The sequence below is a fragment of the Noviherbaspirillum aerium genome (genome assembly GCF_008929045.1).
Lineage (GTDB): Bacteria > Pseudomonadota > Gammaproteobacteria > Burkholderiales > Burkholderiaceae_D > Noviherbaspirillum > Noviherbaspirillum aerium.
Map to the genome: position 1 here is coordinate 57,672 of NZ_VFAH01000020.1, position 49,591 is coordinate 107,262.

43 protein-coding genes and 5 pseudogenes (1 of these 48 running past the window's edge) are annotated in these 49,591 nt (G+C 60.9%); 9 read left to right on the plus strand and 39 right to left on the minus strand.

What is annotated here, in order from left to right:
* A protein-coding gene (locus tag FH061_RS22575; protein WP_151638093.1) for an LPD7 domain-containing protein crosses the window boundary here: on the minus strand, nucleotides 1-2,064 show its 5' portion. The gene continues 498 nt to the left of window position 1, outside the view; the window shows 2,064 of its 2,562 coding nt (coding positions 1-2,064); its start codon is at nucleotides 2,062-2,064; its stop codon lies off the left edge, out of view.
* Nucleotides 2,061-2,477 (minus strand): hypothetical protein, encoded by a 417-nt coding sequence (locus FH061_RS22580; RefSeq protein ID WP_151638094.1) that lies wholly within the window; start codon nucleotides 2,475-2,477, stop codon nucleotides 2,061-2,063. The genes FH061_RS22575 and FH061_RS22580 overlap by 4 nt, the downstream gene beginning before the upstream one ends.
* A gap of 463 nt (nucleotides 2,478-2,940) precedes the next feature.
* Between FH061_RS22580 and FH061_RS22585 the strand changes: the two genes are divergently transcribed.
* The 3 genes and pseudogenes from FH061_RS22585 to FH061_RS22600 all read left to right on the plus strand — a co-directional run bounded on the left by FH061_RS22585 (nucleotide 2,941) and on the right by FH061_RS22600 (nucleotide 5,066).
* The gene (locus FH061_RS22585) at nucleotides 2,941-3,192 is read left to right on the plus strand and encodes a hypothetical protein (RefSeq protein ID WP_151638095.1); all 252 of its coding nucleotides are present in this window, start codon (nucleotides 2,941-2,943) and stop codon (nucleotides 3,190-3,192) included.
* Between the two features lie 134 nt (nucleotides 3,193-3,326).
* Complete coding sequence (locus FH061_RS22590) at nucleotides 3,327-3,533, plus strand: hypothetical protein (RefSeq protein WP_151638096.1); 207 nt, start codon at nucleotides 3,327-3,329, stop codon at nucleotides 3,531-3,533.
* Nucleotides 3,534-4,153: 620 nt separating this feature from the next.
* Nucleotides 4,154-5,066: pseudogene (locus tag FH061_RS22600) on the plus strand (ISAzo13 family transposase).
* A gap of 45 nt (nucleotides 5,067-5,111) precedes the next feature.
* On the opposite strand, the gene FH061_RS22605 reads toward FH061_RS22600, so the two are convergent.
* From FH061_RS22605 to FH061_RS22625, 5 genes are all read right to left on the minus strand, one after another.
* A complete protein-coding gene (locus FH061_RS22605; protein ID WP_151638099.1) occupies nucleotides 5,112-6,149 on the minus strand; it encodes an IS630 family transposase in 1,038 nt (345 codons plus the stop codon).
* Between the two features lie 107 nt (nucleotides 6,150-6,256).
* A complete protein-coding gene (locus FH061_RS22610) occupies nucleotides 6,257-6,652 on the minus strand; it encodes a helix-turn-helix domain-containing protein (RefSeq protein ID WP_151638100.1) in 396 nt (131 codons plus the stop codon).
* A gap of 65 nt (nucleotides 6,653-6,717) precedes the next feature.
* Nucleotides 6,718-7,887, minus strand: coding sequence for an acyl-CoA dehydrogenase family protein (locus FH061_RS22615; protein ID WP_404822497.1), 1,170 nt, complete (start codon nucleotides 7,885-7,887; stop codon nucleotides 6,718-6,720).
* Between the two features lie 88 nt (nucleotides 7,888-7,975).
* Nucleotides 7,976-9,184, minus strand: a complete 1,209-nt coding sequence (locus FH061_RS22620) for an acyl-CoA dehydrogenase family protein (protein WP_225984819.1) — start codon at nucleotides 9,182-9,184, stop codon at nucleotides 7,976-7,978.
* 26 nt (nucleotides 9,185-9,210) lie between these two features.
* Nucleotides 9,211-10,251, minus strand: a complete 1,041-nt coding sequence (locus FH061_RS22625) for a phosphotransferase (protein WP_151638137.1) — start codon at nucleotides 10,249-10,251, stop codon at nucleotides 9,211-9,213.
* Between the two features lie 230 nt (nucleotides 10,252-10,481).
* On the opposite strand from FH061_RS22625, the gene FH061_RS22630 reads away from it, so the two are divergent.
* The gene (locus FH061_RS22630; protein WP_151638102.1) at nucleotides 10,482-11,090 is read left to right on the plus strand and encodes a methyltransferase domain-containing protein; all 609 of its coding nucleotides are present in this window, start codon (nucleotides 10,482-10,484) and stop codon (nucleotides 11,088-11,090) included.
* Here FH061_RS22630 and FH061_RS31185 read toward each other — a convergent pair.
* The 14 genes and pseudogenes from FH061_RS31185 to FH061_RS22690 all read right to left on the minus strand — a co-directional run bounded on the left by FH061_RS31185 (nucleotide 11,087) and on the right by FH061_RS22690 (nucleotide 23,726).
* Nucleotides 11,087-11,302, minus strand: coding sequence for a Clp protease/crotonase-like domain-containing protein (locus tag FH061_RS31185; RefSeq protein WP_225984820.1), 216 nt, complete (start codon nucleotides 11,300-11,302; stop codon nucleotides 11,087-11,089). The genes FH061_RS22630 and FH061_RS31185 overlap by 4 nt on opposite strands.
* Before the next feature lie 87 nt (nucleotides 11,303-11,389).
* Nucleotides 11,390-11,659, minus strand: coding sequence for an enoyl-CoA hydratase-related protein (locus FH061_RS31515; protein ID WP_264158749.1), 270 nt, complete (start codon nucleotides 11,657-11,659; stop codon nucleotides 11,390-11,392).
* Nucleotides 11,660-11,742: 83 nt separating this feature from the next.
* Nucleotides 11,743-11,898, minus strand: a pseudogene (locus tag FH061_RS31660) (enoyl-CoA hydratase); the annotation flags it as partial.
* A gap of 13 nt (nucleotides 11,899-11,911) precedes the next feature.
* Nucleotides 11,912-12,118, minus strand: coding sequence for a hypothetical protein (locus tag FH061_RS22640; protein ID WP_151638103.1), 207 nt, complete (start codon nucleotides 12,116-12,118; stop codon nucleotides 11,912-11,914).
* A complete protein-coding gene (locus tag FH061_RS22645; RefSeq protein ID WP_192805206.1) occupies nucleotides 12,115-12,729 on the minus strand; it encodes a DUF2889 domain-containing protein in 615 nt (204 codons plus the stop codon). The genes FH061_RS22640 and FH061_RS22645 overlap by 4 nt, the downstream gene beginning before the upstream one ends.
* An 11-nt stretch (nucleotides 12,730-12,740) precedes the next feature.
* Nucleotides 12,741-13,562 carry an SDR family oxidoreductase gene (locus tag FH061_RS22650; protein WP_151638105.1) on the minus strand — a complete coding sequence of 274 codons (822 nt, stop codon included), beginning with the start codon at nucleotides 13,560-13,562 and terminating at the stop codon, nucleotides 12,741-12,743.
* Between the two features lies 1 nt (nucleotide 13,563).
* Nucleotides 13,564-15,375 carry an acyclic terpene utilization AtuA family protein gene (locus tag FH061_RS22655; RefSeq protein ID WP_151638106.1) on the minus strand — a complete coding sequence of 604 codons (1,812 nt, stop codon included), beginning with the start codon at nucleotides 15,373-15,375 and terminating at the stop codon, nucleotides 13,564-13,566.
* An 18-nt stretch (nucleotides 15,376-15,393) separates the two neighbouring features.
* Entirely contained in the window at nucleotides 15,394-16,167 is a 774-nt protein-coding gene (locus FH061_RS22660) for an enoyl-CoA hydratase/isomerase family protein (RefSeq protein WP_151638107.1), read from the minus strand.
* A 51-nt stretch (nucleotides 16,168-16,218) separates the two neighbouring features.
* Nucleotides 16,219-18,201: an acetyl-CoA carboxylase biotin carboxylase subunit gene (locus tag FH061_RS22665; RefSeq protein ID WP_151638108.1), complete on the minus strand. Its 1,983-nt coding sequence runs from the start codon at nucleotides 18,199-18,201 to the stop codon at nucleotides 16,219-16,221.
* A gap of 34 nt (nucleotides 18,202-18,235) precedes the next feature.
* Nucleotides 18,236-19,390 carry an acyl-CoA dehydrogenase family protein gene (locus FH061_RS22670; RefSeq protein WP_151638109.1) on the minus strand — a complete coding sequence of 385 codons (1,155 nt, stop codon included), beginning with the start codon at nucleotides 19,388-19,390 and terminating at the stop codon, nucleotides 18,236-18,238.
* Between the two features lie 32 nt (nucleotides 19,391-19,422).
* Nucleotides 19,423-21,045 (minus strand): acyl-CoA carboxylase subunit beta, encoded by a 1,623-nt coding sequence (locus FH061_RS22675; RefSeq protein ID WP_151638110.1) that lies wholly within the window; start codon nucleotides 21,043-21,045, stop codon nucleotides 19,423-19,425.
* Nucleotides 21,046-21,214: 169 nt separating this feature from the next.
* A complete protein-coding gene (locus tag FH061_RS22680; RefSeq protein WP_192805207.1) occupies nucleotides 21,215-22,183 on the minus strand; it encodes a phosphatidylglycerol lysyltransferase domain-containing protein in 969 nt (322 codons plus the stop codon).
* On the minus strand, nucleotides 22,123-22,920 hold the full coding sequence (locus FH061_RS22685) for a TIGR03084 family metal-binding protein (RefSeq protein ID WP_151638112.1): 798 nt from the start codon (nucleotides 22,918-22,920) through the stop codon (nucleotides 22,123-22,125). The genes FH061_RS22680 and FH061_RS22685 overlap by 61 nt, the downstream gene beginning before the upstream one ends.
* A gap of 23 nt (nucleotides 22,921-22,943) precedes the next feature.
* Nucleotides 22,944-23,726 (minus strand): enoyl-CoA hydratase-related protein, encoded by a 783-nt coding sequence (locus tag FH061_RS22690; protein WP_151638113.1) that lies wholly within the window; start codon nucleotides 23,724-23,726, stop codon nucleotides 22,944-22,946.
* A 287-nt stretch (nucleotides 23,727-24,013) separates the two neighbouring features.
* Here FH061_RS22690 and FH061_RS31860 point away from each other — a divergent pair.
* A pseudogene (locus tag FH061_RS31860) lies at nucleotides 24,014-25,041 on the plus strand (IS701 family transposase).
* Between the two features lie 66 nt (nucleotides 25,042-25,107).
* On the opposite strand, the gene FH061_RS22700 reads toward FH061_RS31860, so the two are convergent.
* The gene (locus FH061_RS22700; protein WP_192805208.1) at nucleotides 25,108-26,265 is read right to left on the minus strand and encodes a C4-dicarboxylate TRAP transporter substrate-binding protein; all 1,158 of its coding nucleotides are present in this window, start codon (nucleotides 26,263-26,265) and stop codon (nucleotides 25,108-25,110) included.
* A gap of 475 nt (nucleotides 26,266-26,740) precedes the next feature.
* On the opposite strand from FH061_RS22700, the gene FH061_RS22705 reads away from it, so the two are divergent.
* Nucleotides 26,741-28,345 carry an AMP-binding protein gene (locus FH061_RS22705; protein WP_151638114.1) on the plus strand — a complete coding sequence of 535 codons (1,605 nt, stop codon included), beginning with the start codon at nucleotides 26,741-26,743 and terminating at the stop codon, nucleotides 28,343-28,345.
* Nucleotides 28,346-28,816: 471 nt separating this feature from the next.
* Here FH061_RS22705 and FH061_RS22710 read toward each other — a convergent pair.
* A protein-coding gene (locus tag FH061_RS22710) for an IS5 family transposase (RefSeq protein ID WP_151638115.1) occupies nucleotides 28,817-29,604 on the minus strand; the annotation gives its coding sequence in 2 pieces (ribosomal slippage) (nucleotides 28,817-29,259 and nucleotides 29,259-29,604; 789 coding nt in all).
* 53 nt (nucleotides 29,605-29,657) lie between these two features.
* Between FH061_RS22710 and FH061_RS31995 the strand changes: the two are divergent.
* Nucleotides 29,658-30,149: pseudogene (locus FH061_RS31995) on the plus strand (IS701 family transposase); the annotation flags it as partial.
* 84 nt (nucleotides 30,150-30,233) lie between these two features.
* Here the strand turns inward: FH061_RS31995 and bioB are convergent.
* Nucleotides 30,234-31,265 carry a biotin synthase BioB gene (bioB, locus tag FH061_RS22715; RefSeq protein ID WP_151638116.1) on the minus strand — a complete coding sequence of 344 codons (1,032 nt, stop codon included), beginning with the start codon at nucleotides 31,263-31,265 and terminating at the stop codon, nucleotides 30,234-30,236.
* Nucleotides 31,266-31,494: 229 nt separating this feature from the next.
* On the opposite strand from bioB, the gene FH061_RS22720 reads away from it, so the two are divergent.
* Nucleotides 31,495-32,736, plus strand: a complete 1,242-nt coding sequence (locus FH061_RS22720; RefSeq protein ID WP_225984823.1) for a branched-chain amino acid ABC transporter substrate-binding protein — start codon at nucleotides 31,495-31,497, stop codon at nucleotides 32,734-32,736.
* A gap of 385 nt (nucleotides 32,737-33,121) precedes the next feature.
* Nucleotides 33,122-33,304: pseudogene (locus FH061_RS32000) on the plus strand (IS701 family transposase); the annotation flags it as partial.
* Between the two features lie 40 nt (nucleotides 33,305-33,344).
* On the opposite strand, the gene FH061_RS22730 reads toward FH061_RS32000, so the two are convergent.
* The 15 genes from FH061_RS22730 to FH061_RS22800 all read right to left on the minus strand — a co-directional run bounded on the left by FH061_RS22730 (nucleotide 33,345) and on the right by FH061_RS22800 (nucleotide 49,346).
* A complete protein-coding gene (locus FH061_RS22730; protein WP_151638118.1) occupies nucleotides 33,345-34,337 on the minus strand; it encodes an NADPH:quinone oxidoreductase family protein in 993 nt (330 codons plus the stop codon).
* Nucleotides 34,334-35,557: an acyl-CoA dehydrogenase family protein gene (locus tag FH061_RS22735; protein WP_151638119.1), complete on the minus strand. Its 1,224-nt coding sequence runs from the start codon at nucleotides 35,555-35,557 to the stop codon at nucleotides 34,334-34,336. Before FH061_RS22735 ends, FH061_RS22730 begins: the two co-directional genes overlap by 4 nt.
* Before the next feature lie 14 nt (nucleotides 35,558-35,571).
* The gene (locus tag FH061_RS22740) at nucleotides 35,572-36,351 is read right to left on the minus strand and encodes an SDR family oxidoreductase (RefSeq protein ID WP_151638120.1); all 780 of its coding nucleotides are present in this window, start codon (nucleotides 36,349-36,351) and stop codon (nucleotides 35,572-35,574) included.
* A gap of 49 nt (nucleotides 36,352-36,400) precedes the next feature.
* Nucleotides 36,401-38,080, minus strand: coding sequence for an AMP-binding protein (locus tag FH061_RS22745; protein ID WP_151638121.1), 1,680 nt, complete (start codon nucleotides 38,078-38,080; stop codon nucleotides 36,401-36,403).
* On the minus strand, nucleotides 38,080-38,469 hold the full coding sequence (locus FH061_RS22750; protein ID WP_151638122.1) for a DUF6285 domain-containing protein: 390 nt from the start codon (nucleotides 38,467-38,469) through the stop codon (nucleotides 38,080-38,082). Before FH061_RS22750 ends, FH061_RS22745 begins: the two co-directional genes overlap by 1 nt.
* Entirely contained in the window at nucleotides 38,469-39,536 is a 1,068-nt protein-coding gene (locus FH061_RS22755; RefSeq protein WP_225984824.1) for a phosphotransferase family protein, read from the minus strand. Before FH061_RS22755 ends, FH061_RS22750 begins: the two co-directional genes overlap by 1 nt.
* Complete coding sequence (locus FH061_RS22760; RefSeq protein WP_151638123.1) at nucleotides 39,461-40,318, minus strand: FAS1-like dehydratase domain-containing protein; 858 nt, start codon at nucleotides 40,316-40,318, stop codon at nucleotides 39,461-39,463. The genes FH061_RS22755 and FH061_RS22760 overlap by 76 nt, the downstream gene beginning before the upstream one ends.
* Nucleotides 40,315-41,133, minus strand: a complete 819-nt coding sequence (locus FH061_RS22765) for an SDR family NAD(P)-dependent oxidoreductase (RefSeq protein WP_151638124.1) — start codon at nucleotides 41,131-41,133, stop codon at nucleotides 40,315-40,317. Before FH061_RS22765 ends, FH061_RS22760 begins: the two co-directional genes overlap by 4 nt.
* A gap of 2 nt (nucleotides 41,134-41,135) precedes the next feature.
* Complete coding sequence (locus FH061_RS22770) at nucleotides 41,136-41,903, minus strand: glucose 1-dehydrogenase (RefSeq protein WP_151638125.1); 768 nt, start codon at nucleotides 41,901-41,903, stop codon at nucleotides 41,136-41,138.
* Nucleotides 41,881-43,212: a hypothetical protein gene (locus FH061_RS22775; protein WP_151638126.1), complete on the minus strand. Its 1,332-nt coding sequence runs from the start codon at nucleotides 43,210-43,212 to the stop codon at nucleotides 41,881-41,883. The genes FH061_RS22770 and FH061_RS22775 overlap by 23 nt, the downstream gene beginning before the upstream one ends.
* A gap of 74 nt (nucleotides 43,213-43,286) precedes the next feature.
* On the minus strand, nucleotides 43,287-44,444 hold the full coding sequence (locus FH061_RS22780; RefSeq protein WP_151638127.1) for a C4-dicarboxylate TRAP transporter substrate-binding protein: 1,158 nt from the start codon (nucleotides 44,442-44,444) through the stop codon (nucleotides 43,287-43,289).
* 92 nt (nucleotides 44,445-44,536) lie between these two features.
* Nucleotides 44,537-45,706, minus strand: coding sequence for a C4-dicarboxylate TRAP transporter substrate-binding protein (locus FH061_RS22785; RefSeq protein WP_151638128.1), 1,170 nt, complete (start codon nucleotides 45,704-45,706; stop codon nucleotides 44,537-44,539).
* 33 nt (nucleotides 45,707-45,739) lie between these two features.
* Nucleotides 45,740-47,050, minus strand: a complete 1,311-nt coding sequence (locus FH061_RS22790; protein ID WP_151638129.1) for a TRAP transporter large permease — start codon at nucleotides 47,048-47,050, stop codon at nucleotides 45,740-45,742.
* A gap of 16 nt (nucleotides 47,051-47,066) precedes the next feature.
* Nucleotides 47,067-47,609 (minus strand): TRAP transporter small permease, encoded by a 543-nt coding sequence (locus tag FH061_RS22795; RefSeq protein ID WP_225984825.1) that lies wholly within the window; start codon nucleotides 47,607-47,609, stop codon nucleotides 47,067-47,069.
* A 174-nt stretch (nucleotides 47,610-47,783) separates the two neighbouring features.
* Nucleotides 47,784-49,346, minus strand: coding sequence for an acyl-CoA synthetase (locus FH061_RS22800; protein WP_151638130.1), 1,563 nt, complete (start codon nucleotides 49,344-49,346; stop codon nucleotides 47,784-47,786).
* Between the last annotated feature and the right edge of the window lie 245 nt (nucleotides 49,347-49,591).

The following is a 49,591-nucleotide window of genomic DNA, read 5'->3' on the forward strand; positions in this document are numbered from 1 at the left end:
CGGATCGCCTGACTCGGCGCGCTCAACGAGCCAGAGTCGATACATATTGCGGCCCGGGTCGTTGCGATCGAGCTCGGCCAGGCGCTCGCGTGCGGCGCGCATCGACGCCTGCAGCTCCTTCTCCTGCTTTGCCAGTCCCAGCTTGAGAATGGACCGTTCCGCCCGGAACTCGGCAAATGACAGTCGGCGCCGGCGCAACGCAACCATGTCAGCCTGGTGCTGTGCACGCAATGCGCGTAATGCTTCTTTCGCCTGCCGGATCGCATTGCGCTCGATTGGACGGGTCTTCACCCGCTTGGCCGATTGGGCTTTCTGATACTGCGTCCATATTGCCGGATTAGGCGGCGACGTGATTGGTGCTTTGCTGACAAGGTTTTGCAGCGAGTACCAGGTCTGCAAGTAGTCGCGCGTCTCGGGCCAGCTCCAATGCAAATGCTTCGTGCACAGGTCAGGAATGGTGTAATTCACGGTTGAATCGCGGTGCCGGATTCGCGCCCCGCTTTCTTCCTCCGTGACGACGTAATCCTCCGACCGCAAGCCGGTCTTTTTCGCCAGTTGCGCCACCAGGAAATGCGGGTCGAGCTTTCTCTTGATTTCACGAATCAGCGCGCGCTGCTTGTCTTTCGACATTTGCGCTGCGTCGATGTGGTCCCGCAGGATTTGTTCGGCATAATTGTCACCCGCGCGCCCGGTGCCCGGGTTGATTACTCTGGTTCCCCTGGCAGCTGGTGGGCGTCGCACTGCGTTATCGGCACTTGTTCCCGATCGTCCCACACTACCTGAAACATCACTTTGCAAAACGCCTTCACCCCCTCGCCCGGAGGGTCCGTCGCTATCCACACGGCGTTGGTGCAGGCTTGGCATAGCGTGAATTGCTGCGGTCGTCGTGCGAGCGGCAATCTTTGCAGCGTTCTGTTTAGCAGCGGCTGCTCTGGCGCTTGGGCTGGCCCAAGCGGATGCGGGATCCGCGTCGATTCGGTTTTTTGCGCCTGGCCGTTGTCCGGCGTCGTCTTTGTCTCGTCCATAACTAAGCTCCTTGTCGTATTTCCAATAGAACTTGCGCTCAAGGTCTGCGAGCAGGTCCAGCCGGGTTTCCGGGTCCGCCGCCTTGTATTCCGCATACTCACGCTTGCGACCCGAATTCAGCAGCTTGATCTCTCGCTGGCGCCGAATAATCCAGTCTTCGCGCAAAGCCTCAAGCTCGTCGTCCGTGCGCTTGCCGACGCCGACCTGCCGCATTTCTTCCTCACTGATGAAGCGCGGCGTTGCGCCCATGCAGTCGCGAAATACGCCACTGCTCAAGTTGACGAACTTCGTAAAACCTGGCGGCTTGATTGCGACGTACTCACGCTCAGACCCCTTTCCCATATTGCGGATGCGAACCTCGCCGTATTCTTGCGCCAGCGCGACCAAACCTTTTTTGTCAAAAATCCCGCGCTCCACGACCAGCTGCTCGAGCTTGGCTTTTACGTCTGTGAAGCTCCCCTTCTTAAACTCCGTCACCCGGTCGCGGTCGATAATGTCGGCCTTGGTCGTGGAGTCTGCCCGCGGGCGGTCTTTCGGGGACACGAACCCGTATTTCCGGTTGATGTTCTCCTGTATCGCATCCAACCAAATAACGTTTTGTTCAGTGCGGCCCACCGGGTTGAGCGCTTTACCGGTCAGCAAATTTATGTTCGGGATGACCAGGTGAATGTGGTCTAGTCGATCAACCAGTTCGCCCGATGTTTCATGGGTATAGCTTTTGATCTTGGCGCAGTGCGCTTCGGCATAAAAGGCATATTCGTCGGGACGGAATGCTGGCATCAGGTCGGCCACATAGTCGTCAATGACTTGCGCCATCAAATGTTTCGGAATATCGCGTTCCGCGAAACTGAGAGTCAGATGCAGATAACGCTCGGCACTATGGTCGATCGATTTGATTAGTTTGCGGCACGCCTCGATATCGCCAGCGAGCGGCACGCGCTCGTCTAGCTCGTCACGGGTGTATGGTCGCCCTGCCTTTTTCCCTTCCTCAAGGTACTCGATCACCCCGTCATCGCCGCCGCCTTGGCGAACGATCATGGCGGCAGCCGCGCCTCAAGCACGCGAATCAGAATCGCCAGTTGCTCGGCAACCGCGGCATACGTTTTGTCCGTTATCTGTTTGTTTAAGTGATCGTAGTGCACACGCCTCGCGAGCTGGTTGCAATTATTCGATACCGACGCAAACAGGCGATGCAGCTCATGGTTCATGACCTTCATCTTCGGCGGGATTGCCGGCCGCGGGTTGATGACAATGGTTTTGTTTTCAATGGCCGCTTCGACGGCATCGCGGACGAAGCGCGACACGGTTATTTCGGCTTCAGCGCTCTTGTCGGCAACCTCCGCCAATAACCATTTCGGCATCCGGCACGCGACCGTTACCGTGCTTTGGTTGAGCGCTGCCATTTCTTCGTCGGTCGGCCCATCCGCAGGCCCCTCAAGCAGTGGATCCATCGCTGCCTCCGCGTCGGAAAGTGGTGTGGTTTTGGCGTGCGTCAGCACGCTCAGGGAGCTTCAAAGAGGGACACCCTCTTTGGCACACGATAGGGTAAACAGTTGATTGTGATCAACTGTTTACCCTATCAGTCGTGCCCTGTTTTTCCTCGTTTCTCGGCTGCTGGGAAAATATTAGCGCTTCGGGCATCGCACGGGCCGCGAAATGCCTTGCAAACACCTTGCGGTCAAGGGAGTGGCGGTGCGCTGGCGCCATTGACTTGGCGTTTGCCAGATGACGCATCCTCGCGGCTGGAAACCGCGACGGCCAACTCGCGGACGGTTCGGCGCCGCTAAACGCGTTTAAATCGACTGGCGCGCTTATGACGCCAGCTGGCGTCATCTCAACACCGCACGGCGCGTTGCTTGTGTTTTCGGAAAAACCGGATAAAACAAATGTATCGCTGTTAACAAAGGAACGCACATGCGGAAAGCCATGAGCGCGGGCGGAATGCGCGCGAAACTTCGGTATATGCTCGGGGAGTGCACCGGTCATCCGGTCAGCCGTTTGAATATCGCGATGCTGCACGACATGCAAGGAATTTTGAGCCACTTCAGGATCCCGGCGCTGGCGCTTAAGTTGGACCGTCCGTCCAACAGCAACTACAACCGGGTGATCGCTGCATGCGGCACCACCTTCGGCGTTCCGGATACTGCGCACGTCGCCGAGGAGTGAAAAGGGCGCTGTACCCTGCCGAGAACCACATGCCTTACCTTCCTGTCCGCCCGGAGACGTTGAAGCGCTTGAAACAAGAGTGGGCCAGCATTCCGGCGGATGCATGGCGCGGCGTTCTGTAGACGGAGACGCGGATGCCATACGTATTGATTGTGATGACGTTCTTGGGCGGCAGCGGCGCTTGGGACCCAACGGTAAGCATACAGGAGTTTTCGACTCAGCCGCGGTGCGAACAGGCGAAAGAGGCGATCCTGGCGACGTTCGAGGAAATGAACAAAATCAACACGCTCGGCCGCCCGACGTATCGCCAGATCCTGTCGGCCGAGTGCAAACCGAAATAATGAGAGTGAAGGACATGAAGAAACACTGTGTGACGCCGCCTATGGTGGCGATTGAGCAGGCTGGCGCCATCGCGGATGCATTAATTCAGCACCGTGCTATCACCGTCCCTTCCGAGAGGTATTTCGTACGTGAGGCTTTCATTAATGCCTAGGGCTTGTTAAAAAACAAGATGGTGATTTGGCGGTGACAGGTGCACAATAGAATTCATGTCACTGGTTTCGCGAAGGAGACCGCCATGACGCATTCGCCTGTACATCATTGCGAATGCCCGCTTTGCCAATCACCAGCGCCGCATCCGGATCAAGCCTTTCATCACTACATTAACCTCTTTCTCAGCCGGCTCAATGAACCACAGCGGCGCTGGTTCGTGGCGTTGGAAGCCCTACGTGTCGGCCATGGCGGCAAGCAGTTGCTGGCGCAAATCACCGGCATGAGTCCGACCACCATTTTGCGGGGGCGTCGTGAACTTGAGGCAGATCTGGCCGGTTGTCCGGATTTCCATTTGCGTGCACCAGGCGGAGGCAGGCCTACCGCGCAAGAGCGCGATCCCGAATTGGAGCAAGCCCTGGAAACCGTGCTGGCATTGGAAACGGCGGGCGATCCCATGGGACGGCGTCCCATGGCCAAGCGCAGTTCATTAAAACACTTGAGTGCAGCACTGAAAAGGAAGGGACATGCTGTCAGCCGTCCGACCGTCTCAAAACTGCTGCGCAAACTGAAGTATTCGCCGAAGGTCAATGCGCGGCGTACCGAAGTCCGGGGTGCTTCAGCGGCTCAGCGCCATGAGCAGTTTGACCATATCAATGAACAGCGCGAGGACTTTGGCACCACGAGGGATCCCATCATCAGCGTCGACACGAAAAAAAGAGCTAATTGGCGACTTTAAAAACGCGGGAAGAACGTGGCGCAAGGTGGCGGAGCCGGTGCTGGTGCATGACTGGCCGCAGGATGCGATTGGCCAGGCAATCCCCTATGGCGTCTATGAAGTCAGCGCGAATCGGGGCTTCGTCTGTGTGGGAGATTGCTTTGACACGCCACGCTTTGCGGTGGAGGCGATTGGCGCCTGGTGGTTCTTCGAAGGACAAAAGCGTTATCGTGACGCGCATCGCCTATTGATCCTGGCCGATGCCGGTGGTTCAAACAGCTATCGATCTCGTGTATGGAAAGCACAGTTGCAGGAGCTCAGTGATATTGCGGCCCTGCCGATTACGGTGTGCCACTATCCTCCGGGTTGCTCGAAATGGAATCCGATCGAGCATCGCTTGTTCAGCCACATCAGCATGAATTGGGCGGGAGTGCCGCTGCGGACGCTCGACACGATGATGAAATACATCGAAGGGACCGAAACGCGCACCGGATTACGGGTCAAGGCAATCCTCAAGCGGGGTGGCAATGAACTGGGTGAGCGCGTCTCGAACGACCAAATGCGAGCCTTACGCATCGAGCCGCATGCCATTTGCCCGCCGTGGAATTATACGATTAGCCCACGTCCAAGAAGCCCAGAAGAATCTGATCAACTTATTTATTGCTAAGCCCCTATTATTGATCCGGCATCGGTTTGTCTAATTAAGTATAGTTCATGCGGCATACTTGACGGGGTCGTGCTGAAAGTACTTCTTCACGCGATCAGGTGATTTGCTAATCTTGCGCAAATGACGAATCACCGCCTTCTTTAAGTCCCCCTTATGGCGCGTCGGCGCCTGTTTCGTAATCGCCTGCTTCAAGTCTGCGTTGAGCAGTTCATCCGGGTTGAGCTCTGGACTGTAGGACGGCAGATAGAACACTTCAATACGGTCTCGATGTTGTTCCAACCAGGCCACCACCGAAGGGCCATGGTGTGCCGGCAGATTGTCCAGGACCAGAAATACCTTGCGCCGTGCATCGCGCGCCAGGCGCTGCAGAAACTTGATTAGCAACGCCGGATTCATCGCCTGCTTGAGAAGCATCCAACGCACGGTGCCACGATTGGTCACGGCCGACATCAATCCTACGTTCTCTCGCTTGTGGCAAGGCCGTACTACTGGCGTATCACCACGCGGGGCGTAACTGCGCCCGCGCACGTCATCACTATGTAGGCCGGTCTCGTCACCCCAATAAATCTCGCCACCTTCGGCCTTGGCGCGATGCGCGATGGCGGGATACTCCTTGTCAAGCCAGGCGCGCACCGCGGTTGGGTTTTGCTCGTATGCACGGTCGAGCGGCCGTTGTGGCGTGAAGCCCCAGCGCTGCAGGTAGCTGCCCATGGTGCGTACCGGCAGCGTCATCCCATATTCCTTCTCGACCAGTGCACTCACCGCTGCACGGCTCCATAATGCAAACGGCAGGCCCAATTCATCGGGCATATGGGCATGAATCAAGCCCCGAATCGCTTGTTGTCGCTCTGCATTGAGAATGCAGCCTTCTCCTTTTTGCGGGCCGCGGTGCAGCTGCGCTGGAACCACCTCCCAGCCCCCGCGTTGGTAAGCCTTGATGACGGCAATGACGGTGGCCTTGGCCAGTTCTGCCAATGTGCAGACTTGGGTAATGGTCATCCCACTCAAGCACAGCATGACGGCACGTCGCCGGCGTTCATTCAGCACGGCAACCGGCAGTCGTCTGGAATCGGTCCGCTCCATGGTCGCCTCCATATCGTCAGCCTGTTTCGATTAAGAGAGGAGTACCCTGCCTGAAATTCCGTCAACGCGATACTGCAACAGCTAGCCCTTGTTCCCTGTGAAATGCTTCAAAGAAAACTCGGTTCAATAAAGCTAAGCCGGGTCAATAAAGACCATGTTGCCGTGCCATCCCGCTGGGGGTCCAGCGTTCGCCTGGCCTCAGCCAGAATGCGTTCCCGCGCCGCAGCGTCATAAGTCGGTTTGGGGCCGCCCTTGCCATGGGGTTCGAGCGCAGCTAATCCGCCCTGGTTGAAGCGGGCCACCAGCTTGCTGACCGCTTCGTCGGAACGCCGTCCGGCTATCGCGGCTGCCTGGGCATAGGTGTGACGCTCAGCCACAGCCAATAACTCTCTGGCCCATGTTACGACATCGGCGCGCTCACTACGCGCATGGACTAATTGCTCCAGAACCTGCCGTTCTCCATCAGTCAGTCGGCGTAGTGGATTTTTCCGGGCGCGGCTCATGGTGGTCTCCTGCAGTGCTCTCCACCTTTGACTCGCTTATCTCGCTTTTGTTACCAAGTGACCCACTAGAACGCGAGCTGCTTGGCCGCGAGATCTTTCATGATTTCAACCGAGCCGCCGCCGATCATATTCACCTTTACCTCGCGATAGATGCGCTCCGGGCGTGTGCCTCGCATGTATCCCATTCCGCCGAGGATCTGCACCGCTTCATCCCCGCAGAACTGCATGGTCTGCATCGCCAAGTTTTTCAGCATCGCCGTCTGGGCTACCAGAAGGCGCGGGTCGCCGATCTTGTGCTCGACCCGCCACGCGAGGTCCTCCAGCATGCAGCGCACTGATTCGATTTTCATGCTCATGTCGACCAGCTTGTGGCGGATCACCTGGCGTTCGACGATAGGCAGGCCGAAGGTCCTGCGCTGGCGCGCCCAGTCCAGCGCATCGGCATAGCAGACCTGGGCAAAGCCGTAGGCGCCGGCGGCCATGAACAGACGCTCGGAATTGAAGTTGCGCATGACGATACGAAAGCCTTCGTTTTCCACACCCAGCAGGTTTGCCGCCGGCACCCGGCAGTCTTCGAAGTGCAGATGCGCGGTGTCGGACGCCCACCAGCCCATCTTGTCGAGCGGTGTACGGGTAATGCCCGGCGTGTCGCCCTCGATCAGTAGCAGCGACACGCCGCCGGCACCCTTGACGTCGGGGTTGGTGCGCACCGCAACGGTAAAGTAATCGGCACGAATGCCGGAAGTGATGAAGGTTTTCTCGCCGTTGACGATATAGTAGTCGCCGTCCAGCACTGCAGTCGTGCGAAGGCCCGCGACGTCGGAGCCGCCACCGGGTTCGGTGATGGCCAGTGCCGAAATCTTCTGCCCAGCAAGCACGCCCGGCAGCATCCGCTCTTTCAGTTCCTCCGAGCCGGCGTGCAGCACTGGCGGGGTACCGATCGTATGCGAGAACAGGGAGGCACTGACGCCGCCACAACCGGCGCGCGCCACCTCCTCGGCCACAATCATTTGGTAAAACACGTCGGCGGGCGTGCCGCCATACTGCTCCGGGTAGCCGATGCCGAGCAAGCCGACCTCGGCGGCCTTACGGTACAGTTCGCGAGGGAAACCGCCCGCCTCGTCCCAGTCATTGACGAAAGGCGCGATTTCATGGGCAACGAAATTGCGGACCATGTCGCGGAACTGTTCATGGTCCGGAGTGTAATAGTGCGTGTTGCGGGTGGCGGACAACAGGAGATTATCAGTCATGGCATGGTCTTGGTGAACTAGGGCAATTGAATGTTAAAGCGATCACGGCCAACGGTCTTGCGTCAACCTGCTTTCATCGGTATTTGCGCAGCTCCAGCTTGCCGATCTGGTTGCGGTGAACCTCGTCAGGACCGTCGGCGATGCGCAGCAGACGTGCCGTTGCGTAGGCAGCGGCAAGACCGAAATCATTCGTGACGCCGGCACCACCGAAGGCTTGGATCGCCCAGTCGATCACCCGGCAGGCCATGTTCGGCGCTGCCACCTTGATCATCGCGATCTGCGCTTTGGCGACCTTGTTGCCGACGGTATCCATCATGTGCGCCGCATGCAGCGTCAGCAGACGACACTGATCGATCATGATGCGCGAGTCGGCGATGCGTTCCAGCGTAACGGTCTGCTCGGCGACCGGCATGCCAAAGGCGACCCGCTCCTGGGTGCGTCGGCACATTTTTTCCAGCGCGCGTTCGGCCAAGCCGACCAGGCGCATGCAGTGATGGATGCGGCCCGGCCCGAGGCGACCCTGCGCGATCTCGAAGCCGCGGCCCTCGCCCAACAGGAGATTGGAGGCTGGCACACGCACATTCTCGAAGACGACTTCGGCTGCGCGGTCCGGTACGCCATAGAAGCCGAATACTGGCAGCGGACGGATCACGTTGACGCCCGACGTGTCCAGCGGCACCAGGATCATGGATTGCTGCTTGTGCTTTTCCGGATGGTGGGGATCGGTCTTGCCCATGAAGATGATGATCTTGCAGCGGGGATCGGTGGCGCCGGTGGTGAACCATTTGCGGCCATTGATCACGTATTCATCACCGTCCCTGCGGATGGATGCCTGGATATTGGTGGCGTCGCTGGACGCCACCGCAGGTTCGGTCATTGCGAAGGCGGAGCGGATGCGCCCTTCCAGCAAGGGCTGTAGCCACTGGCGCTTGTGCTCCTCGGTCCCGTAACGGGCCAGCACTTCCATGTTGCCGGTGTCAGGCGCGGAGCAATTGAAGACCTCTGGCGCCAGGTGCGAACGTCCCATGATCTCGCACAGCGGCGCGTACTCAAGATTGGTCAGGCCGGCGCCGTGCTCCGACTCCGGCAGGAACAGGTTCCACAAGCCCCGTTCGCGTGCCAGCGCCTTCAATTCTTCCACCACCGGCTGCACGCCCCACGGGCCCTCGGTGTTCGATTCCTTGTAGTAGCGATCCTCGTTCGGATAGACATGTTCATCCATGAACGCATTCAGGCGCGCTTGCAATTGCTGGACTTTGGGGGACGGCGTGAGCAGATCCATATGAGCCTTTCAGTGAAATAGTTGTGTCAGCGATTGCGCATTGTCGTTGCCTGTCGCCAGCCGGCTTCCGCGATCGGCCGGGCCTTGCGTCCGGTCTCCAGGGCTTGGGCGCTTGACGCATTGCCGTCGAGGGCTCGCTTGACGATGCCCTGCAGGATCGCCGCGAGGCGAAACATGCTGTAGGCAAGATAAAAATCCCATTCCTCCTGGGGAATCGGGCCGCGGCCGCTGCGCCGGCAATACTGGTCGAGGTAGGTTTGCTCGTCCGGAATCCCGAGCGCGGCCAGGTCCGCGCCGCGCATGCCGCGAAATTCATCTGCGGACAAGCGCCATGTGAGCGCGTGATAGGCGAAGTCGGCAAGCGGATGGCCGAGCGTCGACAGTTCCCAGTCGAGAACGGCGACAATGCGCGGTTCGGTCGGATGGAATATCAGGTTGTCCAGGCGCAGGTCGCCGTGCACGATCGCCTTCTCGTCGGCGGCCGGAATGTGCTCGGGAAGCCAGGCGATCAGGGCATCCATGGCCGCAATGGTTTCCGTCTCCGAAGCCCGGTACTGCCTGGTCCATCGCGCGATCTGGCGTTCGAAGTAGTTGCCGGGACGGCCGAAGTCGGCGAGTCCGACGGCTGCCGGGGCAATGCCGTGCAGCGCGGCGACGACCCGGTTCATGTCGTCGTAGATCGCGGCGCGTTCGGAAGGCTGCATGCCGGGAAGCGTGGGGTCCCACAGCACCCGCCCGGCAACGAACTCCATCACGTAGAACGGCGTGCCGATGATCGTACTGTCATCGCACAGGCAATAGGTGCGCGCAACGGGTACCTCACTGCCATGCAAGGCGGTGATGACCCGGTATTCGCGTTCCACTGCGTGGGCCGACGGAAGCAGTACCCCGGACGGTTTCTTGCGCAACACGTAGCGCTGCCCGGGCGTCTCCAGCAGGTAGGTCGGATTGGACTGGCCGTCGGAGAAACGCCGGGCCTGCAGCGGCCCGGCAAAGCCTTCCACGTGCGTTTCCAAATATTGCTGCAGGCGTGCGGTCTCGAAATCCTGGCTCTGGCTCTCTGTCATGTCCTCACTTGTGATTGCGTTCACCCGGATCTCCTGTGCAGGGGCGCCGTTGCATTGGCTGGCGCCATGCGAAAAGTGTAGGGGAACTCCCGCCAGGGACCGCGAATTCAGCAGGTTAACGCAAGGACCGGGCCCACCGCAGCGCAGGGAAGGGCGGCGTGGCAGGCTGGCACAAGACGCTCGGTGACGGGCTCGGCATCATGGTAGCGAAAACAACAAAGGAGAATGTAATGGCAGGTCCCACACGCGATTTCTGGGAAGCACGTTTTGCATCGGGCAGCATACCGTGGGACCGGGGCGGCCCGAATCCGCAACTGCAGCGCTGGATAGACGCCAGCTGCATCAAGGCACAGCAGCGGGCCGTTGTGCCCGGCTGTGGGCAGGGCTGGGAAGTTGCCGCCATGGCAGCGGCAGGCATACAGGTGACCGGACTTGACTTTGCGCCTGCGGCGATCGATGCATGCCGCGCGCTACTGACTGCCAATCAGCTCGACGCACAATTATGCGTGGCCGACGTGCTCGCGTGGAGGCCGCCGATGCCGGTCGACGCGGTCTATGAACAAACCTGCCTGTGCGCGCTGCATCCCGACCATTGGCAGGGTTATGCGAAACAACTGCATGCCTGGCTACGGCCGGGCGGCAGCCTGATGATGCTTGTGGCGCAGGTGCCGTCGGAAGAATCGGCGCACGGCTTCATCAAGGGACCGCCGTACCATTGCGACATCAACGCGGTGCGCGCTCTATTTCCGGTATCCCGCTGGGACTGGCCGAAGCCGCCCTACCCCCGCTCACCCGCCGGGCCGGGAACCGAACTGGCGCTCGTGCTGACCAGACTTTAGTCCCGGTAGACTGGCTGGCGCTGCTCGCGCTGCGCCGCCAGCGCCTCTTCCAGATCCGAAGACAGCAGCATCCCGGCATTCCAGGTGGCAATGTAGTTCAGGCCATCCTCAACGGAATGGTCGCGCACATACGTGATCATTTCCTTGGTCCCGCGCACCGCCAGCGGCGACTTCGCTGCGATGCTGCGGGCGGTCTCGTCGACTCCCTGCACCAGCGCGTCGATCGAATCGTAGGCGCGGTTGACCAGTCGAATTTCCTGCGCTTCGGCGGCTGCAACGCGGCGTGCGGTATAGGAAAGTTAGCGCGCCATGCCTTCGCCGATGAGCTTGGGCAAGCGCTGCAGCGTGCCGACATCGGCAGTCAGGCCGACGTCGACTTCCTTCACCGAGAAGTAGGCATCGGCGCTGCAGTAGCGCAGATCACAGGCGCTGGCGATATCGATACCGCCGCCGACACATGCGCCGTGGATACGCGCAATGACCGGCTTGCGGCAACGCTCGATGGCGCTGATCGTGTCTTGCAGGTCAAGGACATCAGACGCACCTGTTCGGCGCCTCGCCCGCGGCATTCAACCGCGGCAAATCGTTGCAGCGCGTCCAGCATGGACAGGTCAATGCCGGCACAGAAATGACGCCCCGCGCCGGACAGGACCGCCACGCGTACCGCCTCGGTGCGGTCCACCCATTGCATGGCGGCACGCAGTTCCTGCCACATGCGATCATCGATGGCATTGGCCTTGTCCGGGCGGTTCAGCTCCAGGTAGGCAAGCGGGCCATCCTGCTGGAACCGGATTGTCGTAAATTCCATGGCTACACTCTCGCTAATTCAGTTCCATCGCTACCCGCGTGCCTTCCGCTATGGCACGCACCGCATCGAGTTCCGCTGCGACCCGGGCACCGCCGATTAGGTGTGTTCCCAATCCACGCTGGCGCAGGGCCGAATGCAGGTCCGCCAGCGGCTCCTGCCCGGCGCATACCACGATGGTGTCGACTTCCAGCGGTGCAAGCAGATGCGGATAGGCGCTCATGTTTCCTCGTTCTGTATTTGGCGTGAGCCGTCATTGCTGTTCTGGCTGTTCTGGCTGTTCTGGCTGTGGGCGTCCGGCCGTGGACGGTACCAGCGCGGATGAAACTGTGCGACGACCGGGCCGCTGGTGTCGAGTGCGTGGCAGCCGTCCAGACTGAACGGCTTGGCGTCGTCCAGCCGCGGGACTTGTCCCACGAGCGCCTGGATGACGCCGGTACCCATGGTTAGCAGCAGCTCGGTCAGATGCGTGCATCCATTCACGCCGGCCAGCAGCCGGCGCACTGCCGAACGAAAGCCCGGCCCCACGCGCAGGCCGACCAGTTCTTCATACTTCGGTGTGATGGTGGTGCAACTGCGGCCAAAGGGTGCGGCGTCGGTGGAGGCGGCAACGGCGACGATGGTGGCGTCTGCGTCGACGGTGAGCCGCAGACGCATGTCGTGTATCGGTTCGCCAGCCGGTAGCGGGCCGCGCGGTAGCGTAATGTCATGTGCGCGCTTGTCCTGCAACTGCCCCTCGACATCGTACAGGCCGTCCGCGCGGCGGTAGGCCTGGATAGCGATGGTGCGCGTATGGATGGGCTCGCGGTCTTCCTCCGGGTGCGGTAAGGGCACGCTGCCTCCCTTCAAGGCGTGACGAAAAGGTCAATCTGCGGCGCGACACCGGGACTCACGCTGTACGCATCAAAGCCGCTCATGCCTGCCTCGCGCAGCACCTCTTCATCGAGATACAGCCTGCCGCTGCACTGCCTGCTGTCGGAAGTCAGGATCCGGTAGGCAGCGTCGGCCATGATGTCCGGTATCCGCCCACGCTCGGCAGCGCCCTGCCGGGCCACGTTGAGTGCGGCGGTCGCGATGATGGTGCGCGGCCAAAGGCCATTGACCGCAATGCCAAAAGCGCGGAACTCCTCGGCCATACCCAGCGCCAGCATGCTCATTCCGTAGTTCGATGCGGTGTAGGCGGGATGCGGGCCCAGCCACTTGGGGTCGAGGTCGATGGGCGGCGACAGTACCAGCACATGCGGATTGGCCGCCTGCTTCAGGTATGGCAGACAGGCCTGGGTGCAGGCGAACGTACTGCGCATGTTGATGTCCATCATCAGGTCGTAGCGCTTCAGTGAGGTTTCTTCTGTGCCGGTGATGCTGATTGCACTGGCATTGTTGGCCAGGATGTCGATGCCGCCGAAGCGTTGCACCGCTTGTTCCACCGTTGCCCGGACCTGGTCTTCGTCCCGGACGTCGACCACCACCGGCAGCGCTTGTCCGCCAGCCTGCTCGATTTCCTCTGCGGCGCTGAAGATGGTGCCAGGCAGGCGCGGATCAGGTTCGGCTGTCTTGGCTGCGACCACGATTTTCGCGCCATCGTGTGCGGCGCGCAGTGCGATCGCCTTGCCGATACCGCGACTGGCGCCGGTGATGAACAGCGTCTTGTCCTTAAGTGTGGGCATCTTATGCGTCCAGTTCGCGTGCGAGCGCGTCCGGCACAGCGACCGGCATGTCGAGCAGCATCTGCGCCATGCCCTTGCCGAGCGGGTCCATTCGCATCGATGCCGTCCCGCCACCGTCGAGCGCGTCATACAGCAGGAAATTGCAGGCATGGATGCCGGGCAGCGCATAGCGCACCACCTCGCCGCGCACCATGTGAACGAAATATTGTTTCACCGCCTGCGGCGTCAGCTGGCTCTGAATCAGCGGCAGGTATTCCGGCTTGCGCGCGATGACGCCGATGTTGGAGATGTTGCCCTTGTCGCCGCTGCGCGCCCAGGCCAGGCGCACCAGCGGTACCGAGCGCGTGCCGCTGGCTGCTGCGGGTGCCGATGCGTCGGTGGTATCGGGCGCCGTGGGCGCGATCGGCGCGCCGGTCACCGGCACTTCCACGGTTGTACTCTCGCCGCCCATGGCGACACTGATCCGGACTTCGCGTTTGGGCAGCGTGAAAGCAAACTGCTTGATCAGCGGCGACGCCGATGGTCGGGCGAGCGCCGGGCCGGTGGTACCGGGCGACCAGGAGGTGCCGGCCGGCGCGATTTCGCGCGCGAAGATTTCCAGCGCCTGTTTCGACATGTGGTTGACGGCTACCCGCATCATCACCTCGCGCGATGCGCCGGTGCGGGCGTGCGGGCCGTAGGAAGTCTCGGCACCGATGATCTCGATATGCGATGCGCTGTAATCCGGCAGCCCAAGTTTGTTGAAAATGCCGCGCGTGCGCTCCAGGATCGCTTCGCCGGTGCGTCGGGCCTTGGCGGCAGCATCGATGCCGATGATGACCAGCGTGCCGGCGCAGCGGTAGCCATCCATGTAAGTAGCCGACACCTTGTAGGAATCGGTCGGTGGCTTGCCGCGCGCACCAGCCACCCGCACCCGGTTTTCGCCTTCCTGAACGATCCTGACTTCGCGGAAGTCGCATACCACGTCGGGCAGCACGTAGGCGCCCGGATCGCCGATCTCGTACAGCATCTGTTCCGCCACCGCAGGGGCCAGTACGCGACCCCCGGTATCGTCCGGTTTGGTGACGATGAAGCTGCCATCGGCATGACATTCAATCACCGGATAGCCGATGTTGGCCCAGTCGGGAACATTCTCCCAGTCGGTATGCAGCCCGCCGGTCGCCTGGCAGCCGCATTCGATGATATGGCCTGCGAGGCTGCCTGCTGCGAGAAGGTCATGGTCGCCCGTGCTCCATCCGAATTCATGCATCAGCGGACCGAGCGTGACGGCACTGTCGACGCAGCGGCCGGTGATCACGACATCTGCGCCAGCGGCAAGCGCCTGGGCCACCGGCAGTGCGCCGAGATAGGCGTTGGCACTGAGGATGCGTTCCGGCAAAGGCTGGCCGGTGAACATGTCCTTGAGCCCGGCTTCGCGCAGCGCGGGAAGCGTGCTGGCGACGTCGTCGCCGTCGACCACCGCAATCTTCAGCTGCACGCCCATTTCATCAGCCAGCCTGGCCAGTGCGTCGGCGCAGCCACGCGGATTGATGCCGCCGGCATTGCTGACCACCTTGATGCCATGCCTGGCAAGCTCGGGCAGCACGCTTTTCATGGCGACGTCGACGAAGTCGGTGGCATAGCCAAGCTCGGGCTTCTTGCCGCGGGCCGAGGCAAGGATCGCCATCGTGAGTTCAGCCAGATAATCGAACACCAGGTAGTCGATGCGCGCACCGCCTGCCAGTCCGCTCACCAGTTGGGCGGCGGCCACTGAGCTGTCGCCCCAGAAGCCCGACGCGCCGCCGATGCGGACCACTTTACCGTTTGCTTGCATATACCCTTCTCCTTGTATTCAGCGCCCGGTCCAGACCGGCTTGCGCTTCTCGTTGAAGGCGGCCAGGCCTTCCTTTGCGTCCTCGGTCAGCGCGAGCAGGGCGATCTGGCTTTCGGTGTACGCGATGCCCTGTTCAAAGGACATCGACGCCATTGCGTGCATTGCATACTTGCCGCGCCGGATGGCGGTCGGCGACTTGTCTGTCAGGCGGTTCAATAGCCAGTGTGTTTTTTCGTCCAGTTCCGCGGCCGGCACGACGTAATTCAGCAGTCCGTGAGCTTGCGCGGTGCGGGCGTCGAAGGGCTCGCCGGTGATGCACCACTCGCGCAGCACGCGTTGCGGCACCAGGTTTTGCAGCAGGCTCAGCACCTGCATCGGAAACACGCCGACCTTGACTTCCGGCAATCCGAACAGTGCATAGTCCGCAGCCACTGCCATGTCGGCCATGCAGAGCAGGCCCATGCCGCCGGCCATGCACGTGCCATTGATGCGAGCGATAGTAGGAAGCGTCGCGTCCTGCGCCTGGCGCAGCAGGTCGGCATAGGCGATGTTCGGCGTCGCATAGTCGAACGCGAAGCCCTTGCCCGGCTGCAGGTCCCCGCCGGCGCAGAATGCCTTTTCACCAGCGGCGGTCAGAACGATAGCGCGCACTTCGGGGTCGGCGTGAGCGAGGCGGTAGCCTTCACGTATGCCGTCGATGACTTCCTGGTTGATGGCGTTGCGCTTGTCAGGCCGGTTGATGGTGATCCAGAAGGCAGAAGATTTCTTTTCGTGGAGGACAGGGTCGCTCATGGTGTTCTCGTGAAAGTTGGAGGTCCGGGGCAGCAAAAGAATGCGCCTGCATCATGCTGCCTGCGCGACCTCCGCAGATTCGATCTCGGCGATGACGCGATGCACGGCAACCTGATCTCCCATGACAGCGGCCAGTGACTTCACGCGACCGGCCACGGGTGCGGTGTGGACATGCTCCATCTTCATCGCGTCCAGGGTCAGCACCGGCTGCCCCGCCTTTACCGTGTCACCGATGGCTACATGGACCGCCACCACGCGCCCGTTCATCGCGGCGCGGATGCGTCCGTCGCTGGCATCTTCGCCCTGCGTCTGGGCGGCATGCGTCAGGTCGGCGATGCGGTAGGCCGTGCCGCGGAACTGCAGATGCAGCACGCCGCCGTCACGCATGATCGCCGCGCTTTCAATCAGCCCGCCGCAGGCAAACCGCACCAGCCCGGCCTGCTGTCCAAGTATCTGCAGTTCCTGCTTCTGCTCGCCGACGGTCACGCTGAAGCGTCCGCCGCCGCAGTTGACGAGCGTGGCCACGCATTGCTTGCCGTCGATGTCCATATAAAACGCAATTGGCAGGCGGTGGGCGATGTCCATCCCGTTGCCCTTCCCGGCGCCTGGGGAGTCAGTCTGGTAAAGCATGGCGGCAGCAAGCGCATGCGCGCGCAGGGTGCCCGCTTCATCGATCTGCAACAGCGCCTCGCCATGCCGGCCAATGAAGCCGGTGGTAGCATCGCCGGCAGCAAAAACCGGATGTGCAAGACAGCGCGCAAGGAATTCCTGGTTGGTGCGTACGCCCAGCGCCACCGCGTCCTGCAGCGCGGCATGCAGCTTGCGCCGCGCCTCATCGCGATTGCGGCCATAGGCGATCAGCTTGGCGATCATGGAATCGTAGTATGGCGGTATCTCGGCGCCTGCTTCTAGCGCATCTTCGACGCGGATGGTGTCCGGCATCTGCCATTGCACCACAGTGCCGCTCTGCGGCATGAAGCCTTGGTGGGCATCTTCGGCGCACAGCCGGACCTCAATCGCGTGGCCTTCCCAGCGCACATCTTCCTGCCGGATTGGCAACGGCTCGCCAGCGGCGACACGCAGCTGCAATTCGACCAGGTCGAGGCCGGTGATCGCTTCAGTGACCGGGTGCTCGACCTGCAGCCGGGTATTCATTTCCATGAAGTAGAAGTTGCCTTCGGCATCGAGCAGGAATTCCAGCGTGCCTGCCCCTTCATACCGGATCGCGCGCACCGCAGCCACTGCAGTCTCTCCCATCCGCTGCCGCAGCTCGGCATTGACGGCTGGCGACGGTGCTTCTTCCACTACTTTCTGATGGCGTCTTTGCACTGAACAGTCACGCTCGCCGAGATGGATCGCATTGCCGTGACGGTCGGCGAACACCTGTATCTCGATATGGCGCGGTTCGACAATGGCACGCTCAAGAATGACCTCGGGATTGCCAAATGCACTCTGCGCTTCTGACTTGGCGCTGCGCAGTGCGTCCAGGAAGGCGTCGTGGGATGTGACCAGGCGCATGCCGCGCCCGCCGCCGCCGGCGGTAGCCTTGATCATCACCGGATAGCCGATATGATGCGCCTCTTCATGCAGGCGTCCTTCGCTCTGGTCGGCGCCCTGGTAGCCGGGGATGCATGGCACGCCGGCATCCATCATCAATCGCTTCGCGCCGGCCTTGTTGCCCATCTCGACGATGGCTTGCGGCGAAGGGCCGATGAACACCAGGCCGGCATCGTGGCAGGCTTGCGCAAAGTCTTCGTTTTCCGCGAGGAAGCCGTAGCCGGGGTGGACCGCATCGGCGCCACTGAGGCGGGCTGCCTCGATGATGGCCGGAATATTCAGGTAGGACTGGGCAGGCAGGGATTCACCGATCCAGACCGCCTGGTCCGCCTCGCGCACATGGCGCGCATTGCGGTCGGCAGTGGAGAACACGGCTACCGTGCGATAACCGAGTATGCGTGCGGTGCGCATGACGCGCATGGCGATTTCACCGCGGTTGGCAATCAGGATCTTGTGAAACGGAGTGGATGTCGACATGGCTTTGCTTGCGATGAAGGATGGATTGTGCAAGTTATTCGGAGCGCGGGAAGATGCCCATGTACTTGGAAATGATCTGCAGCATGACTTCGTCGGCGCCGCCGCCAATCGAGGTCAGGCGGCCGTCACGGAATGCGCGCGAGACCGGGCTTTCCCAGACATAGCCCATGCCGCCCCAGAACTGCAGGCAGCCGTCGGGCACGGCGCGCATCAGGCGGCCCGCCTTGAGCTTGGCCATCGAGGCGACCTCGGTTGCATTCTCGCCGTTGACCACCATCTCGACGCCACGCCAGGTAAGGGCGCGCAGCGATTCGACTTCGGTCTTGAGTTCGGCCAGCTTGAAGTACACCCACTGGTTTTCCAGGATGGACTTGCCAAAGGCCTTGCGCTGGCGCGCGTACTCGATGGTGTCGTCGATCACCCGCAGCAGCATGCCACCGGCGTTGAGCGCTCCCCACAGGCGTTCGATCTGGAACTGCTCCATCTGGTAGATGAAGCCCATGCCTTCTTCACCGATGCGGTAGCGCTGTGGCACACGCACCTCGTCGAAGTAGAGCTGCGCGGTATCGGACGCATTCATGCCGATCTTGCGCAACTTCTTCGCCACCGATACGCCGGGTGTCTTCATCGGCACCACGATCAGTGATTTGTTCTTGTGCACCGGTCCGTCTGAGGTATTGGCGAGCACCACGCAGAAGTCGGCCTGCGTGCCGTTGGTGGTCCACATCTTGCCGCCGTTGATGATGTAATCGTCACCGTCCCGGCGCGCAGTGGTCTTTATCGAGGCGACATCGGAACCGCTGCCGACCTCCGACACGCCGAGGCAGGCGACCATCTCGCCGGATATCGCAGGCGCCAGGAATTCCTGGCGCAGGGAATCGGACGCCCGTTCAGCCAGGGCCGGTGTCGCCATGTCGGTTTGCACGCCGATGGCCATGGGCACTCCGGCACCGTTCACATCACCGAGGGTTTCTGCCAGCACAGCGGCATACGAATGATCGAGCCCCATGCCGCCGAATTCGACCGGTTTGCTCAGCCCGAGCAAACCAAGCTTGCCCATCTTCCCGAACAGCTCGTGGGCCGGAAAGATTTCGTCTTCCTCCCAGTCATTCACATAGGGATTGATCTCATCGGCGATAAAACGCTTGATCGTGCGCCGCATTTCTTCGTGTTCGGGTGTCAGTTTCATGCATTCTTCTCCGTCATCATTCATTACGGGACTTAGGGGCGCGCGACCGAGAACTGCATCGCATGCGGCTGGCGGACCTGCGCCTCGCGGCAGACCGACAGCACATAGGAGAGCACCGCACGCGTGTCGCGCGGATCGATCACGCCATCGTCCAGCAATAGCGCACTGGTCGTGAACACATCCATCTGGCTGTCGAAGTTGTCGACGATCTTGCGCTGCAGCTTGTCCAGCTGATCGTGGTCGACCTCGGCGCCCTTGCGCTTCATGGCGGCCTCGGTAACGATAGCCATCGTTTGCGCCGCCTGTTCGCCGCCCATCACGGCTGTCTTTGCGTTGGGCCATGAGAAACAGAAGCGCGGATGGAAACCTCGACCGCACATGCCATAGTTGCCGGCACCGAAGGATGCGCCACAGTAGATGGTGATCTGCGGAACAGTCGCGTTGGTCACTGCCTGGATCATCTTGGAACCGTGCTTGATGCTGCCGATTTCCTCGTAGTGACGGCCGACCATGAAGCCGGTCGTGTTGTTGAGATAAAGGATAGGCACCTGCGCCTGGCAGCAGGACTGGATGAAGTGCGTGGCCTTGGCGGCACCTGCCGGATCGATCGGCCCGTTGTTGGTGATGATGCCTAGTGGGTAGCCATCGATCATTGCATGGCCGCACACGGTGGCCGAGCCGTAGCGCGCGCCGAACTCCAGGAAATCGGAGTCGTCCACGATACGGGCGATCACCTCTTTCATGTCGACCGGGCGCTTGTGGTCCATGGGCATAATGCCCAGCAGCTCTTCCTTGTCGTAGCGCGGCGGCGCGACGGGACGTGCATTTTCCCGCGGGACGCCCCGGTTCCATTCAAGCTTGCTCATGATGTCGCGTGCGATGCGCAGCGCATCGCGGTCGTCTTCCGCAAGATAGTCGCCGAGGCCGGAAATGCTGGTGTGCATCTCGGCACCACCCAGTTCTTCCTCGGTGGCAATTTCGCCGGTTGCCGCCTTGAGCAGCGGTGGCCCGGCAAGGAAGGCGCGCGAACGTCCGCGCACCATGATGATGTAGTCGGACAAACCGGTCTGGTAGGCACCGCCGGCGGTGGAGGAGCCGTGGGTAATAGTGAGCACCGGCAAGCCCGCTGCGGACAGGCGCGCCAGGTTGCGGAACAAATTGCCGCCGCGCACGAAGTCCTCGACACGGTAGGCCATCAGGTTGGCGCCGGCGCTTTCCACCAGCTGCACATAGGGCAGCTTGTTTTCCAGCGCCAGTTCCTGTACCCGCAACTGCTTGTCCAGGCCACGCGGTTGCAGGGCGCCGGCATCGATGCCGGAATCGGAGGCGCACACCATGCAGCGCACGCCCGAAACGTAACCGATGCCTGCTATCAGGCCGCCGCCGGGCACACTGCGGTCAGGATCGTTGACATCAAGGCCGTAACCCGCCAGCGTCGCCAGTTCCAGGAACGGCGTGCCGTGGTCGAGCAGGAGGGCGAGCCGTTCGCGTGGCAGCAACTGGTGCCGCTTTTCGAAGCGCGGCTTGGATGCCGATGAGGTGCGGCGGGTGCGTTCCTCCAGCATGCGGACGCGCTCCAGTAATGCCAGCATGCCGCCACGATTGGTTTGGAAGGACTCGCTGCCGGTCGAAATATTGGTCTCGATAATTGCCATGTTGTCTGTGGTCGATGTGTTGGCGACACAGGCCTGAAAGACCTGCTTTTTGCAGTAGTGAAATGAAGGTTACCTGCGCGTCCTTGTTGCGTCTTGCGTAAAGTGGCTGATGCGCAGGAGCCTGTTTCAGAATAAAAATAACCTCGAAGGATGAGGGCTTTCCGGCTTCTTACGCGCGCAATGCAACCCGGCATTTCTGCAACATTGCGTGAGGCTGGTAGGACCGCTTGGTCTGCCGGAAGTTGGGCAGCCCAATATCCTGTTCGAAGTTGATCCATGCAATATCCTGCGCCTGCATGCAGTAGTGATGGAACATGTATTGGTAGATGCCCTTGTAGCGGTCGCTTCCCTTGGCAAAGCGCATCGCGGCGGTGCCCGCACTGAGTCGTTGCGCGATGATGAATCCGGCCGGGTCCCCGTTGGCGTAGTAGATCCGGGCGTCAAAGCCGAAACGCCCGATCAGTTGCAGCGCCTCGCGGCAGGCCGATTCATCGGCCTCGCCCTGCGCTTTATCCTTGTCCTGCATCCAGGCTGCGAGCAGCGACTCGGCGTCGCCAATGCGATCAGGGCCCAGGGGATGCGCGGTGACCTGCCATTGCCGCAACAAATGCTGCATCAGCTGGCGCTTCTTGCGCAGCAGCTCGCCGCGATAGTCACGGAAGTTCTGTGCCGCATACAGGTAGTCGTCATCGTCTTCGCATTGCGTGACAGTAAACAGCGACGGATCGAGCGCGGCTGCAGTGGATGCCGGAACCGGGAAGAAGCAATCATGCTCACGTAACAAGTCTTGAAGTACGGCGACTGGTGCCGCGTAGAGGTCGAACAGCGGCATCAGGTGGCGCACGCCGTCATAGGTGACGCCGGCCACGCACGGCCAGGGTCCACGCAAGAAGCGATAGGCGTGGGCACGGCGGAAAAGATAGAGATTGGAAAACGCAAACTCCGACAGGCAGGCACTCCCCAGACGCTCACGCAAGGGCAACAGCATTCCGTCGATTTCCTCGCTGTGTTCCAGTGCCAGCGGCAGGCCGAAATCGACTTGCGCGGCAGCGACCGTAGCCAACACGCTCGGCAATCTCAATAACGCACCGCGCGCACTCCCGGCGCCGGTCCATCCGCCGGCGGTCCGGCGAAACATTGAGCAATCGGCAGCCATTCAGCACCGGCTCCCGCGTATTCCAGGCCGGTATCTCGTACGTTGCGCCGCTGCGTGACAACCAGGCAAAAGTCTTCCGCGCTGCCGCGCACAAAGTCGGTGTCGGAGGGAGCGTTCCATGTCCACGCCTCGCCGTCCGGCGCCTGCAGCACGATATACGGCGCCACCGGAGGCACCGGCAACTTGCGGTTGACGAAGGTCCAGCCAAAGGTAGTAACGCCGATATGGGCGATATGACGCAAGCGGCCGGTAAGCGGGCGGCGCGCCGGCACGCTGTCATAGACATCCTGGCCGTGCGCCCAGGTTTCCATCAGGCGTGCGGTCGCAAACGATCGCGCGCTCATGGTCGGGCCGTACCACGGCAGGCGTGCCTTCGGATCGAGTCCGGCCAGCGCCGCCACCAGCGCCTGGTAACGCACGCGCCAGACCTGCAGCAGTTGCGCACCGTCGAGATGACCGAAACGTTCACGGGCAATCTGGCTGATTTCCTTGCCGCTTTCCTGTTCGGCCATCAGCGCCCTGGTACCGGCGGCAAACGCTTCGGCGTCGGTCGCTGCAAGCAGGCCGGTCTCGTCGAAGTAGCAGAGGTGAGCGATTTCATCCCATGGCGTCCAGCCGTAGAACTGCGTCCTGCGCTGCCACTGCTCCGGGCTCAGCGTGGCACACAGCGCGGCAAGTGCATCGTACTCGGCGAGCAGATCTGCGCAGAGGTCTTTCATGCTGTCTCCTGTTGTTCTCGTATTCAGCGGCCACGAAATACGGGGCTGCGTTTTTCCATGAAGGCGCGCACGCCTTCGCGGCCGTCCCGACTCCCGGCGCTGGCGATCATGTAGCCCGCTTCGAGCGCCAACTGCTCCTGCAGGCTGCGCGTACCGGCGCCATCAACCAGCTGCTTGATGCGTCCGAAGGAAGCGGTGGCTCCGGCGGCAAGCCGGGCAGCCAGTGCGCACGCCTCCTCGGCCAACCGGTCATCTGGATACACTGCGTCAACCAGTCCGAGCGCGAGGCATTCCTCGGCGCCGACGGGCTCATTGAGAAAAAGAATGCGCTTGGCCTGGGCAGCCCCCGCGCGCCGCGCCAGTTGCCACGACGCACCGAGGTCTGGTGACAGGCCGATCGCGGAGTACCCGCCTCGCAGTTTCATCGATTGCGAAGCCAGCACGATGTCGCCACACAGGGCAAGCCCGATACCCCCGCCCCCGGCCGGGCCGTTGACCGCGGTGATGACGGGACAGGGAAGCTCCGCCGGTCGCGATACCGCCGCATGCAGTCGCGGTATTCCCGCCTGCATAAGCGCCGACAGGTCAGCAGCGTGGAGCATTTCGTCGATGTCGCCGCCGACGCAAAACTTTTTGCCGCTGCCGGTGAGCACCACCGCGCGCACGGCATCCTGCGCCCTGAGCTTATCGACGACTGCGACAAGCGCCATGCCGGAGGTCTCGTTAATGGAATTGCCGGCATCGGGACGGTTCAGCGTAATGGTGGCAACGCCGTCGCTCAGGTCGAACAGCACGGGATCGAACAAGTTTCACTCCTTTGAATGGTCGCAGCCAGCATACCGAAAAGAATGGGCGCGGTCTTGCGTTAAATGGCTACACTGAAGCCGGGCAAGCCTGCGCATAACGGTGGTAATGCCTTCGTCCTTGCTCCTTCTCTGTCAACTAGCCCCCTCTTGTCGAATGCTACGGAGAGCGCACACTGTGCCGGGTGCGTGAAAAATGGGTGCCACAGAAATAGGACTTACGCAAAAAGTTAATGTTTTTGAGAATGACGTAAACCCAAAACGGGTTAAAAATCTGTACATTGCCGGGGATTACGACGACACGCGCGACGCGACTGGATTACTGCCAATACCTGCTGGTGAGCCAGATCAACTACACCATCACGAACTACGCGGCCCATACGCCAAACCAGATGAGCCACGATGCGATCAATCGCTACCTGCGCGAGGACCGGCTGACGTCACGGCTGGTATGGGAACATGCTCGTTCGCAGATTCAATCCTCGCCGTATGGTTATGTGATTTTCGACGACACCGGGCTGGACAAGAACTTCTCGCACAAGATCGAACTGGTGCGGCTGCAGTTTCCCGGCAACGCGCACGGTTTGATCAAGGGCATCGGCCTGGTCAACTGCGTGTACGTCAATCACGAGACGGGGCAATACTGGGTGATCGATTTTACCGCATCTACGATCCGGAACGGGACGGCAAGAGCAAGCTTGACCATGTGCAGGACATGCTCACGCAGATCGTGCAGCACAAGCAGTTGCCGTTTCATGCGGTCCTCATGGATACCTGGTATGCGACCAGGGAGCTGATGCTGTTCATCGATTCCCTCCACAAGATTTACTACTGCCGGCTCAAGGACAACCGGCAGGCCGACGATTCCGGCGGCGACGCTCCGTATCGCCGGGTCGATGAACTGGCGTGGACCAGCCACGAATAGGCGCATGGCAATCTCGTCAAGATCAAGGATTACCCGAAAGACTACAAGGTGAAACTGTTCCGGGTCGCGGTTGCCACCTACCGCACGGACTGGGTCGTCACCAACGATCTGGCTCAGGATTCGGACACTGCCGTACAACAGGCGGGCGGCATGCGCTGGAAGACGAGCAGTTTCACCGCGAACTCAAGCAAACCACCGGCATCGAAAAAACCAGTGCCGCAAGGCACACATCCAGCGCAATCATATCGTCTGCGCCATGCTCGTCTGGCTCCGCTTGACCGACCTCGCACGCCAAACCCAACAAACCGTCTACCGCATCAAGCACGGACTGCTCGACAACTACCCCCCCGTCAGCAGCTCAAAAATCCTTCCGTCAAGATGCGCTTTGCGTAAGTCCGATATGCGTTTATCCGACTGACGCCGTGGCCCTGCCTGCTGCACGGCGTCACTTGTCGTAGGTTACATTCCGTGCTTGTTCACGTCGACCTTGGAATAGATCTCCTTCCAGTACAGCTCACCCAACTGTTCCATGCTTTCGACCGGCTGGACCAGACCGACCCATTTCTGCAGAATCGGACGGAAGGTGCTGAGCATCTCCTCGCCGCGCTTGACGCCATGCTTCTCCGCGAAATACTGCGCAATCGCGCCCATGTCCTTTTCAATAAAGGCTTGTGTCTTACGCACAAGGGCTGGATCCGCCTCATGCATGCGCACACCTTTTTTCTTCGCTTGCTCTAGGATCTCGTTTTCCTTCTGCTGATATATCCATGGCGTGTAAGCCCCGCCTTCGGCTGACGCGCGCAGGAAGGCCTTGCGGTCTTCCGCGCTCAGACTGCGCCAGGCGTTTACGTTCATGTTGAAACCGGCAGAGGCGAACACGCCGCCCGGCACTGCCATCGTGATATCGGAAATGACGTCCATCAGACCGAAGTTGTGGATTTCGGGTGTCGAAAGAATCAGGCAATCGACTACGCCCTGTCCCAGCGCCTCGCGCATTTCGTTACCGGTCATCGTCACTGGCGTGGCGCCGATGGCTGTGGACCACCGTGACCAGTTGGCCGCACCCGCACGCAGGCGTTTGCCCTTCAACTCCGCTTCGTTTCGTACTGGCTTGTTGCACAACAGGCCGAAGGACGAGCCACCGACATGGCCTGTATAAACCGCTTTCTGCTGCGCAAACTCCTGATGGCACTCCGGGCAACTGAAGAAGGTGAACTCGGTAACCGCGCCGGCGAAGGCCGATGCCTCCTTGCCGCGCACATCCTCGCCCATCAGCCGCAGCATCATTGAGGCTTCCGTCACTAGGTTGGTGTGCGGGTACTCGGCTGGGAAATAAGGGGTAAGCACGAAGCCGATGTCGGCAATGCCGTCGCGCAGGCCGGCCGAGGTCTCGGCCATGTTCAGTAAAGTCAGTGGAAAAACGCGCACGCTATGGCGTCCCTGCGTGTACTTCGCCACGCGCTTGGCATAGTCCTCAGCCATTTTGACGTTGTAGGACCCGGGCGGGAACCCGATCGCATATTTGAACTGCTTGGCCGACGCGGTTCCACCGATCATCGTGGCACCGCACAGCAATGCGGCCACGATTAACCTGGGAATGTAGGCTAAAAATTGCATTTAAGTCTCCTTGGGGTGGGTTCAGCAAAATAGTCACGCGGCACGCGTGTCCGAGAGCGCTTCGAAGGCCGTATGCAAGCCCACTCACACTGCCTTTAGAGCAGGGCATCTGGTGTATTGCCTTGAACGTGCCAGTGTCGCCTAATCCTTGCACGCATCGGGTGGCTTGCCGCACTACTTCAGCATGACGGGTTCGCTCATAGTGTTTTCCGCTCGGCTTATGGAAAGCCCCCAAACTACCAAGGTCTGTCGTTCACAGCTTGCGTCAAGTTGCTGCCCTCGTCACGCCAGCGCCGCGTGCAGTCCTTCCAGACTGCGTTGCAGCCCACGTTGGCGCATTACTTGATACCGCGCTGCGCTGTGCATGTCAGCTAATTGACACAAGACCTGACCATGTGGCCTGCCTTACCGTGACGGGTGCAAGCGCGACAGCGCGCAATTTCCGCCGCCCTAACCCATACCATGGAGAACAAGCATGCCCCAACGCGATGACCCACCTATCTCCCCCCTCGAGCGCAACCTGGTCGAACGGGTCAATGTTGCCGACATCCTGACCCGTTCGGCCGACCTGTACCCGGAAAAGGTAGCGGTAATTGAGGGCGAACAGCGCCTCACCTACGAAGATTTTGATCGCCAAGTTACCCGGCTCGGCCATGCGCTGCTCGGATGCGGGCTGGCGTCCCAAGACGTGGTTGCGGTCATGGCCCGCAACGCCACTGAACTGTTACTGACCTATTTCGCCTGTGCGCGTGCCGGGCTGATATGCGCGCCGGTCAACCTGGGTTTGCGTCCTTCGGAAATAGCGTACTGTTTGCGCGACGCGGGTACCCGGGTGATGATTGCCGACGCGTCGCTGTCCGAACTGGCGACGGCTACGCGCGCTGAGGAGCTGCCCGCGCTGCGCCAGGTTTTTTGGTTCGGCAGTACACCGGCCGCTGGCCTGCCGGTTGGGGATGGACGTTTCGAAGACTTGCTTGCGCGCGGCAAGGATGAAGCGCTGGAAGTCCTTGTCCATGAACGCGAGGCCGTGCAGTTGCTCTACACCAGCGGCACGACAGCGCTGCCCAAGGGCGTGCTGACCAGTCACCTTGCTGTCACCATGGCCGGCCTTTCCAATGCCATTGGCCACCGTTGCACGCCGGAAGTCGTAACCCTGGTAGCGCTGCCCCTCTTCCATTGTGCGGTACTCAACTCGATCACGATCCCCGTACTCATCGTTGGTGGCACGGTCGTATTGGCGCAGGGATTCGAACCTCATCAGGCCGCGCGCCTGCTGGAAGAGCATGCGATACAGCTGGTAGTACTGCTGCCGATGATGTACGGATTGATGCTGAGCGACCCTGAACTGAAGGAGCGGCGCTTTCCGGCGATGCGGCGCGCGATGTATGCCATGGCACCGCTGCCCGAAGAAGGCCTGCGCCAGATCCACGCCATGTTCCCGAATGCCGACGTGGTACTGGGTTCGGGACAGACCGAGTTCACACCGGCCACTTGCATGCAACGTCCCGAGCACCAGTGGTCTAAGGCTGCGACCTGGGGCACAGCCACGGCCATGACGCGCGTGGCTATCATGGATGGACAGGGACGGCTGCTACCGCGCGGCGAAACCGGCGAAATCGTCTATCGCGGCCCACAAGTAATGAACGGTTATCTTAATTTGCCAGGCGAGAGTGTCGCCGCATTCAGGCATGGCTGGTTTCACAGCGGCGATGTCGCCCACATGGATGAAGACGGAGCAATCTGGTTCAAGGACCGCTACAAGGACGTGATCAAGACCGGCGGCGAAAACGTGGCCTCCATCGAAGTCGAGCGCTGCCTGCTGGAGCATCCGGCCGTTGCAGAGGCTGCGGTAATCGGTGCTCCGCATGCACGCTGGGGCGAAGCCATCACCGCGGTGGTGATACTGGGACGGGGCCATTCGGTGGAAGAACATACGCTCATCGCTCATTGCAGGGAGCGCTTGGCCGGCTTCAAGGTGCCCAAAGCGGTGGTCTTCGTGCGCGAGTTTCCGCGCACCGGCACAGGAAAAATACAGAAGAACGTGATCCGCTCGCAGTTGAAGGATCTCTACCAGCAATAAGCATCGAAAGGATGTCGGTGCAGCGGCCGGCATCCCTGCTTTCCGACAGCCGCGCCGCCGCAAGCAGGACGCGACCCTGCGCGGCAAGGTCTAGCGGCCGTATGCGCTCGGGAACGAACCGGCTTTAGCGCCCACGCCAGACCGACGCCCGCTTCTCCGCGAATGCACGTGCGCCTTCCTGTGCATCTTCCAAGTGGACGACCGGATCGGCAATGGAAACCTGAAGTTAGAACATGCGATCGACCGGCCAGCTGGCCGACTCATTCGTGATGCGCTTGCTTGCATCCACGGCCAGCGGCACATCTCAACGATGCTGCGTGCCAATCCGAGAGCGGCCTCAAGCGCCATCCCTTTACTCAGCAGTTGCCAATATAGGCGACAGATGGAGCGTTAAAGAATGAGCGAACAAGCTCCTATTTTTTAATAGGACTTACGCAAAAAGTTAATGTTTTTGAGAATGACGAGCTGATTTCATAAATACCTTCGAAGTAGGATCATGGCGAGGGCAAGATGAACAAAGGCGGTGTAATGCTCAACGCACCGGTCCCATCGGGTAAGCACGCGCTTGAACTTATTAAGCCATGCGAAAGTGCGTTCGATTTTCCAGCGCCTGGTGTAACGCCGCAGCGCTCGCCCGTCCTGGGTCACTGCTTTCTTCCGGTTGCGCTTATGCGGTGCGATCAGTTCAATACCGTGCTGTGCCAGTCTTTGATCGAGCGGATCACTGTCGTAGGCGCGATCCCCAATAAGTCGTCGGGGTCGTCCCATGGTGACGGTTTCATCGATGGTAGCCTCGACAAGGGTGACTTCATGTGGACTAGCAGAAGCCGTGTGCACGGCGAGTGGAAGACCATGAGCGTCTGCAATAACCATGAGCTTCGACCCTTTGCCCCGCTTGGTCTTTCCCACTTTAGGCCCCCTTTTTTTGCCACCACGAAGGTGCCGTCGATGAAGCATTCCGATAAATCGATTTTTCCCGCTTCTTGCAGGTGCCGGGCCAGCGCTTCGAGTATCTGCCGCATGACGCCGGCTTTCACCCAACGACTAAAGCGCCTGAAGCAGGTCGAACCGGAAGGAAACCGGTCGGGAAGATCGGCCCAGCATGCACCGGTACGCAATACCCATAAAATACCGTTGAGCACGGCGCGGTCACTATGCACTTCAGGTCGGCCACGTCCGTCTGCCCGTCGTACGATGACTGGAATGAGCGACTCGAGGACTGCCCATTGTTCATCGGTAAGTTCTTCTCTTCGCGCCATGATGAAACCTCTTCATGCCGAAAAAAACATTGACTACCTATTAATAAAATGAGTTCTACTGCCGGCTCAAGGACAACCGGCAGGCCGACGATTCCGGCGGCGACGCTCCGTATCGCCGGGTCGATGAACTGGCGTGGACCAGCCACGAATAGGCGCATGGCAATCTCGTCAAGATCAAGGATTACCCGAAAGACTACAAGGTGAAACTGTTCCGGGTCGCGGTTGCCACCTACCGCACGGACTGGGTCGTCACCAACGATCTGGCTCAGGATTCGGACACTGCCGTACAACAGGCGGGCGGCATGCGCTGGAAGACGAGCAGTTTCACCGCGAACTCAAGCAAACCACCGGCATCGAAAAAACCAGTGCCGCAAGGCACACATCCAGCGCAATCATATCGTCTGCGCCATGCTCGTCTGGCTCCGCTTGACCGACCTCGCACGCCAAACCCAACAAACCGTCTACCGCATCAAGCACGGACTGCTCGACAACTACCCCCCCGTCAGCAGCTCAAAAATCCTTCCGTCAAGATGCGCTTTGCGTAAGTCCTAATAAAGACAAAGGGGTTCCCCACCCTGCGCCTCCTCCCACTCCCGCAACGACAGCCCTTACCCTTGCGAGAGTCCTTCTTATCCGTTCATCCCGTGCCGTTCGTCTATGTGGGTGTGCTTGATCTTCATGCCGAGCTTGTTCAGCAAGGCCATGTCCGCATCCGCATCAGGATTGCCGGTAGTCAGCAGTTTGTCGCCATAAAAAATCGAATTGGCGCCGGCCTGGAAGCACATTGCCTGCACCGCCTCGCCCATCTCGCGGCGGCCGGCCGACAAACGAACACGCGCCTTTGGCATGGTGATGCGCGCGACCGCAATGGTGCGCACGAATTCCAGCGGATCGAGCGGGTCGAGGCCATGCAACGGCGTGCCCACGACCTGCACCAGATGGTTGATCGGCACCGACTCCGGATACGGATCGAGATTGGCGACCTGCGCGATTAGGCCTGCGCGCTGCTTGCGCGATTCGCCCATGCCGACGATGCCGCCGCAACACACCTTGATGCCGGCATTGCGCACCTTGTCCAGCGTGTCGAGACGGTTTTCGTAATTGCGGGTCGTGATAATGTCGTTATAGAACTCGGGGGCGGTGTCGAGGTTGTGGTTGTAATAGTCGAGGCCGGCAGCGGCCAGGCGCTCTGCCTGCCCGTCTTCAAGCATGCCGAGCGTGGCGCAGGCCTCAAGACCGAGTTCCTTGACGCCGCGCACCATGGCTTCCACGTGATCCAAGTCGCGGTCCTTGGGACTGCGCCAGGCAGCGCCCATGCAAAAGCGCGTTGCGCCGTGGGCTTTCGCCGCGCGCGCCGCTTCCAGCACCGTTTCCAGCTCAAGCAATTTCTTGGCGGTGACGCCGGTGTCGTAGCGGGCTGCCTGCGGGCAGTAGCCGCAGTCTTCCGGGCAGCCTCCGGTCTTGATCGACAGCAGCGTGGCCAGCTCGACTTCCTGCGGATCGAAGTTGGCGCGATGGACCTGCTGCGCCCGAAACATCAGTTCGCTGAACGGCAGGTTGAACAGTTCCAGCACTTTTTCTTCCGGCCAGGTTTTTTCGACCTCAATCCGGGCCGCGGCGGGAGTACGAAGTTCATGGAAAGAAATGGCTTGCGATGACATTGTTGTCCTTTCGTATTTTGGTCTGCGCATGTGCAACGTACGGGCTGATGCGTGCGAGAGAATTCTGTCAAACATGGTGCAAGACGTCTTGCGCCAACATGCTGGTAGCATAGACTGCCGAAAGGCCAGCCAGTTAACGCAAGAATTCATTGGTCGGCCACGCTAGTTTTCTGAACTAGATGGAAAACACTTACTCAATACAACACGCCGTCAGGCGAAGGAGACAACTGTGCAAATCCCATTTCCATATCTCGTTCCCGTCAAGCTCGCAGCCCTCACCCTGGTCGCATCATCCGCAATAGCGGACACCGTGAAGATTGCCGTCATCGATCCGCTTTCCGGGCCGTTCGCCGCGCTCGGTGAGAACCAGCTGAAAAGCTGGCAAATCATGGGAGAGATCGCCAACAAGGAAAAATGGGCAGGCGAGCATACGCTGGAATTCGTCGCTTTCGACAACAAGGCTAGCCCGCAGGAGAGCCTGAACCAGCTCAAGCGCGCGATTGACGGCGGGTTCCGCTATATCGCGCAGGCCAACGGCTCGGGCGCGGGACTGGCACTGATCGATGCCATTAACAAGTACAACGAGCGCCATCCCGGCAAGGAAGTCATTTATATCAATCATGGCGCGGTGGACCCGGAACTTACCAACGGAAAATGCAGCTTCTGGCACTTCAGCTTCGATTCGAACTCCGATATGAAGATGCAGGCCCTGGTCGAACATATGTCTCAGGATAAGAACATTAAAAAGGTCTACATCATCGGCCAGGACTACGCATTCGGCCGGTCGGTGAGCAAGTCCGCGAAAGAGTACCTAAAAGGAAAACGGCCGGATGTGGAGATTGTCGGCGACGATCTTCATCCGATTGGGCAGGTGAAGGACTTTGCACCCTATGTCAGCAAGATTAAAGCATCAGGTGCGGATACTGTCATTACCGGCAACTGGGGAGCCGACCTTGCCCTGTTGATCAAGGCATCTAAGGATGCCGGCGTCGACGCCAACTTCTATACCTATTACGCAGTCCTCAAGGGCGCGCCCACTGCAATGGGTAGCGCCGGGGCGGGAAAGGTCAGGTACGTTGGTGTATGGAACGTCAACAACGAATCCTACACAGGCAAGGATATTGTCGATATATTTAAGGCGAAGTACAACGATGACTACACCTGGATGCAAACCCATTCGGCAGTGACCATGCTGAGCAAGGCGATACGTGAAGCAAAAACCACCGACCCGGTCAAGGTAGCGCTGAAGATGGAAGGCATGACCGTCAAGAGCCTGAACGGTGATGTCACCATGCGCGCCGCCGACCACCAGTTGCAGCAGCCACTGTATATCGCCGTGTGGTCGAAGGCGGGTGAGAAGGAAGTCAGGTTCGATCAGGAAGGAACCGGATTCGGATGGAAGACGGAAAAGAAAATTCCACCCGAGATCGCTACACAGCCGACGGTTTGTAAGATGAAGCGCCCGTCTTAGAACCACCCCTTTCAAGGTCTTACTTAACGAGTCGATTTTTGAGAACCCGTGCGGTGGCGACATGACGCCGTGCGACCGCACCTGAGACATAGCCCTTCTTTGCCGATGGTTTCGGGCGGCGCGGACGCTTTCGCAGTGCCTTGGGATTGGCATGCAGTGCTATTTGCAGCAATATCTCCGGCAGCTGGGCCGCAGTCATGCGGTCGTAAGGCTCCCATGCTGCTGGTATAAAAGCCATCACCATGCCAGCATAGCGCGCACGGATTTCATCAGCGAATCAGTAAGGCGACAGTTCTATATCATCGTATTGCAGCTTGTGCGCAGCCCACACCGCCGATTGCAATACCGCCAGCACGTTGTACGCCATCACCGCCACGCCGGAGGCAACCAGTGCCGCAAGGCGTGCATCCAGCGCAACCATATCGCCTGCGCCATGCTCGTCTGGCCCCGCTTGACCGACCTCGCACGCCAAACCCAACAAACCGTCTACCGCATCAAGCACGGACTGCTCAACAACTACCTCCGTCAGCAGCTCAAAAAACCTTCCGTCAAGATGCGCTTTGCGTAAGTTCTAAAGGTTTGTTCCAATAAGAGGAGGAAAAGACATGTCATTCATCCTGTGCCGAACCCGGCAGCAGCACGATCTTGCCGGTCACCTTGCGGGCTGCGACTTCAACCAGCGCCTGGGCTGCCTGTTCCAGGGGGTAGCGCTTCGAGATGTAGGGGCGCACCTTCCCCTGCCGAAACCATTCGACCAGTTCCCGTGTCAGCGCCGCCGCGCGTTCCGGTTCACTGCGCAGGAAGCCGCCCCACCACACGCCGACAATGGAACAGCCCTTGAGCAATGTGAGATTGAGCGCGATCTTGGGAATTTCGCCTGCAGTAAAGCCGATAACCAGAAAGTGGCCGTTCCAGGCCATGCTGCGCAGCGCCGCTTCGCTGTAGCTGCCCCCCACGGGGTCGTAGACGATATCCACCCCGCGCCCGCCGGTGAGCTCCTTCAGGCGCTGGCGAAGGTCTTCCCGGCTGTAGTTGATGACCTCGTCGGCACCGTGCTCGCGGCACAGGGCGAGCTTCTCGTCGCTGGATGCTGCAGCGATGACCCGCGCGCCGAGCAGCTTGCCCAGTTCGACTGCGGAAAGGCCAGTGCCGCCGGCGGCACCAAGCACCAGCAGGGTTTCGCCGGGTCGCAGCGCCGCGCGCTCCTGCAATGCGTAATGGGTCGTTCCGTAGGCGATCAGGAATGCCGCCGCGTCCGGGAAATCGATGCCGTCGGGAAGTGCGAAGGTATCCTCCTCCCGTGCCAGCGTCTGCTCGGCATAGCCGCCATAGCCAGGCACGGCGATTACCCGGTCGCCCGGCCGGAAGGCGCGCACGCCCACGCCCACTGCCTGCACCAGGCCGGCCACCTCGGCACCGGGAGAAAACGGCAGATCCGGCTTGAGCTGGTATCTGTTCTCGATGATCAAGGTATCCGGGAAGTTGACGCCAGTTGCGCGTACCGAGATCAGGACCTGCCCCGGTCCCGGCCGCAAGGGTGCGACGTCCTCCAGCACCAGCGCCTCGGGCGGACCATATTGCTTGCACAGTACCGCCTTCATGGTTGTGCTCCGGCTGCGGCGGCATACTGCTTGACCAGCTGCTTCGCCACCGCCGCCAGGTGCACCTGATCCGGGCCGTCGCCGATGCGGATGAAGCGTGCGTACACATAGGCCTTGGGAAGGAAAGTGTCCTGCGACACGCCCATGCCGCCATGGACCTGGATGGCGCGGTCGATCACGCGCGCGGCCATGCTGGGCACGACGATCTTGGCGGCGGCGATCAGATCCTTGGCCGCCTTGTTGCCGTCGCGGTCCATCTTGTCTGCTGCCTTGAGCGTCAGCAAGCGTGCCTGCTCCAGCTCACACCAGGAGTGCGCGATGTCTTCGCGCACCGATCCCTGCTCGGACAGCCGGCGTCCAAAAGCCACGCGTGACTCGGCGCGGGCGCACATGCTTTCGAGCGCGCGCTGCGCAACGCCAATCAGGCGCATGCAGTGATGGATGCGGCCCGGCCCCAGCCGACCCTGGGCTATCTCAAAACCGCGCCCTTCGCCCAGGAGGATATTGGACGCGGGCACCCGGACATTGTCATACACGATCTCCGGATGGCCGAGTGGCGCATCGTCATAGCCGAACGCCGTGATGTCGCGCACGATCTTCACGCCCGGCGTGTCCTTCGGTACCAGGATCATCGACTGCTGCTTGTGCACGTCGGGATGGTCGGGATCGGTCTTGCCCATGACGATCAGCACCTTGCAGCGCTTGTTGAGGGCGCCCGAGGTGAACCATTTGCGGCCGTTGATCACATACTCGTCGCCGTCGCGCCGTATCTCGCAGCGTATGTTGGTCGCGTCGCTCGACGCCACTTCCGGCTCGGTCATCGAGAACGCCGAGCGGATCTGGCCATTGAGCAGCGGCTCCAGCCAGGTCTTTTTCTGCTCGTCGTTGCCAAACAGTGTCAGTATCTCCATGTTGCCGGTGTCCGGCGCCGAGCAGTTGAACACTTCGGACGCCCACTCGACCCGACCCATGATTTCGGCCAAGGGGGCGTACTCCAGGTTGCTGAGGCCTGCGCCGTGATCGCCCGGCAGGAACAGGTTCCACAGCCCCGCCTCGCGTGCCTTGACCTTCAGTTCCTCCATCAGCGCAACGGTGTCGTAGCGGTCGCCGGAGAACACCTGGTCGTAATAGGCCTGCTCGGCCGGGTAGATATGCTGCTCCATGAATGCGCCAAGCTTGTCCTGCAGGCTGCGCACCTTGCTGCTGTGCTGAAAATCCATGTTGTTTTCCTCGTTCAGGACTTCGTCGATGGCGGTTGCTGCTGGTAGCGCCGCATGCCCTTGAGCCAGCGGTCATAATCCGCGCCCTTGCGTCGCATGTATTCAAGCACTTCAGGATGCGTGAGAATCAGGAAGCGTTCCGCATCGATGCCCTGGACAATGGCTTCGGCAGCGTCCGCCGGCTCGACCGCGGCGGCAAGCAGCGCGGGCTGGTCAACCTCGCTCACGCTGCCGAGCAGCATGTTGGTGCGCACGCCCATCGGGCAGAAGCAGCTGACCTTGATGCCGCGATCGCCGTAGGTGATCGACAGCCATTCCGCAAACGCCACCGCACCGTGTTTCGTGACCGCATAGGAAGCATCCGAGATTGACAGCAAGCCCGCTGCCGAGGCGGTCTGCAACAGATAGCCCTCGCCGCGCTCCAGCATGTGCGGAACCACCGCCCGCGCCGCATACACATGCGCCATCAGGTTGACCGACCATGCCTTTTCCCAGTCTGCATCGGAGGATTCCAGTCCATTGCCAATCGATACTCCGGCATTGGAGCAGAAAAGGTCGATGTGCCCGTGGGTCGCCACCGTGCTCGCGACCAGTTCCGCAAGTTCCTGCTCCCTTGCCACGTTGACCGCCATCCCCATGCCGCCGATTTCCGAAGCAACTTTGCTGGCGGCCGTGCCGTCAAGATCGGCCACCACTACCGCCCGCGCACCCTCGGCTGCGAAGCGGCGCGCCATCGCGGCGCCGATCCCGTTTCCGCCGCCGGTGACGACGACGACCTTGTCTCTGATCTTCATGTTTTGTCCTTTTCTCCAAATCGTGTGTTTGGCGGCGGTCGCCGCCTTCTCAGCCGGCGGCCGGTGCCGGGTCGGTACGCGCCGCTTCGGCCGCGAACATTTCGCGCAGCCTGAACTTCTGTACCTTGCCCGAAGGTGTGAGCGGAAACTGCTCGACCACGCGCAGGTACTTGGGGATCTTGTAACGGGCGATGCGGTCATGCAGGCGCTCGCGCATCTGTTCGGCGTTCAGCGACGCTCCCGGCTTTAGGCGCACGTAAGCGCACACTTCCTCGCCGTACCGTGAGTCGGGCACGCCGACCACGTTGGCATCGGTGATCTCTTCCAGCGTCAGCAGGACTTCCTCGATCTCACGCGGCGAGATGTTTTCCCCGCCACGGATGATCATGTCCTTGGCGCGGCCGCTGATCCACAGGTAGCCGAGCTCGTCCATGCGCCCCAAATCGCCGGTACGCAGCCAGCCGTCCGCCGACAACGCGTCGCGCGTGGCTTGCGCATTGCCGAAGTATCCCTTCATCACCAGCCAGCCGCGGGTACGCACCTCGCCTACCTCGCCCAATGGAACCCTGTTTCCGCCGGCATCGACCAGATCCACCTCGGCGGCGGGAAGCGGCTGACCGCAACTGCCCATCTGCAGCTCCTCCGGGTCATGCGGCGCGCTTTGGGTGATGATTGGAGACGCTTCGGTCAGGCCGTAGGTGATCGAGCAGCGCGCGCCGTAGCGCACGTGCCAATGGCGCAGCAGTTCCACCGGTACGGTGGAACCACCGGTAATCACACGTTCCAGGCTGGCCAGATCGAGGCCCTCGCGGTCGGCAGCTTCTTCCAGTGCAATCAGCATCGTCGGCACGGCGCTCAGTACGTTGACGCGTTCGCGCGCGATGGTGCGCGCCACCCGGTCCGGCTCGAAAGTGACGATGGGGTATTGGGTGGTCCCGGACGCCAGCGCGCCCAGGGTAGCAATGACACAGCCGCCGCAATGGAACAATGGCATCGGGTTGACCCAGCGGCTGCCTTCGCTCAGCGCCGCACGCTGCGCGAACAGGCGGCCGTCGTTGACCACGCCGCGATGGCTCAGCTCCGCGCCTTTTGGAAAACCGGTGGTGCCCGAGGTGAACTGTATCTGTACGGTGTCACCTGCTGCGACGCCCTTGCGGCGCTGCTCGAGGGCGTCTTCGCTTACTGTTGCGCCGCCGGCCAGCCAGTCGGCCCAGGCGATTCCCTTGTCGTCGGGTGCCTTGCCAATCGCCACGCGCAGACGCAGCGAGGGCGCTTCACGTGCCGCCTCGTGAAACATCTCCCATAGCGACGCGCCGCGATTCTCCGGCAAGGCGAAACACGCGTTGACGCTTGCGGTGCGCAGGATGTAGGCAACCTCGGCGCTGCGCAGCAGGGGATTGATCGGTACCAGTACCGCGCCGCAGTAAGCCGCACCGAATTCCAGCAACAGCCATTCGGGCAGGTTGGTGGCCCATAGCGCCACCCGATCGCCGGGGCCAATACCCGACGCCATCAGGGCGCGGGCAACGACGCGGCTGCGCTCGCGCAGTTCGGCAAACGACCAACGCAGCGAGAGACCGCGATCCTCATACGCGACATAGGCGAGGCCATCCTGGTCCGGCCACTTACGCGCCGCCTCGTCGAGCAGGTCGCCAACCGTCATCTCTTTTACCAGGGCCGCCTCATCGGGTGCCGGTATCCAATGCGAAATACCGTTCTCCACAGGCATTACTGTCCTCCTTCGGGTTTATGCTGCTGCAACCGCCGGTACGTCAAGTACCCCGGCTGGTCCACCGCGAGTTTCGCCAGGCCGGTGCGCAGCAGATGGGGCATCAGGCCCGGGGAGTGCGCATTGACTTCGCCGCGCGCGATGCGCTCGCACAGTTCGCGGTTGAGTGCATCGAGTCCGCCTTCGCTACCCAGCAGGTCCTGCAGCCTGGCACGCTGCTGCGCGTCCGCATCCGGGCCCAGTTCAATTTCTCGTCTGACGATCTCAAGCAGACTGACGGCGACCCGCGCATGGAATGCCGTCAGTCCATCAAGTCGAGGCAGCGCATCGTCGCGCAGGAAGTCGGCAACGGCCTGGATCAGTTCTGGCGCTGAGGGTTGTTCAGACATCACTGTTCTCCATCCTGGATCAGGCACAAGAGATCGATTTCCGCCTCCGAGGCGCGGCGTCCGACCGCCGCACGCTCGACCGTACGGACGTCGCCGCTCTGGTAGGAGACCGCCATCGATTCGCAGATGACGCCCCACTTCAGCGTCCCCAGTACTTCCCAGAAACGCACCCGCGCCTGGTCGACCTTGCCGCCCGCAGCTTCGTAGCCAGCGAACAGCTCCTCGCGGGTGCCGAAACCGCCTACCGGCAACTCGCTTCCGTAGCGCCAGGAATTGACGCACATCCAGCCCAGGTCCTCCATCGGATCGCCAAAGTGGGCGATTTCCCAGTCGAGGACACCGCACAGCCCGTTTTCATCGATCATGATGTTGCCGTTGCGGAAGTCGCCGTGGACCAGCGTGCGGCGCACCGCGCTTTCCGGCACGCGTTGCTGCAGCCACTGCAAGGCAAGTTCGAACACCGGCCGTGGCGTGCCCACGGTGTCGTGACGCTTTCTGTAGTAGGCCACCTCCTCGCGTGCGCCGCTCGCCCGCAGCGGCGGCAGTCGCAAAGGATCAAGCGCATGGATTCGACCCAGCGCCTGTCCGCATTGCCAGGCAAGGCGGCTCCGGGCCTGCGCGTAGCGGTCATCGCGCAGGATGCGCCGCGAGTTGGCCTCGCCCGCGATGCGCGACATCACATAGCCTTCTCCCAGCCCATCCTCGGGTGCCAGCACGCCTGCCACGCGCGGCACCGGCACGCCCGATTGGACGACCTGTTCGAGCAGGCAGGCTTCTGTTGCCAGGCCGATTGCTTCTGCCGGCGGCGCAGAGCCCGGCGGTGCACGGCGCAGGATCAGGGGAACGCGGCCACCGCCGGTGACCGCATCGAACGACCAGGTTTCCTGGCTGGCCCCGCCCGGCAACGCGCGCAGGTCGGCGATGCCGTCGGCCTCCGGTATCAGCCGGCCGATCAGGGCGCGAAGACGCGGCGCGAGGATGTCGTCCTGCCTCACCGCATGTTCCCAGCGGCCTGACTGCTGAAGACGGCTTCCATTGCCATGCCGCCTGCGCCGGCTTCGGTCCACAACGTCAGGCTGTCGCCTTCCTCGCGTCCGGCGTGGACGATGACAGGGGCGCCGAGAAACAGTGGCGCGCGCGCCCGGCAAACGGCATGAGCGAGAGGGCGCTCCGGATGCCAGGCGCGGTAGCTTTCCGCCAGCAGCGTCGCCTGCAAGGGGCCGTGCACGATGAGCCCGGGATAGCCGCCGATCTCGCGCGCGTAGTCGCGGTCATAGTGAATGCGATGGGAATTAAAAGTCAGCGCCGAGTAACGGAACAACACCGCCTCGTTGACCGGCCAGACTGCCCTTCCTGCAGACACAGGCGCATCGGGAACGGCAGCGGTGCCGTCGCTCGCGCCGAGAAAGACCGCGCGCGAACGCTCGATCACCGCCGGCTGCCGGTCCTGCTCGTAGCAGTGTTCCCAGGTAACGAATACCATGGGTCCGCGCCGGCCTGATTTATAGCGCATCTCGGCGATGGTGGAACGCTTGCTCGTTTCCACGCCGATGCGCAACGGCCGTAGAAATTCGAACTCGGCCCCCGCCCACATTAGCTGCTCCAGCGGCACCGGGGGCATCAGCGCGCCGGTGCGCGGGGCACCGTCCTCACCAAGTTGGTCCGATGGCGTGTCATCGTGAAAGTACAGCCAGTGCCAGAGCGGCGGCAGAATATCGCGAGGATGCAGCGCCACAGGCAGGCTGAGCGTGGCCGCAAGGGACCTGGCCGGGACCGGACTAAGCACTTCGACGACTGTCTTGCTGCGACCGACCCACGACTGCAGGGCCTGAAGTTCTTGCTCGGTCATGCCTGGCCTCCCGTCTTTCCGGTGGCGATGGCAAGCCTGCGTTCGACCTCGCGGCTGCTGCCCAGCACGGTCGGACACAGGCGCGAGCCGCCGTCTACGTCTATCTCGGCGCCGTTCACATAAGCTGCCTCTTCGCCACACAGGAACGCCACGACGGCCGCGATTTCATCGACGGTGCCGGGGCGGCGCGCCGGCGTCATGCTCATGGTGTAATCGACGATGGCACGCGGCAGCCGGGCCACCGCGGGAGTAGCGATCAATCCGGGCAGGACGGCGTTGCAGGTGATGCCGCTGGCGGCGTATTCGAGAGTCACGTTGCGCGTAAGTCCCAGCAGGCCGGACTTGGACGCCGAATAGCCTGCCTGCCGATACAGGCCGCCGCGCGCGGCAGCGGAGGAAATGTTGACGATTCGGCCCCAGCCACGTGCAGTCATCCCGGGCAGCACTGCCCGGATCAGATTGAACGGTCCGGTGAGATTCACCCCGATTTCGCCCGCCCACTGCGCATCCTCCATGCGGTCCAGCGGCGCGATGGTGGCGGTCAGCCCCGCATTATTGATCAGGCAGTCGATCACGCCGAAGCGGGCCTCGGCAGCCGCGACGGCTTCGCGAACCTGGGCAAAGTTGGCCACGTCCGCGCGCAGCGTCAGCGTCTGCACACCAGTACCGGCAAGGGTACTGGCCGTCTCGTCGACCGTATCGCTGACATCCATCAGCACAAGCTGCGCGCCTTCTGCGGCCAGCCGCCGTGAAATCGCGCTGCCAATACCGCCGCCGGCTCCCGTCACCAGAGCGACTTTTCCCTGGAACCGCATGGCTACATCAGGCCGACGGTCATGCCACCGTCGACCACAAGGTTGTTGCCGGTGACATAGGCACCGGCGTCCGAGCACAGATAAGTCACGGCATAGCCGATCTCCTCCACCTTGCCGAGCCGCCCAAGCGCAGTCTTGTCGAGTATCTTGCTGCGCGTCTGCTCGTCGAAGGCGTCAGCAAGCTTGGTTGGGAACACGCCGGGAAGTATGGTATTGGCCCGGATGTTGTCGCGCCCGTATTCCAGCGCGAACGAGCGGCTCATGCCGATCAGTGCGGTCTTCAGAGTCGAATACAGGCTGAGCATGCGGTCAGGATGAAGCGCCGCCACCGAGGCGATGTTGACCATGCTACCGCCGCCGTGGGTCTTCATCAGCTTGGCAGCCTCGGCCGACATGAACCAGTAGCCACGCAGCGACACTTCCACCGTCTTGTCGAACAGGCCGACGTCCGTATCTTCGATCGTGCGCCAGGGGCTCAGCACCGCGTTATTCACCAGGATGTCGAGCCTGCCGTAGCGGTCGCGGATATGACTGTACATGGCGCCGATATCTTCCATGCGGCCGATGTGGCAAGCCTTGCCCTCAGCTTTTAGCCCCTGCTCGCGGAAGCTTGCCGCCACCTGTTCGCACTGGTCCTGTTTTCGGCTGCTGATGATGACCTGCGCGCCCTGTTCGGCCAGCACGCGGGCGGTACCTTCGCCGATGCCCATCGTCGAGCCGGTCACCAGCGCGACCTTTCCGGTCAGGTCAAAGGGATTTTTTTTCTGCATCGTGGATTCCTTGTGATGGTGGATTCGCGACCGCGTCGCTCATGCCGACCTGTGCGCGCAGGTCGGGGTCGCAAGCGCGCTGCGCGGCCTTCTTGTATGAGAACTGCCGGCAGGCCTGGCCGGGCTGCATCTGCGCGTGCCCGTCGATCAGGAAAAACAGCGGGCCCCCTTTGAGCTGGGCCCGGTTCGACGCGGCGCAGTGCGTGCAATAGGTAGGGGCGTTGTGCCGGTTGAAATTAATGTTGTGCGGCGACGCCATCTTTGCCGCCAACGGTTCGCCGTAATGGAACATGTCGCGCCACATTTCACCGCGCAGCAGGCGCCCGCCGCTGCCGCACGGGTCAAGCCTGAAGACGAAGCGGTCGTCTTCTTCATGGATGGTGAAGTCGGCACAGTGGTAGTTCCAGGTGCGCGCGATCTCCTTCACCAGTTCCGCGTCGCCCATCGCCTCGTAACGCGGAAAACCCGCGACGAACGCCGGCTCGTAGGTCTGGGCCAGCAGTTCATCAAGATAGTCCGGGCCGCCGAGCTCAAGCGCAACGTTATAAAAATATTCCAGGCAAACAACGCCGAAGTCGTGCCACGGCTTCCAGTCCTTGCGCTGCCCGCGCAACAGGTGCTCGACATCGGTGTTGCCCGAATCCAGAGCATGTTCGACACGCTGCACCTGTGTCCTGGCCAGCTCTGCCAGTTCATCCGCCGAGAACAGCGGCTCCTTGTCCTGCTTGCGAATGCGCATCCGGCAGTGCCCGTCGTCACCCTTTTCAGTGGTCCACACTGGCGCGTCCAGCTCCTCGTTCAACGCATGCTGGCATGACTTGCACAGCTGGCAAAATCCGGAAACACCGTCGCTCCAGCCGGCATACCAGGCAGGATGCTTTGTGGTGGCGCCCTGCCGCTCTAGCCTGCCTCCGCTGCCGCAGGGAGAGAGGTTGACCACCAACTCTTCAGCCGTTTCTGTCATGTCGAGCCTGGCCCCTGACTGATGCTTGTACACCGCGATGAGATCGGCGATGGCGGCCTTCTCTTCACCTGCGCGGAACTGACGCACCCAGGTGCTCATCAGGCGGGCGCCGATGCGGCGCAGGGCGTCGCGGGTTTTTTCCTCGCCAAAGTCCTGCCGCAGCTTGCCGACCTTGCGCGCCAGGGTATGCGCGGACAGCGCGTCCAGACCTGCTTGACCCTGTTCCATTTGACCAAGCAGTTCCCGCACCCTGACTAAATCGCCTGCCGCCAGCGCCTCGATCGCGTGTTCCTCGAACGGCCGCGCGATCTCGGCCAGTTGTGCATCAGTGAATTGCCTTGCCATGGACGGCTCCTGCAACAGGTGAAAGGGCGACTGCGGCACTAAACCCAAGCCGCCCGCAGGTCGGCGCGGCCGCGCTACTGCCCGTGCCGGGCGACATCGACCTTGGAGTAAATCTCTTTCCAGTACAGGTCGCCGAGCTGCTCCATGCTGGTGACCGGCTGCACCAGCTTGACCCATTTGCTCAGGATGGGCCGGAAGGTGGCGAGCATTTCTTCACCGCGCTTGACGCCATGCTTTTCGGCGAAATACTTCGAGATCGTACTCATGTCCTGCTCGATGAATGCCTGCGTTTTCTTTACCAGGGCCGGGTCGGCGTCATGCATGCGCACACCCTTCTTCCTGGCTTCCTCGATCAGTTCGTTTTCCTTCTGCTGGTAAATCCAAGGCGTGTATGCGCCGCCTTCGGCCGAGGCGCGCAGAAACGCCTTGCGGTCGTCCACGCTCAGGCTCTGCCATGCCTTGGTATTCATGTTGAAGCCGGCAGTCGTGAAGATGCCGCCAGGAACGGCCATGGTGATGTCCTTGATGGCTTCCATCAAACCGAAATTGTGGATCTCAGGCGTGGAAAGGATAATGCAATCGACCACGCCCTGGCTCAGGGCCTCGCGCATTTCATTGGCACTCATGGTAATAGGCGTTGCGCCCACTGCCGTTGCCCAGCGCGACCAGTTGGCGGCGCCTGCGCGCAGCCGCTTGCCCTTAAGGTCAGCTTCGCTCTTGACCGGCTTGGTGCAGATCAAACCATAGGACGAACCGCCGATATGGCCGGTGTAGACCGAGTTCTGTTTGGCGAACTCCTGATGGCATTCGGGGCAGTTGAAGAAGATGAATTCGCTAATCGCGCCGACGAAGGCGGAAGCCTCCTTGCCGCGCACCTCATCCCCCATCAGGCGCAGCATCATTGACGCTTCGCTGACGAGGTTGGTGTGTGGATACTCTGCAGGAAAATAAGGCGTAAGCAGAAAGCCGATGTCGGCGATTCCATCACGCACCCCGGCCGACGTTTCAGCCATGTTCAGCAGGGTCATTGGATATACGCGCACCGAATGCCTGCCGTTCGTGTACTGCTTGACGCGCTTGGCATACTCCTGGCCCATCTTTTCGTTGTATGAGCCAGGTGGCTGGCCGATCGCATACTTGAAGTCCTTCGCTGCAGCGGTGCCCGCCAGGAAGCCGGTTGCGCACAACATCACTGTGACGGCAAGCCGGGCAATGCCTTGCATGGTTTTCATCCGTGTCTCCTCGTGTTGAACTGCGTGATCTTGTCCTGTGGATCGATGACGATAATGCGGGCGGACGTAGCAAAGGCCGCCCGCTTCGCGTGTCAGGGAGCTGTCTGCATGCCGTGCTTGGTGACGTCGACCTTGGAATAGATTTCATCCCAGTACAACTGACCCAGCTGATCCTGGCTCGTGACCGGCTGCACCAGCTTCACCCATTTCTGCAGAATCGGACGGAAGGTCGTGATCATCTGTTCACCACGTTTGACGCCGTGCTTGTCCGCGAAATACTTGGAGATGGTGCCCATGTCTTGCTCGATGAAAGCCTGCGTTTTCTTTACAAGCGCCGGGTCGGCATCATGCAGGCGCACCCCTTTCTTCTTTGCCTCGGCAAGAATCTCGCCCTCTTTCTGCTGATAGATCCATGGGGTATAAGCGCCGCCCTCGGCGGCTGCCCGCAGGAAGGCCTTGCGGTCATCGACGCTCAGGCTGCGCCATGCGTTAGTATTCATGTTGAAGCCGGCGGTGCTGAAAATTCCACCAGGAACTGCCATCGTGATATCGGTGACAGCCTCCATCAGGCCGAAGTTGTGGATCTCAGGCGTGGAAAGGATAATGCAATCGACCACGCCCTGGCTCAGCGCCTCGCGCATTTCGTTCGCGCTCATGGTGATTGGCGAGGCGCCCACCGCCGTCGACCAGCGAGACCAGTTCGCTGCACCCGAGCGCAGACGTTTGCCTTTCAGGTCCGCCTCATTCTTGACTGGCTTGTTGCAGATCAGACCGTAGGATGAGCCGCCCACATGGCCGGTATAGACCGAATTTTGCTTGGCGAACTCTTGGTGACATTCAACACAATTAAAGAAGGTAAACTCGGTCAGCGCGCCGACGAACGCCGAAGCTTCCTTGCCACGTACCTCGTCTCCCATCAGCCGCAGCATCATTGAGGCTTCGTTGACCAGGTTCGCATGGGGATACTCGGCAGGAAAATAAGGTGTGAGCAAAAATCCGATGTCCGCAATGCCATCGCGCAGGCCGGCCGAGGTTTCAGCCATGTTCAATAATGTCATTGGAAAAACCCGGACGGTATGCCGACCCTGAGTGTAGGCCTTGACCCGTTTGGCGTAGTCCTCTGCCATGACCACGTTATAAGACCCTGGCGGGAAGCCAATCGCGTATTTGAATTGCTTCGCTGAGGCAGTGCTTCCGAAGGCTGCAGCACCACACAGCAGGACCGAAAGAATGTATTTGGTAACTCGCCTTGCAAACGTCATTGTTGTCTCCTCAGGGTATACGTATAGGAGTGTTCAGCGCGCCATCACTTGCGGCAGCCACATGATGATCTGTGGATAGATCATCATGAACGCGAGTACGATGAAATCCATGACCAGGAACCAGGTGATGCCGCGAAACAGTCGTGCCGTCGTAATCAGGTTACCAACCACGCCCTTGATGACGAACACGTTCATGCCGATCGGCGGCGTGATCATGCCAATCTCAAGCAGCTTGGTAAGTACCACGCCGAACCAGATCAGGCTCAGATCAGCGGCACCGATGATGGGCAGCACGATAGGCAAGGTCAGCAACATTGCGCCAATCGGCTCGAGGAACATGCCGAGCAGCACATAGACCAATACGATTGAAAACAGGATGGCCGCAGTGCTGGCGTTGGTGTCGATGACCAGGGAGGACAAGTACTCTCCCGCTCCCGACAGCGCGAGGAAGCGCACCAGCAGGCTGGCGCCGACTGCAATGATCAGCAGCGCACCGGTGGTCAGTAGCGTCTCGACCACCGCGTCACGAAATACCTGCCAGGTAAGCGACCCCTTGATCAGCGCGACAACGCAGGCCATGAATGCGCCTACGGCACCTGCCTCGGTCGGCGTGAAGATGCCGCTGAACAGGCCGCCGAAGATGCCTGCCATGATCAAGATGACGGGCCAGGTTTCTTTCAGCGCCGCGATTTTTTCGCCAGTCGAAGACTTTTCTTCCACGCTTGGCGCCAATGCGGGATTGAGCTTAACCCGGATCAGGATGATGACGATGTAACTGAGGGCGGTGAGCAGGCCGGCGCTGACGCCACCGAGAAAAAGATTCGTTACCGGCACCTGGGCCACGATCCCGTACAGGATCATGATGATCGACGGCGGAATAAGCGCACCGATAGTGCCTGCCGCAGCAACCGTGCCGGTGGCAAGCTCCGCGTCGTAGCGCGCGCGGATCATCTCGGGCACAGCAATGCGGCCCATTGCCGCCGAACAGGCAACCGACGAGCCGCACACCGCCGCAAAGCCAGATGCGCCGAACACCGCCGCGATGGCAAGTCCTCCCGGCACGCCGGACAGCCACATGCGCGCGGCGCGGAACAGGCCGTACGTCAGCTTTGCGTGGTAGCAGACGAATCCCATCAGCAAAAACATCGGTACCGAACTAAGAACCCAGTTCGATGCGAACTGGTAAGGAATGACGCCAAGTGCGCCCCATGCCACGCTCCAGCCCATCAGTGCCCATAGCCCGACAAAGGAAACCGCAATCAGCGAAATCCCGATCGGCACCCGTATGGCAATCAGGGCAACCAATGCGCCAAGCCCAAATAATCCGACTTGCACTTCTGTCATGTCTGTCTCCTGTCCGTCAGTCAGCTGCCACTTCGGCAGGAGTGGCGCGTTGCGTATCGAGTCCTGATTCGTGCGCGAAAAGGTAGGCAAAGAACTTATGGGCGAGGATCAGGAAGATCAGGCCGAAGCCAATGGGCAGGATGAAATAAGTTGGCCACAGGACGATGCTGGCTTCTCCCTGCACGATGGAGGCGCCGATCTGTTTCTTGGACATGGCTTCGCCCCAGGTCCGCACGGTCAGCATTCCGAAAATCACTGCTGAAAGCAGATAAGACCACCCGGTCAGGTGGTTCTGGATCCAGGCGGGCATGCGCTCGGTCACCACCTCGACCGAAATGTGCGCCCCCTTCTGCTCTGCGAAAGCCAGCGGCACAAAAGCCGCGATCACCATGTAGTAGTAGGAGACGATGGCGATCGTGCCGGGCAGCGGCAGGTCGAACAAGTAGCGAAGCACGACATCCAATGTGATATGAATCATCATTAACGCAATGCCCAGCGCGCCAATCACTGTTGCAAGGTCCGTTATCCTGGACAGGAGCCTGCCGATCTTCTGCATCATGCGCTCCCCGTTTTAGCTCTTGGTACGGCTGCGTGATGGATCGCCGGCTCTGCCGCAGCGATCCGCTGTGTGGAAGTTTTCATTAGTCTTTCTCCTGTCTCCGTTTAGGTTTCAGCGTCTGATACTTCCTTATCTGCTTGCCGATAGCGATAACCGCCGCTAGCCTCAGATGTCCTAAGCAGGTTGCGCAGGCCCGGGTTCTTTCTGACGACTCATCTGATCGCGCAGCTGGTACTTCAACACCTTGCCGGTGGGATTGCGCGGCAGCGCGCTAACAAGACGGAGCACCCGCGGCACCTTGTAGCGCGCCAGCCTGCCACTGGAAAATGCCTGCAGTTCTTCCAGTTCAAGCTTCGCGCCCGGCTTTAACGCCACCACTGCGACCACGGTCTCGCCCCACTTTTCGTCCGGCTGCCCGATGACTGCAACTTCGGCTATAGCCGGATGCTCGTACAGCACGCTCTCGACTTCGGCCGGATAGACGTTTTCGCCACCGGTAATTACCATGTCCTTGACCCGATCGCAGATGGTGTAAAAGCCGTCCTCGTCCATATAGCCAATGTCGCCAGTGCGGAACCAGCCTTCATCGTCGATCGCGTCGCGGGTGGCTTCGGGGCGATTCCAGTAGCCGAGCGTCACATTCATGCCGCGTACGCATACCTCGCCCCTGACATGCGGTTCGGTAATGGGTTTGCCCGCGGCGTCGATCAGACGGATGCGTGTGAGAATCGGCGGCTTGCCAACTGATCCCATCTTTTCCCAGCACCATTCCGGCGTGAGGAAGCTGGCCATGGCCGCAGTCTCGGTCAGGCCGTATCCCTGGTTGACCGCGATGCCGCGCTCGTTGAATAGCCGCAGCAGGGTTTCCGGGCAGGGCGCCCCTCCAACCGTGAAGGAACGCACCGACGACATGTCGGCCTCGTTGAAGTCCGGATGCTGGCTGATGAACAGCAGCATCGCCGGCACCGCAAACATCAGGTTGACCTTGTACCGAGCCACATCTGCGATGACTCTGGCCGGGTCGAAGGTTGGGTGCAGAATGACATGGACACCCTTAAGCACGCACGTCAAGGTCAAGACGTTCAGACCGCCGACATGGAACAGTGGCGCACAGGTGAGCAGTACGTCACTGCTCATGATGTCGAGGGAGAGCAGTTCATTGACGTTGTTCCACCAGATGTTTCCGCAGGTCATCATCGACCCCTTCGGACGGCCAGTTGTACCGGAGGTGTACATAAGGATGGCAACGTCATCATCGGCCAGCTCGACCGCTTCGCGTAAGGGCTCTACCTCTTTTATGGCGAGTCTGATGTCCGGCCAGGCTGAGGCTTCGCTGCCGAACCCGTAAAAACACTCGCATTTAAGCGTTTGGCGCACCGGATCGATGACTGCTTGGTGGTCGGGCCCAACGACGAGGGTATGCACGCCAGCGTCATTAATGATGAATTCAAGTTCGGCGCTGGTAAGCCTGAAGTTAAGCGGCACAAAGATCGCGCCGAGGCGGGATGTCGCAAACAGGGTTACCAGGAACAGCGGATGGTTAAATGCCAGGAATCCGACCCGATCGCCGCGGCCGACGCCACCCTGGCGCAGTACTGCAGCCAGCCGGTCGATCTCATCAACGAATTCGCCATAGGTCCACGTCCGCTCCTGAAAGGTCAGGGCCTTGCGTTGCGGAGCGCGGTCCGCCCTCTCAGTGATCCATTGGCCAAGCGCTATGGCGGGTCTCACTTGCATGCTCGTCTCCAGTGTGGTGCAGCATCGCGGGTTATGGTGCCGCTTATGTGTTGATGTCGTGAAAAGACAGGTTACCGACGCTTACGCGCGATTGTCTTGCGTAAACGTGCTAAGTGCGTTACATGGACGCCGCCATTTGCCAAGTAATAAACGTATGACACAAGCAGGATAGAGGTTGCTCGCTTACATTCGGCCTTTGGGTGCGGCTTTAGGCCGCTGGCCTCTATGGAATTCGCTGACGACTA

Excerpts from the sequence above, each read along its gene's own strand:
- FH061_RS22750 (WP_151638122.1), bottom strand. The coding sequence starts at position 38,469 with ATGTCTGAACAACCCTCAGCGCCAGAACTGATCCAGGCCGTTGCCGAC.
- FH061_RS22640 (WP_151638103.1), bottom strand. The coding sequence starts at position 12,118 with ATGAGCGCCTATCCGCATCTGCTTGCACCGCTGGAAGTCGACACCATC.
- FH061_RS22790 (WP_151638129.1), bottom strand. The coding sequence starts at position 47,050 with ATGACAGAAGTGCAAGTCGGATTATTTGGGCTTGGCGCATTGGTTGCC.
- FH061_RS22675 (WP_151638110.1), bottom strand. The coding sequence starts at position 21,045 with ATGGCAATTATCGAGACCAATATTTCGACCGGCAGCGAGTCCTTCCAA.
- FH061_RS22765 (WP_151638124.1), bottom strand. The coding sequence starts at position 41,133 with ATGCGGTTCCAGGGAAAAGTCGCTCTGGTGACGGGAGCCGGCGGCGGT.
- FH061_RS22705 (WP_151638114.1), top strand. The coding sequence starts at position 26,741 with ATGCCCCAACGCGATGACCCACCTATCTCCCCCCTCGAGCGCAACCTG.
- FH061_RS22700 (WP_192805208.1), bottom strand. The coding sequence starts at position 26,265 with ATGCAATTTTTAGCCTACATTCCCAGGTTAATCGTGGCCGCATTGCTG.
- FH061_RS22735 (WP_151638119.1), bottom strand. The coding sequence starts at position 35,557 with ATGGATTTTCAGCACAGCAGCAAGGTGCGCAGCCTGCAGGACAAGCTT.
- FH061_RS22795 (WP_225984825.1), bottom strand. The coding sequence starts at position 47,609 with ATGATGCAGAAGATCGGCAGGCTCCTGTCCAGGATAACGGACCTTGCA.
- FH061_RS22785 (WP_151638128.1), bottom strand. The coding sequence starts at position 45,706 with ATGACGTTTGCAAGGCGAGTTACCAAATACATTCTTTCGGTCCTGCTG.
- FH061_RS22585 (WP_151638095.1), top strand. The coding sequence starts at position 2,941 with ATGCGGAAAGCCATGAGCGCGGGCGGAATGCGCGCGAAACTTCGGTAT.
- FH061_RS22620 (WP_225984819.1), bottom strand. The coding sequence starts at position 9,184 with ATGGATCTGCTCACGCCGTCCCCCAAAGTCCAGCAATTGCAAGCGCGC.
- FH061_RS22610 (WP_151638100.1), bottom strand. The coding sequence starts at position 6,652 with ATGAGCCGCGCCCGGAAAAATCCACTACGCCGACTGACTGATGGAGAA.
- FH061_RS22625 (WP_151638137.1), bottom strand. The coding sequence starts at position 10,251 with ATGACAGAGAGCCAGAGCCAGGATTTCGAGACCGCACGCCTGCAGCAA.
- FH061_RS22770 (WP_151638125.1), bottom strand. The coding sequence starts at position 41,903 with ATGCAGAAAAAAAATCCCTTTGACCTGACCGGAAAGGTCGCGCTGGTG.
- FH061_RS22730 (WP_151638118.1), bottom strand. The coding sequence starts at position 34,337 with ATGAAGGCGGTACTGTGCAAGCAATATGGTCCGCCCGAGGCGCTGGTG.
- FH061_RS22780 (WP_151638127.1), bottom strand. The coding sequence starts at position 44,444 with ATGAAAACCATGCAAGGCATTGCCCGGCTTGCCGTCACAGTGATGTTG.
- FH061_RS22745 (WP_151638121.1), bottom strand. The coding sequence starts at position 38,080 with ATGCCTGTGGAGAACGGTATTTCGCATTGGATACCGGCACCCGATGAG.
- FH061_RS22775 (WP_151638126.1), bottom strand. The coding sequence starts at position 43,212 with ATGGCAAGGCAATTCACTGATGCACAACTGGCCGAGATCGCGCGGCCG.
- FH061_RS22605 (WP_151638099.1), bottom strand. The coding sequence starts at position 6,149 with ATGGAGCGGACCGATTCCAGACGACTGCCGGTTGCCGTGCTGAATGAA.
- FH061_RS22590 (WP_151638096.1), top strand. The coding sequence starts at position 3,327 with ATGCCATACGTATTGATTGTGATGACGTTCTTGGGCGGCAGCGGCGCT.
- FH061_RS22665 (WP_151638108.1), bottom strand. The coding sequence starts at position 18,201 with ATGTCGACATCCACTCCGTTTCACAAGATCCTGATTGCCAACCGCGGT.
- FH061_RS22680 (WP_192805207.1), bottom strand. The coding sequence starts at position 22,183 with ATGTTTCGCCGGACCGCCGGCGGATGGACCGGCGCCGGGAGTGCGCGC.
- FH061_RS22800 (WP_151638130.1), bottom strand. The coding sequence starts at position 49,346 with ATGCAAGTGAGACCCGCCATAGCGCTTGGCCAATGGATCACTGAGAGG.
- FH061_RS22655 (WP_151638106.1), bottom strand. The coding sequence starts at position 15,375 with ATGCAAGCAAACGGTAAAGTGGTCCGCATCGGCGGCGCGTCGGGCTTC.
- FH061_RS22630 (WP_151638102.1), top strand. The coding sequence starts at position 10,482 with ATGGCAGGTCCCACACGCGATTTCTGGGAAGCACGTTTTGCATCGGGC.
- FH061_RS31515 (WP_264158749.1), bottom strand. The coding sequence starts at position 11,659 with ATGCCGCGGGCGAGGCGCCGAACAGGTGCGTCTGATGTCCTTGACCTG.
- FH061_RS22580 (WP_151638094.1), bottom strand. The coding sequence starts at position 2,477 with ATGGATCCACTGCTTGAGGGGCCTGCGGATGGGCCGACCGACGAAGAA.
- FH061_RS22670 (WP_151638109.1), bottom strand. The coding sequence starts at position 19,390 with ATGAAACTGACACCCGAACACGAAGAAATGCGGCGCACGATCAAGCGT.
- FH061_RS22740 (WP_151638120.1), bottom strand. The coding sequence starts at position 36,351 with ATGAAGATCAGAGACAAGGTCGTCGTCGTCACCGGCGGCGGAAACGGG.
- FH061_RS22760 (WP_151638123.1), bottom strand. The coding sequence starts at position 40,318 with ATGACCGAGCAAGAACTTCAGGCCCTGCAGTCGTGGGTCGGTCGCAGC.
- FH061_RS22650 (WP_151638105.1), bottom strand. The coding sequence starts at position 13,562 with ATGCCCACACTTAAGGACAAGACGCTGTTCATCACCGGCGCCAGTCGC.
- FH061_RS22685 (WP_151638112.1), bottom strand. The coding sequence starts at position 22,920 with ATGAAAGACCTCTGCGCAGATCTGCTCGCCGAGTACGATGCACTTGCC.
- FH061_RS22660 (WP_151638107.1), bottom strand. The coding sequence starts at position 16,167 with ATGAGCGACCCTGTCCTCCACGAAAAGAAATCTTCTGCCTTCTGGATC.
- bioB (WP_151638116.1), bottom strand. The coding sequence starts at position 31,265 with ATGTCATCGCAAGCCATTTCTTTCCATGAACTTCGTACTCCCGCCGCG.